This window comes from Rhizobium sp. BR 250, assembly GCF_047445855.1.
GTDB classification, from domain to species: domain Bacteria; phylum Pseudomonadota; class Alphaproteobacteria; order Rhizobiales; family Rhizobiaceae; genus Agrobacterium; species Agrobacterium tumefaciens_I.
Genome location: NZ_JARWKW010000017.1, coordinates 1 through 56,346, shown reverse-complemented (window position 1 = coordinate 56,346; position 56,346 = coordinate 1). Strand labels below are relative to the sequence as shown.

Annotated in this window: 56 protein-coding genes and 1 pseudogene (1 of these 57 only partly in view); 23 read left to right on the top strand and 34 right to left on the bottom strand. The window is 60.0% G+C overall.

All coding sequences use genetic code 11. From position 1 onward, the window contains the following. Together QD336_RS22410 and QD336_RS22405 are read right to left on the bottom strand one after the other, a co-directional pair. A protein-coding gene (locus QD336_RS22410) for an NnrU family protein (RefSeq protein WP_499172222.1) crosses the window boundary here: on the bottom strand, positions 1-426 show its 5' portion. Its footprint begins 252 nt before the window's first position; 426 of the gene's 678 nt are visible here — the first part of the coding sequence; its start codon is at positions 424-426; the stop codon falls past the left edge of the window. 12 nt (positions 427-438) lie between these two features. After that, positions 439-594 (bottom strand): hypothetical protein, encoded by a 156-nt coding sequence (locus QD336_RS22405; protein WP_003520964.1) that lies wholly within the window; start codon positions 592-594, stop codon positions 439-441. A 137-nt stretch (positions 595-731) separates the two neighbouring features. Here QD336_RS22405 and QD336_RS22400 point away from each other — a divergent pair, with 137 nt between their 5' ends. The 8 genes from QD336_RS22400 to QD336_RS22365 all read left to right on the top strand — a co-directional run bounded on the left by QD336_RS22400 (position 732) and on the right by QD336_RS22365 (position 7,472). Continuing rightward, on the top strand, positions 732-1,265 hold the full coding sequence (locus QD336_RS22400) for a cytochrome c oxidase subunit 3 family protein (RefSeq protein WP_269345239.1): 534 nt from the start codon (positions 732-734) through the stop codon (positions 1,263-1,265). Positions 1,266-1,270: 5 nt separating this feature from the next. Then, on the top strand, positions 1,271-1,561 hold the full coding sequence (locus QD336_RS22395) for a hypothetical protein (RefSeq protein ID WP_162936922.1): 291 nt from the start codon (positions 1,271-1,273) through the stop codon (positions 1,559-1,561). 178 nt (positions 1,562-1,739) lie between these two features. After that, positions 1,740-2,192 (top strand): c-type cytochrome, encoded by a 453-nt coding sequence (locus QD336_RS22390; RefSeq protein WP_037093028.1) that lies wholly within the window; start codon positions 1,740-1,742, stop codon positions 2,190-2,192. A 24-nt stretch (positions 2,193-2,216) separates the two neighbouring features. Continuing rightward, positions 2,217-3,563, top strand: coding sequence for a nitric-oxide reductase large subunit (locus tag QD336_RS22385; RefSeq protein WP_137411895.1), 1,347 nt, complete (start codon positions 2,217-2,219; stop codon positions 3,561-3,563). Positions 3,564-3,627: 64 nt separating this feature from the next. Continuing rightward, the gene (locus QD336_RS22380; RefSeq protein WP_269345233.1) at positions 3,628-4,440 is read left to right on the top strand and encodes a CbbQ/NirQ/NorQ/GpvN family protein; all 813 of its coding nucleotides are present in this window, start codon (positions 3,628-3,630) and stop codon (positions 4,438-4,440) included. Between the two features lie 70 nt (positions 4,441-4,510). Then, on the top strand, positions 4,511-6,409 hold the full coding sequence (locus QD336_RS22375; protein ID WP_269345232.1) for a nitric oxide reductase activation protein NorD: 1,899 nt from the start codon (positions 4,511-4,513) through the stop codon (positions 6,407-6,409). Positions 6,410-6,555: 146 nt separating this feature from the next. Further along, on the top strand, positions 6,556-6,861 hold the full coding sequence (locus tag QD336_RS22370) for a DUF2249 domain-containing protein (RefSeq protein WP_035257647.1): 306 nt from the start codon (positions 6,556-6,558) through the stop codon (positions 6,859-6,861). Between the two features lie 77 nt (positions 6,862-6,938). Further along, positions 6,939-7,472, top strand: coding sequence for a DUF2249 domain-containing protein (locus QD336_RS22365; RefSeq protein ID WP_269345228.1), 534 nt, complete (start codon positions 6,939-6,941; stop codon positions 7,470-7,472). 82 nt (positions 7,473-7,554) lie between these two features. On the opposite strand, the gene QD336_RS22360 is transcribed toward QD336_RS22365, so the two are convergent. After that, on the bottom strand, positions 7,555-8,787 hold the full coding sequence (locus tag QD336_RS22360; protein WP_269345226.1) for an NnrS family protein: 1,233 nt from the start codon (positions 8,785-8,787) through the stop codon (positions 7,555-7,557). 236 nt (positions 8,788-9,023) lie between these two features. Between QD336_RS22360 and nirK the strand changes: the two genes are divergently transcribed. The 3 genes from nirK to QD336_RS22345 all read left to right on the top strand — a co-directional run bounded on the left by nirK (position 9,024) and on the right by QD336_RS22345 (position 12,045). Continuing rightward, entirely contained in the window at positions 9,024-10,166 is a 1,143-nt protein-coding gene (gene nirK, locus QD336_RS22355) for a copper-containing nitrite reductase (protein ID WP_499172219.1), read from the top strand. A 110-nt stretch (positions 10,167-10,276) separates the two neighbouring features. Continuing rightward, the gene (locus QD336_RS22350) at positions 10,277-11,194 is read left to right on the top strand and encodes an SUMF1/EgtB/PvdO family nonheme iron enzyme (RefSeq protein ID WP_499172218.1); all 918 of its coding nucleotides are present in this window, start codon (positions 10,277-10,279) and stop codon (positions 11,192-11,194) included. A gap of 149 nt (positions 11,195-11,343) precedes the next feature. Next, positions 11,344-12,045: a Crp/Fnr family transcriptional regulator gene (locus QD336_RS22345; protein ID WP_269345221.1), complete on the top strand. Its 702-nt coding sequence runs from the start codon at positions 11,344-11,346 to the stop codon at positions 12,043-12,045. A gap of 72 nt (positions 12,046-12,117) precedes the next feature. On the opposite strand, the gene QD336_RS22340 is transcribed toward QD336_RS22345, so the two are convergent. The 11 genes from QD336_RS22340 to QD336_RS22290 all read right to left on the bottom strand — a co-directional run bounded on the left by QD336_RS22340 (position 12,118) and on the right by QD336_RS22290 (position 23,779). Beyond that, entirely contained in the window at positions 12,118-12,513 is a 396-nt protein-coding gene (locus tag QD336_RS22340) for a c-type cytochrome (protein WP_269345218.1), read from the bottom strand. 69 nt (positions 12,514-12,582) lie between these two features. Further along, a complete protein-coding gene (locus QD336_RS22335; protein WP_269345217.1) occupies positions 12,583-13,143 on the bottom strand; it encodes a gluconate 2-dehydrogenase subunit 3 family protein in 561 nt (186 codons plus the stop codon). Next, positions 13,143-14,828: a GMC oxidoreductase gene (locus tag QD336_RS22330; RefSeq protein WP_269345216.1), complete on the bottom strand. Its 1,686-nt coding sequence runs from the start codon at positions 14,826-14,828 to the stop codon at positions 13,143-13,145. Before QD336_RS22330 ends, QD336_RS22335 begins: the two co-directional genes overlap by 1 nt. Positions 14,829-14,975: 147 nt before the next feature. Further along, positions 14,976-15,830 carry a sugar phosphate isomerase/epimerase family protein gene (locus QD336_RS22325; RefSeq protein ID WP_269345214.1) on the bottom strand — a complete coding sequence of 285 codons (855 nt, stop codon included), beginning with the start codon at positions 15,828-15,830 and terminating at the stop codon, positions 14,976-14,978. A gap of 128 nt (positions 15,831-15,958) precedes the next feature. Continuing rightward, positions 15,959-17,128, bottom strand: coding sequence for a Gfo/Idh/MocA family protein (locus tag QD336_RS22320; RefSeq protein WP_269345212.1), 1,170 nt, complete (start codon positions 17,126-17,128; stop codon positions 15,959-15,961). Between the two features lie 11 nt (positions 17,129-17,139). Further along, positions 17,140-18,189 carry a sugar phosphate isomerase/epimerase family protein gene (locus QD336_RS22315; protein WP_269345209.1) on the bottom strand — a complete coding sequence of 350 codons (1,050 nt, stop codon included), beginning with the start codon at positions 18,187-18,189 and terminating at the stop codon, positions 17,140-17,142. A 33-nt stretch (positions 18,190-18,222) separates the two neighbouring features. Beyond that, a complete protein-coding gene (locus QD336_RS22310) occupies positions 18,223-19,245 on the bottom strand; it encodes a LacI family DNA-binding transcriptional regulator (protein ID WP_269345208.1) in 1,023 nt (340 codons plus the stop codon). Positions 19,246-19,248: 3 nt separating this feature from the next. After that, the gene (locus QD336_RS22305) at positions 19,249-20,217 is read right to left on the bottom strand and encodes an ABC transporter permease (protein WP_020010296.1); all 969 of its coding nucleotides are present in this window, start codon (positions 20,215-20,217) and stop codon (positions 19,249-19,251) included. 1 nt (position 20,218) lies between these two features. Then, positions 20,219-21,163, bottom strand: coding sequence for an ABC transporter permease (locus QD336_RS22300; protein ID WP_269345207.1), 945 nt, complete (start codon positions 21,161-21,163; stop codon positions 20,219-20,221). Continuing rightward, positions 21,160-22,653 (bottom strand): sugar ABC transporter ATP-binding protein, encoded by a 1,494-nt coding sequence (locus QD336_RS22295; RefSeq protein WP_269345205.1) that lies wholly within the window; start codon positions 22,651-22,653, stop codon positions 21,160-21,162. Before QD336_RS22295 ends, QD336_RS22300 begins: the two co-directional genes overlap by 4 nt. Positions 22,654-22,756: 103 nt before the next feature. Continuing rightward, complete coding sequence (locus QD336_RS22290) at positions 22,757-23,779, bottom strand: substrate-binding domain-containing protein (protein ID WP_269345203.1); 1,023 nt, start codon at positions 23,777-23,779, stop codon at positions 22,757-22,759. Between the two features lie 308 nt (positions 23,780-24,087). On the opposite strand from QD336_RS22290, the gene QD336_RS22285 reads away from it, so the two are divergent. After that, positions 24,088-24,483 (top strand): (R)-mandelonitrile lyase, encoded by a 396-nt coding sequence (locus QD336_RS22285; RefSeq protein WP_269345202.1) that lies wholly within the window; start codon positions 24,088-24,090, stop codon positions 24,481-24,483. A gap of 84 nt (positions 24,484-24,567) precedes the next feature. On the opposite strand, the gene QD336_RS22280 is transcribed toward QD336_RS22285, so the two are convergent. After that, the gene (locus tag QD336_RS22280) at positions 24,568-25,467 is read right to left on the bottom strand and encodes a LysR family transcriptional regulator (RefSeq protein ID WP_269345201.1); all 900 of its coding nucleotides are present in this window, start codon (positions 25,465-25,467) and stop codon (positions 24,568-24,570) included. A 136-nt stretch (positions 25,468-25,603) separates the two neighbouring features. On the opposite strand from QD336_RS22280, the gene QD336_RS22275 reads away from it, so the two are divergent. Further along, positions 25,604-26,377 (top strand): SDR family oxidoreductase, encoded by a 774-nt coding sequence (locus QD336_RS22275; protein WP_269345199.1) that lies wholly within the window; start codon positions 25,604-25,606, stop codon positions 26,375-26,377. 169 nt (positions 26,378-26,546) lie between these two features. Continuing rightward, positions 26,547-27,425 carry a hypothetical protein gene (locus QD336_RS22270; RefSeq protein ID WP_269345198.1) on the top strand — a complete coding sequence of 293 codons (879 nt, stop codon included), beginning with the start codon at positions 26,547-26,549 and terminating at the stop codon, positions 27,423-27,425. 66 nt (positions 27,426-27,491) lie between these two features. Here QD336_RS22270 and QD336_RS22265 read toward each other — a convergent pair whose 3' ends face one another. Continuing rightward, positions 27,492-28,526, bottom strand: coding sequence for a LacI family DNA-binding transcriptional regulator (locus QD336_RS22265; RefSeq protein ID WP_499172217.1), 1,035 nt, complete (start codon positions 28,524-28,526; stop codon positions 27,492-27,494). Positions 28,527-28,665: 139 nt separating this feature from the next. Between QD336_RS22265 and QD336_RS22260 the strand changes: the two genes are divergently transcribed. The 7 genes from QD336_RS22260 to QD336_RS22230 all read left to right on the top strand — a co-directional run bounded on the left by QD336_RS22260 (position 28,666) and on the right by QD336_RS22230 (position 35,111). Then, the gene (locus QD336_RS22260; RefSeq protein WP_269345196.1) at positions 28,666-29,700 is read left to right on the top strand and encodes a Gfo/Idh/MocA family protein; all 1,035 of its coding nucleotides are present in this window, start codon (positions 28,666-28,668) and stop codon (positions 29,698-29,700) included. 12 nt (positions 29,701-29,712) lie between these two features. Next, the gene (locus QD336_RS22255) at positions 29,713-30,615 is read left to right on the top strand and encodes a sugar phosphate isomerase/epimerase family protein (protein ID WP_269345195.1); all 903 of its coding nucleotides are present in this window, start codon (positions 29,713-29,715) and stop codon (positions 30,613-30,615) included. 62 nt (positions 30,616-30,677) lie between these two features. Continuing rightward, complete coding sequence (locus tag QD336_RS22250; RefSeq protein ID WP_269345194.1) at positions 30,678-31,910, top strand: ABC transporter substrate-binding protein; 1,233 nt, start codon at positions 30,678-30,680, stop codon at positions 31,908-31,910. 116 nt (positions 31,911-32,026) lie between these two features. Further along, entirely contained in the window at positions 32,027-32,929 is a 903-nt protein-coding gene (locus QD336_RS22245; RefSeq protein WP_269345192.1) for a carbohydrate ABC transporter permease, read from the top strand. Next, positions 32,926-33,753, top strand: a complete 828-nt coding sequence (locus QD336_RS22240) for a carbohydrate ABC transporter permease (RefSeq protein WP_269345190.1) — start codon at positions 32,926-32,928, stop codon at positions 33,751-33,753. The genes QD336_RS22245 and QD336_RS22240 overlap by 4 nt, the downstream gene beginning before the upstream one ends. Further along, on the top strand, positions 33,750-34,835 hold the full coding sequence (locus tag QD336_RS22235; RefSeq protein WP_269345188.1) for an ABC transporter ATP-binding protein: 1,086 nt from the start codon (positions 33,750-33,752) through the stop codon (positions 34,833-34,835). The genes QD336_RS22240 and QD336_RS22235 overlap by 4 nt, the downstream gene beginning before the upstream one ends. 60 nt (positions 34,836-34,895) lie before the next feature. Continuing rightward, positions 34,896-35,111 carry a hypothetical protein gene (locus QD336_RS22230; RefSeq protein WP_269345186.1) on the top strand — a complete coding sequence of 72 codons (216 nt, stop codon included), beginning with the start codon at positions 34,896-34,898 and terminating at the stop codon, positions 35,109-35,111. A gap of 19 nt (positions 35,112-35,130) precedes the next feature. Here the strand turns inward: QD336_RS22230 and QD336_RS22225 are convergent, their stop codons facing one another. The 7 genes from QD336_RS22225 to QD336_RS22195 all read right to left on the bottom strand — a co-directional run bounded on the left by QD336_RS22225 (position 35,131) and on the right by QD336_RS22195 (position 43,263). After that, positions 35,131-35,757 (bottom strand): dual specificity protein phosphatase family protein, encoded by a 627-nt coding sequence (locus QD336_RS22225; RefSeq protein ID WP_499172216.1) that lies wholly within the window; start codon positions 35,755-35,757, stop codon positions 35,131-35,133. A 48-nt stretch (positions 35,758-35,805) separates the two neighbouring features. Beyond that, the gene (locus tag QD336_RS22220) at positions 35,806-36,723 is read right to left on the bottom strand and encodes an inositol monophosphatase family protein (protein ID WP_269345182.1); all 918 of its coding nucleotides are present in this window, start codon (positions 36,721-36,723) and stop codon (positions 35,806-35,808) included. A gap of 61 nt (positions 36,724-36,784) precedes the next feature. Further along, positions 36,785-37,873, bottom strand: coding sequence for an ABC transporter substrate-binding protein (locus QD336_RS22215; protein ID WP_269345180.1), 1,089 nt, complete (start codon positions 37,871-37,873; stop codon positions 36,785-36,787). Between the two features lie 82 nt (positions 37,874-37,955). Further along, a complete protein-coding gene (locus tag QD336_RS22210; RefSeq protein WP_269345179.1) occupies positions 37,956-39,104 on the bottom strand; it encodes an ABC transporter substrate-binding protein in 1,149 nt (382 codons plus the stop codon). Positions 39,105-39,118: 14 nt separating this feature from the next. Beyond that, complete coding sequence (locus QD336_RS22205) at positions 39,119-40,243, bottom strand: ABC transporter substrate-binding protein (RefSeq protein ID WP_269345178.1); 1,125 nt, start codon at positions 40,241-40,243, stop codon at positions 39,119-39,121. 33 nt (positions 40,244-40,276) lie between these two features. After that, positions 40,277-41,410 (bottom strand): ABC transporter ATP-binding protein, encoded by a 1,134-nt coding sequence (locus tag QD336_RS22200; RefSeq protein WP_499172215.1) that lies wholly within the window; start codon positions 41,408-41,410, stop codon positions 40,277-40,279. Continuing rightward, positions 41,410-43,263: an ABC transporter permease gene (locus tag QD336_RS22195; protein ID WP_269345176.1), complete on the bottom strand. Its 1,854-nt coding sequence runs from the start codon at positions 43,261-43,263 to the stop codon at positions 41,410-41,412. The genes QD336_RS22200 and QD336_RS22195 overlap by 1 nt, the downstream gene beginning before the upstream one ends. Positions 43,264-43,776: 513 nt before the next feature. Between QD336_RS22195 and QD336_RS22190 the strand changes: the two genes are divergently transcribed. Next, positions 43,777-44,763, top strand: a complete 987-nt coding sequence (locus tag QD336_RS22190) for a LacI family DNA-binding transcriptional regulator (RefSeq protein WP_269345173.1) — start codon at positions 43,777-43,779, stop codon at positions 44,761-44,763. Between the two features lie 48 nt (positions 44,764-44,811). Here the strand turns inward: QD336_RS22190 and QD336_RS22185 are convergent, their stop codons facing one another. The 4 genes from QD336_RS22185 to QD336_RS22170 form a co-directional block, all read right to left on the bottom strand. Continuing rightward, positions 44,812-46,455 (bottom strand): Na/Pi cotransporter family protein, encoded by a 1,644-nt coding sequence (locus tag QD336_RS22185; protein WP_269345171.1) that lies wholly within the window; start codon positions 46,453-46,455, stop codon positions 44,812-44,814. 82 nt (positions 46,456-46,537) lie between these two features. Continuing rightward, on the bottom strand, positions 46,538-48,223 hold the full coding sequence (locus tag QD336_RS22180) for a metallophosphoesterase family protein (protein ID WP_269345168.1): 1,686 nt from the start codon (positions 48,221-48,223) through the stop codon (positions 46,538-46,540). Then, positions 48,217-48,825, bottom strand: a complete 609-nt coding sequence (locus QD336_RS22175; protein ID WP_003522018.1) for a dual specificity protein phosphatase family protein — start codon at positions 48,823-48,825, stop codon at positions 48,217-48,219. The genes QD336_RS22180 and QD336_RS22175 overlap by 7 nt, the downstream gene beginning before the upstream one ends. Positions 48,826-48,885: 60 nt before the next feature. Continuing rightward, a complete protein-coding gene (locus QD336_RS22170; RefSeq protein WP_269345166.1) occupies positions 48,886-49,725 on the bottom strand; it encodes an inositol monophosphatase family protein in 840 nt (279 codons plus the stop codon). Between the two features lie 341 nt (positions 49,726-50,066). Here QD336_RS22170 and QD336_RS22165 point away from each other — a divergent pair, with 341 nt between their 5' ends. After that, positions 50,067-52,040, top strand: a complete 1,974-nt coding sequence (locus QD336_RS22165; RefSeq protein WP_269345164.1) for a putative bifunctional diguanylate cyclase/phosphodiesterase — start codon at positions 50,067-50,069, stop codon at positions 52,038-52,040. Between the two features lie 48 nt (positions 52,041-52,088). Here the strand turns inward: QD336_RS22165 and QD336_RS22160 are convergent, their stop codons facing one another. The 7 genes and pseudogenes from QD336_RS22160 to QD336_RS22130 all read right to left on the bottom strand — a co-directional run. After that, entirely contained in the window at positions 52,089-52,391 is a 303-nt protein-coding gene (locus QD336_RS22160; protein WP_080853669.1) for a PAAR domain-containing protein, read from the bottom strand. A 22-nt stretch (positions 52,392-52,413) separates the two neighbouring features. Beyond that, positions 52,414-53,202, bottom strand: coding sequence for a cell division cycle protein 123 family protein (locus QD336_RS22155; RefSeq protein ID WP_269345161.1), 789 nt, complete (start codon positions 53,200-53,202; stop codon positions 52,414-52,416). A gap of 12 nt (positions 53,203-53,214) precedes the next feature. Beyond that, positions 53,215-53,733 carry an SMI1/KNR4 family protein gene (locus tag QD336_RS22150; RefSeq protein ID WP_269345159.1) on the bottom strand — a complete coding sequence of 173 codons (519 nt, stop codon included), beginning with the start codon at positions 53,731-53,733 and terminating at the stop codon, positions 53,215-53,217. Positions 53,734-53,748: 15 nt separating this feature from the next. Then, a complete protein-coding gene (locus tag QD336_RS22145) occupies positions 53,749-54,678 on the bottom strand; it encodes an HNH endonuclease (RefSeq protein WP_142781239.1) in 930 nt (309 codons plus the stop codon). Continuing rightward, positions 54,675-55,154: a hypothetical protein gene (locus tag QD336_RS22140; RefSeq protein WP_269345155.1), complete on the bottom strand. Its 480-nt coding sequence runs from the start codon at positions 55,152-55,154 to the stop codon at positions 54,675-54,677. Before QD336_RS22140 ends, QD336_RS22145 begins: the two co-directional genes overlap by 4 nt. Further along, a complete protein-coding gene (locus QD336_RS22135) occupies positions 55,151-55,747 on the bottom strand; it encodes a DUF4123 domain-containing protein (protein ID WP_499172213.1) in 597 nt (198 codons plus the stop codon). Before QD336_RS22135 ends, QD336_RS22140 begins: the two co-directional genes overlap by 4 nt. A gap of 8 nt (positions 55,748-55,755) precedes the next feature. After that, positions 55,756-56,346 (bottom strand): annotated as a pseudogene (locus QD336_RS22130) (type VI secretion system tip protein VgrG); the annotation flags it as partial.

The following is a 56,346-nucleotide window of genomic DNA, read 5'->3' as shown; positions in this document are numbered from 1 at the left end:
ACCGCCGAACAGGATGACGGAGCGCAGGTCACCATTCGGCACGACATGGCCGAGCGACCAGAACAGGAAACCGACAAGCACGGGATGGCGCGTTATGCGCACGATCGCCCCGGGCTTCTGCCCCTGCCGTACGGAAATGGAGAGCGGATTGACACTGAGAAGGCCGGCCAGCACGAAAAACAGGCCAATCGGCGCTGCCAGAAAGGTGACATGCGCCTGCCAGGGCGCGACATCCCAGAGCGGTATGTAATCGACCGACAGCGCGGCGTAAAACACCCAGCCCAGCGTCAGAAGCGAGACGACGGAATAAGCCCCGAAATAAGCGGGCCTGCCGATGGCCGCAATCAGCCGGCCGCGCACGGCAGGCACGGCAGGAATGGAGTGCAGCGCCACAAAAAGCGAAAGAGCGGCGACAAGTTCAAGCATGCGACTGCCTTTTCACTGGTTCAGGAACAGCACCGAAGCAATGGCCACGGAGGCAAGCACGGCGGAAACCGCGCCCATGCGCTGTAACACTCCCATACGGTACAACAGCACCGCAAAGCCAATGATAATAGGGGTTGCGACAATCAGCCCGACCTGCGCGTCGTTCATGGGATGCTCCATTTTCCAGAGTTGCGCTTTGTCATGACAATAGGGCTTTGCGCGCTCCCTTCTTTGACCGACCGCAAAGAAGCGCAGTTTGAGGACGCCTAAGCGTGGCTTGCTGTTTTACAATTACGGGCGAGGCCATGGCGATAAATACGGAAGAGGAAAGCGGAAACCTGCTTTTGTGGATTCTGGTCTGGAGCGAGCTTGCCGCTTTCGGCGCGCTGACCGGCGCCTTCATCATCGCCTTCGCGCTCAATCCGGATGCATTCGCCGCCGCGCGCCAGCACCTGCAGCCGCAGCTTGCCGGTCTCAACACACTGATTTTGCTGGCGAGCGGCTGGCAAGCGGCCGTCGCGGCGAGCCGCCACACGAAGCTGCCGGGCAAAAGGCGGGCGCTTGTCCTTGCCGGCCTGCTGGGTTTCGCTTTCGTCGGAGTGAAGCTCCATGAATATTCCACCGAAATCGCCTTCGCGTCCGACCCCGCCTATGGCGCTTTCTTCGAGCTCTATTTCCTGCTCACCGGCTTCCACCTGCTGCATGTCGTCTTCGTGGCCGTGCTGCTGTTTCTCGTCGCAGTCTTCCCGAAAAACGAGAACGTCACGCTGGTGACGACGCTGTGGCATGTCATCGATCTGGTCTGGATCGTCATTTTTCCCATCGTCTATCTGGTTTGACAATCATGATCCACCGCACCTCCCGCCAGCTCGCAAGAAGTTTCGCAGTGCTCGCCATTCTCGTTCTCGCCGGTACGGCCGTCGTCACCTCGTGGAAGGCAGCGCTTCTGCCGCCGGTTGCCGTCGCGTGCCTGATGCTGCTTTTCGCGCTCATGAAATCCAGACGCGTCATCGACGATTTTCTGGGTTTTGGCGAAGAGCGAGGCCTGCTGCGCACGGCACTTCTGGCATGGCCCGCAATCTTTGCCGCCGCAGCCCTTTTGCGAGCGTTCCTGCAGGGCATTTTGTCGCTCTGAAAAGGCGGACCGCATCACCTCTCCACTTGTTTGCCAAATGGCAAAGAACGCCGGCGGCCAGCGGCTAGAAAGGCTTCAGACCCCACCGCATTCCGCCAGCCTGCTGGCAAATCCCGGCAAGAGGGTTCAATCAAGCCAGTCCGCATAAGCGGTCTTCCGGATGGAAAGGACCATTGGCATGGCAGAACGCCTGACCAAAACAGGAGCGCGAAACGTCTTTTATGGCGGCTCCATCTTCTTCTTTGCCATATTCGTCGGGCTGACCGCCCATAGCCATTATTACATGCGCACCACCTCGACGGATGAAAGCACGCTGACCGAAAGCGTCGCGCGCGGCAAACATGTGTGGGAGAAAAATTCCTGCATCAACTGTCACACCCTGCTCGGCGAAGGCGCCTATTTCGCGCCCGAACTCGGCAATGTCTGGAAGCGCTATGGCGGCGTGGAAGACAAGGATGCGGCGCGCGATTCCATCAAGGCGTGGATGGCCGCCCAGCCCACCGGCATCGAAGGCCGACGCCAGATGCCGCAGTTCAATCTCACCGAACAGGAACTCGATGATCTCGTCGACTTCCTCGAATGGACGAGCCGGATCAAGACGCAGAACTGGCCGCCGAACGATGCGGGTTGAGGTTGACGGCAAGGAGATGACGAGATGAAATACCAGACGCAAAAAGTCGCCATGCTGTATTTTTACGGCGCAATCGGGCTGTTCGTGGCGCAGATCCTGTTCGGCGTCGTCGCCGCCACGATCTACGTGCTGCCCAACACGCTTTCCGAGCTTCTGCCCTTCAACATCGTGCGCATGATCCACACCAATGCGCTGGTCGTGTGGCTGCTGATGGGCTTCATGGGCTCGACCTTCTATCTTCTGCCGGAAGAGACGGAAACGGAGCTTTACAGCCCCAAACTCGCCATCGCGCAGTTCTGGATCTTCCTGGTGGCAGCCGCCGTTGCCGTGGTCGGATATATGTTCCGCATCCACGAGGGCCGCGAATTCCTCGAACAGCCCTTCGCCATCAAGGTCGGCATCGTCCTTGTGGTGCTGATGTTCCTGTTCAACATCACCATGACGGCGCTCAAGGGCCGCAAGACCACGGTCATCAACATCCTGCTCTTCGGTCTCTGGGGTCTGGCGATCTTCTTCCTCTTCGCCTTCTACAACCCCATGAATCTGGCGCTCGACAAGATGTACTGGTGGTACGTCATCCATCTGTGGGTGGAAGGCGTGTGGGAACTGATCATGGCGTCGATCCTCGCCTTCCTGATGATCAAGCTCAACGGCATCGACCGCGAAGTGGTGGAAAAATGGCTCTATGTCATCGTTGGCCTTGCGCTCTTCTCGGGCATTCTCGGCACCGGGCACCACTATTACTGGATCGGCGCACCGGGTTACTGGCAGTGGATCGGCTCGCTGTTCTCGACGCTGGAAGTGGCTCCCTTCTTCACCATGGTCATCTTCACCTTCGTCATGACCTGGAAGGCTGGCCGTAAGCATGAGAACCGCGCGGCCCTCCTCTGGTCGATCGGCTGCTCGGTCATGGCCTTTTTCGGCGCCGGCGTCTGGGGTTTCCTGCACACGCTGTCTTCGGTGAACTATTACAGCCACGGCACGCAGCTCACCGCCGCCCACGGGCACCTCGCCTTCTTCGGCGCCTATGTGATGCTGAACCTTGCGATGATGGCCTATGCCATACCGGAAATGAAGAAACGCGCGCCCTACAATCAGTGGCTTTCGATGACGAGCTTCTGGGTCATGTGCACGGCCATGTCGGTGATGACCTTCGCGCTGACCTTTGCCGGCGTGGTGCAGATCCAGCTCCAGCGGGTCATGGGCGAGAGCTTCATGGATGTGCAGGACCAGCTGGCGATCTTCTACTGGATCCGCCTTGGTTCCGGTTTCGCAGTTCTCATTTCGGCAATCATGTTCATCTGGGCAGTCCTGGTGCCGGGCAAGCAGAAACAGGGTGACGTCGCCCGCCTCGTGCAGCCCGCCGAATGAGAAACGGACCGGCTCTCCTTTTCCCCCGGAGAGCCGGTCCTTACCACCAACCATGGAGATGACCATGAATACGATTTTCCGTCCCGCGCCGCAGCCTTTGCCGGAGGCACCGTTCTACACCCCGCTCGGCAACGAATGCGTGCTGTTCGAAAGCGCCTGGGTGCGGCAATTGCCGCTTCTGCTGAAAGGCCCGACCGGTTGCGGCAAGACCCGTTTCGTCAGCCATATGGCCGCGAAACTCGGCCTGCCGCTTTCCACCGTTTCATGCCACGACGATCTTGCCGCTGCCGACCTGACCGGCCGTTACCTGCTGAAAGGCGGCGAAACGGTATGGATGGACGGCCCGCTGACACGATCGGTACGCCAGGGCGGCATATGTTACCTCGACGAGATCGTTGAGGCGCGCAAGGATGTGGCCGTCGTGCTGCATCCGCTCACCGACGACCGCCGCATCCTGCCTCTGGAACGCACCGGCGAAGTGCTGGAAGCACCCTCGGGCTTCATGCTCGTGGTGTCCTATAATCCCGGATACCAGAACCTCCTGAAAAGCCTGAAACCCAGCACCCGACAGCGTTTCGTCGCCATCGAATTCGACTTCCTGCCCAAGGAGCAGGAAATCGCCGTCGTTTCGCATGAAAGCGGGCTGGATGCGCGCGATGTCGAGCCGCTGGTCGATCTTGCCCACCGGCTGCGCGGCCTGAAAGGCCACGATCTGGAAGAAGGCGTCTCCACCCGCCTGCTGGTTTATTGCGCCAGCCTCATCGATACCGGCCTTCCCGCCCGCCAGGCCGTGCGCGCGACCATGATCGAACCGCTGACCGACGAGCCTGATGTGAAGGCCGCGCTGCATGAAGTAGCGGATGCGATCATCCGATAGGCGCTTTGATATCCACACCGGGTTGCGCGGTTGCCCCGCGCATTCCGGTCCGATGCCATGAGGATAAACCATGCTGGACTTTCTGGAACTGGAGGAAACCGTCGGCCGCGCCTGGCACAGGCTGATCGGCGAAACCGGCACATGGCTGCGCTTCCCGGATCATGCCGTGAAGCTGGAGGATATGCAGGCCGTACTGGCCATATGTTTCCGCGGTTTTGGCGGTGAACATGCGGTGCAGATCGCTCCGGCCCGCGCCCGCACCTCCAGCCACCGGCTGAGGCTGCGCCAGCGCATGGGTCTTGGCGAAGAGAAGCTTGCCCAGCCCGGACGTGATCATGCCACGCTGATGCTGCCGCCGGTGCTCGATCTGTTTCCCGACCGGCGTCTCAATCGCGATCTTTATCTCTGGCTCGCCGCCGCCATGGCGATGATGCCGCTTGAACCAGTCATGGCCGCCGACCCGCTTCGCAACGATCTTGCCCGGCTCGACCGCGCCGCAGAACTGGCAGAAACCGTAACCCGTGCTTTTCCCGGCATGAAGACCCGTTATCGCCGGCTGTGCGCCGCCATGCTCGCGGTGCGGCAGACGCGGCCTTTGCCGCAGGCGGAACAGCGGGTGGAACAACGGGTGTTATTCATGTTGGCCGCGGCGGCAGGGATAGAGGGCTATGCACCGCCTGCGAGCCCTCCGGAAAAAGCGCCGCCACGCTACCTGCCGATGCTGCCTGTTCCACTCTGGCCGGACACATTGCTGCGGGAGACATCCGATGCCCGGCAGGGCGAGGACCAGCCGGCAGCGGCGGCCGCGCCACAGGGCGCGGAAGCGGCCCGCCATATCGCCGTGCGCGAAAAGACCGAGAACCGCCAGACCGAACGCAGCCCCTTCATCCTCAACCGTTTCGAAAAAATCCTCGCCATGGCCGAGATGGTCAATGTCGACCGGCCGGGTGACGACAGCGACGATGCCGATGGCAGCGCGGCGGACGAGCTTGACGATATGACGCTGGGTGAAAGAAAGGGACGGCCTTCCGCCCGCTTCCGCTTCGATCTCGACCTGCCGCCTGAAGCACTGAACCATACCGCCCTGACGGCGGAACACACCTATCCCGAATGGGATTATCGGAGCGGCACCTATCTCGCCGATCATTGCCGGGTCATCGCCGGTCCGGCGAAAGACGCCGAGACGGCACCGGAACCCGACCCGGACACCAAGAGCCTCATCCGCCGGGTCAGGCGGCAATTCGAGGTGCTGCGGCCGCGTCACGAGATGCTGCGCGCCCAGCTTGACGGCAACGATCTCGATCTTGACGCCGTGGTTCGCGCCAGAAGCGATATCGCTGCCGGAGGACAGGGCAGCGACCGCATTCATATGGCAAGCCGCCCGCAGGCGCACGATCTCGCCGTGACTATTCTTGTCGACGTATCACTATCGACCGATGCCTGGTTCGACAATCGCCGGGTGCTCGACGTGGAGAAGGAAGCCCTGCTGGTGCTGGCCCACGGGCTTTCCGCCTGCGGTGACAGTCACTCCATCCTGACCTTCACCTCCCGCCGCCGTTCCTGGGTGCGGGTGGAAACGGTGAAGGATTTCGATGAACCGATGGGCCACACTATCGAGCGGCGCATCGCGGCGCTGAAGCCCGGCTTCTACACCCGCATCGGCCCCGCCATCCGCCACGCCAGTGCCAAGCTGCGTGAAAGGCCGGAGCGCCGAAAGCTGCTGTTGCTGCTGACGGATGGCAAGCCGAACGATGTCGACCACTATGAAGGCCGCTTCGCCATCGAGGACAGCCGCCGCGCGGTCTCCGAGGCGCGACGCTCGGGCGTCAGCGTCTTTGGGGTAACGGTCGACAGCAAGGCGCAATCCTATATTCCGGCCATGTTCGGCCAGAACGGTTATGCCATCGTCAGCAGGATCGCCAAGCTGCCATCGGCGCTGCCGGCAATCTATCGTAGCCTTGCCGGCTGAAGCACGTCGCGCGAGCGGACCTGACGAATCTCAGGTTTGTTTGCGCGGCGACAATGTCTCCCGACCGCCCGGCGGATAGGTTTTTCCAGTCCGCCGGCCGGCCGCACCGCCGGACATCATTCCATCTGCGGCCGTGGAGCCAGCCTATGTCCGAAGCCCAGACCGCAACCAATATAGATGTGCGCATCATCCCGCATCGCGAACGCCATCCGCGCATTTTCGGTGCGCTTGGTGCGTTGACCGAGGGTCAATCGCTGCAGATCACCAGCGATCACGATCCCCGCCCCCTGCTCTACCAGCTGGCCACCAATTTCCCAGGCCAGTTCGGCTGGGAATATCTCGAACAGGGCCCGGAAGTCTGGCGTCTCGATATCGGCCGGCTGGAAGAACAGGCCGAAGGTTCCGAGGACGACATGTCCGGCTGCGAATGCTGCTGCGGTTCCGAACATTGACCCCTGCCCTGCGGCATGGTGAAAAGACCTCTGGCGGACGGCCCTTGCCGCCGCCAGCCGACAGATGAGGTGATGTAATGACGGAAATGATCAGGGAACTCGATGTGCGGCCGCTTTTGCTGAGCGGCGGCGAGCCCTTTCCGGCCATTATGGAAGCCGTGGCCGGGCTCGCCCCCGGTGAGGCGCTGCGATTATACGCCACCTTCCGGCCCGTTCCGCTGTTCAAGGTGATGGCCGAGCGCGGTTTCGACCATCAGGTGAGGGAAATCGGCGGCGGCGACTGGGAAGTGCTGTTCACCCCGCAACCCAGTGAAACCGAGCAGATTTCCGTGTCACCGGCGCTTGCGGGCAATGCCGAGGAACCGCAGATATGGCCGGACCCGGTCATCTATCTCGATCTCAGCGATGAGACGGCCGAAGGCCAGGCGAGCCGCACGCTGGCCGCACTCGACCGTCTTCCGCCGGGCGCCGTGATCTTCGTGCTGATGCCACAGGAGCCGACCTTTCTTTACCCGGAACTTCTGGCCCGGGGCCATCAATGGGCCGGCAATTTCGACGAGGCGCGCACCGCGTTCCGCATCTTCATCCGCGCCGGTGCCGGCGCGCATTAAGCCATAAATCAAATTCCCCGAAACCGAACCGCCCCGGAAGTTGCCTCCGGGGCGTTTCGTTTTTGGCAGTATCGCAAGCAATCTAGGCTTTCAGCGGTTTGCGCTCGCGCATCAGGATCGGCCCATATTCAACGCAGAAGAGGCCGAAACCCACGATCCAGAAGAGCGCCGAGCAGGCATAAAGATGCATCATCGCACCGGGGAAGAACTCGGCTGCCGGTCTCAGCAGCGCGCAGGCGATCAGCGCCACATAAGCGACAATGGTAACCCTGCTGGCCGCGAGCTTGCGTCCGGTATGGCCAAGGCTCGCTCTCGTCATGACAGCAAGCATCATGCAGCCGATAACGCCGACGGTGAAGACATGCAGGACGGAACGTGTATCCATGACGTCAAGAGCCGCCAGCGCTATGGTGATGAAACCGACGGGAATAAAGGCATAGGCCACATGCAGCACCACCAGCACCTGCTCCGGCCATGTCGTCCAGCCGCGCCAGCGGATCAGACGCACGGCGTGCATGAACGCGGCCAGAAGCGCCGTTGGCACCGCCACGATGCTCTCGGGTTCTATCGTCCAGACGGCCAGCGCCGCGATGCCGGTGAGGATGGCGGCAGTATCGAAGCCGTTATAGGGCACGGGGAAATCCGTGCGGCCGAAACGGTTCAGCCAGTTGCGGGTAAAGCTCGGCACGATGCGGCCGCCGACGATGATGACAAGCACGGTATAGGCCGAGACCGCAAGGCGGGTCGCGATCTGGCTATGATCGCCGCCAATCGCCGCAACGTGGAATATGATGTTGGCAACGGAAAGCGCCAGCAGCCCGCCCAGCACCTTCAGGTCCTTCCATTTGCGCCCGGCAATGACCTCGCGCGCGCAGATCGCCAGAAGTGCCGGCAGGAAAAGCCCGTCCACGGCTGCGGCGGTGACCACGCCTACCTGATCCGGCACAAGCAGGAAAAGCCGGCCAGCGCACCAGAGCGCAAACAGCCAGACCAGCGGTTTGCCCGACACCGGCAGCCGCCCCGTCCAGTTCGGCACGGCCGTCAGGAGAAAGCCGGCCAGCACCGCCGAGGCGAAACCGAACAACATCTCATGGGCATGCCAGTTCGGCGCGCCATAGTCCCCGCCAAGGTCGACAAAGCCGGAAAGGGCTGCGATCCACAACACCATCGCCACGATGGCCCAGAGGGCACCGCCGAGGAAAAACGGCCGGAAGCCGTAAGAAAAGATAACCGGGCCGGTGCGCGCCAGCCCTCTTGGAATGCCGCCCTTTGGCCGGCTGCGCCCTTGGGTGAGAACGGTTTCGCTGCCACTCATTATAATGCTCCTGGTTTGGTCTTGACATATGTCTAGGCCCAAGCCCGTCCGGCTTCTTTGCGAACAGGCAAAGAGGAGGTGCGACGCTTCCACATCAGCCTTCAGCCGCCTGCCAAAATGTCGCAGGGTGCCGAAAGCGAAGTTTGCTCCATCTCAAATTGTATTTCCGCCCCTCCGCTACAAATGCTGTGACAGAGCGAAACATGCTCTGCCCCAAGAGGGATAGGAGAAGAATGATGACGGAAACCTTCCACATCACACGGCGTAATATTCTCGCAGGCGCAGCATTTGCAGGGGCTATAGCTCCCGTCATCATGCCATCGGCAGCGAGCGCGGCAGAGGAAAAGAAGGCCGCAGCCAAGCCATTGACGAGCGCTGAGATTGCGGCGCTTCCTCGCGTAAAAGTTGATCTCGTTAAACCGCCCTTCGTGCATGCCCACACGCAGAAAGCCGAAGGCGGACCGAAGATCGTCGAGTTCACGCTCACGATCAAAGAACAGAAGATGATCCTCGACGACAAGGGCACCGAGGTCCACGCGATGACCTTCAACGGCTCGGTTCCCGGCCCCTTGATGGTGGTGCACCAGGACGACTATGTCGAACTGACCCTCATCAACCCCGATACCAATGAGCTGCAGCACAATATCGATTTCCACTCGGCCACCGGCGCGCTCGGCGGCGGCGGGCTCACCATCGTCAACCCCGGGGAAAAGGCGATCCTGCGCTTCAAGGCCACCAAGGCCGGCGTCTTCGTCTATCACTGCGCACCTCCCGGCATGGTGCCGTGGCACGTCACCTCGGGCATGAATGGCGCGATCATGGTACTGCCGCGTGAGGGCCTGACGGACGGCCACGGCAAGGAGCTTGTTTATGACAAGGTCTATTATGTCGGCGAGCAGGACTTCTACATCCCGCGTGACGAGAACGGCAACTTCAAGAAATATGAAAGCGCCGGCGACGCCATGGCCGACACGCTGGAGGTGATGCGCAAGCTGACGCCGAGCCACATCGTCTTCAACGGCGCAGTCGGTGCCCTGACCGGGGAACATGCCCTTCAGGCCGCCGTTGGTGAGAAGGTACTGATCGTCCATTCGCAGGCAAACCGTGATACCCGTCCGCACCTCATCGGCGGCCATGGCGATTATGTCTGGGCAACGGGCAAGTTCCGCAACCCGCCGGATCTCGACCAGGAAACCTGGTTCATTCCCGGCGGCACGGCGGGCGCGGCCTTCTACACCTTCGAGCAGCCCGGCATCTATGCCTATGTCAACCACAACCTCATTGAGGCCTTCGAGCTGGGTGCAGCCGCCCACTTCAAGGTGACCGGTGAGTGGAACAACAGCCTGATGCAGGCAGTGCTCGCCCCCTCGAGCATCTGACGCAAACCGGAGCGCGCCGCCGCCAGCGGCTCGGCGCGCTCCCCCTTCCGCTCTCTGCGGCCTGAAGGCAGGCCCGAACTTTGGCGTCTCCACGACGCAGGCAGGTTCCCATGGGCATTCCCGGCAACAGCCACTTCCCAAATGCCGTCTCGCTTCTTTTGCCGCTCTCGATTGCAACGCTGCTGGCAACGGCCATCGGTTTCCAGTCCGGGATCATCCGCAGCGGCGTTGATGACCGCGCGGCCATGATGGCTCCGCAGGTCGTTACAGTGCCCGCAGGACATTTCACCTATCGGGCGGAGGGCGAATATTTCCGCAATGGTTATGCCGTCGATGGCCCGATGGTCGACGTGACGATGCGGCAAAATCTGACGATCATGAAATATCAGGTATCGAGCGCGGATTATGCGCGCTGCGTGGCGGAAGGTGGCTGTCAGCAGCCGGAACCCGGCTTTGCCGCCCCCGTCGGTGGCGAGATACCGGCAACCGGCATCAGCCAGGATGACGCCCGCGCCTATGCAAAGTGGCTGAGCGAGCGGACCGGCGCTGTCTGGCGCCTGCCGAGTGACGCAGAACTCGCTTTCGCTGCCGGATCGCTTTTCCCGGACGAGACGCTTGGCGTGCCCGCAGACAGTGAAAACCCGGCTTTGCGCTGGCTCGCGGATTACGAGCGGCAGACCAGCCGCAAGGCGGCGGGTAATCCCGTTCCGCAATCCTATGGCAGCTTCGGCGAAAACGAATATGGCCTTGCCGATTTCGGCGGCAATATCTGGGAATGGACCTCGAGCTGCAGCCACCGTGTGACGCTCGGCAAGGATGGCGACGTGGTCGACACCGCCGCCGCCTGCGGCATTCCCGTCGCTTCGGGAAAACACCGGGCGGCGATGAGCGCTTTCGTCAAAAACCCGAAAAGCGGCGGCTGCGCCGTCGGCGTGCCGCCGGATAATCTCGGCTTCAGGCTCGTGAAGGATACGCGGTGGTATGCGCCGCTTGTCGAAAAGCTCCGCGCCAGCACTTTATTTTCTTGATAATTGTCAATTAAAACAATCGGTTGATTCATATCATTTGATCTTCTTCAGCCGGTGATAGTGCTGTATTGTGAAGATACAGAAAAGGCCGACACCCGGTTGCCCATTGCGGGAACCGAGGCGGCGGCCAATCACCGGAGAGGGTGCAAGTGAAGATTGACCGAAGCGTCATCCGGTCGCTGGCCTTGTTTGCCAAGATGGCCGACGATGAGCTGGACGGACTGCTGACCCACGCCACATCCCGGCTGGTGCCGCCGGGCGAAGCCATTTTCGAGCAGGGCCAGTCAGCCACGCATTTTTTCCTGCTCATTCACGGCCGCCTGAAGGTGACGCAGGTGACCCATGACGGCCAGCAGATCATCGTGCGTGTGGTGCATCCCGGCGATCTCTTCGGTTTCGCCAGGGCGCTGCAAAGGTCGGATTATCCCGGCACCGCCACGACGGCGGCCGAAAGCGTTATCCTGTCCTGGCAGACGGACCTCTGGCCGCAATTCGTCGAGCAGAACCCGCATCTTGCCGTCTCGGCCATGCAGACGATCGGCCAGCGTCTAGAGGAAGCCCATACCCGCATCCGCGAGATGTCGACGCAGGAAGTGGAGCGCCGGGTAGCGCACGCCGTGCTGCGCCTTTCGCAGCAGGCGGGCCGCAAGGAGCTGGACGGTATCCGTATCGACTTCCCGATCTCGCGTCAGGATATAGCCGAAATGACCGGAACGACGCTGCACACCGTTTCCCGCATCCTTTCCAGCTGGGAGAGCAAGGGGCTGGTGCAGGGCGGGCGGCAGAAACTTCTGGTCTGCAATCTACCGGGCCTAGCCCAGCTGGCGGAAGGCGAAACCAGCCAAGTGTAGGGTGTAGACGCCTGCCTTCACATGCTTGGCCTTCGCCAAGGACCGCACCTCGACCGGGCAGCTCCGCCGCTCTCATTCAGCCGGCTTGGAAGCCGCGCTTTCGATATAGGCGATCAGATTGTCCAGATCTTCCGGCTTGCTGATGCCGGCCAGCGCCATCTTATTGCCGGGTATTTTCTTTTTTGGCGCGCTCAGGAAATCCCGCAATTCTTCCGGCGTCCAGACGAGCCCGTCCTCGCCCGCTTTTTTCATCGCAGCCGAATAAGTATAGTCAGGCACACCGCCTGCTGCACGGCCGATGATGCCGTTAAGTTGCGGGCCGACCCTGTTTTTCGCGCCCTCGCCGATGGCGTGACAGGCGGAACAGCGCTTGAAGACCGCCTCCCCCTTGGCGACATCGCCCTCCGAAAAAGCGGGAACGGTGCTTGCGGTCAGCATTGCCGCCGCGATGATGAGTGTCTTGCGCATCATGTCATCCTTGTCTTGCCGCATGAATACAGCCCGCCCGCAAATGCGGACGGGCCGGTGGTTCTCGGTTCAGGTCGTGCCCCAGGCGGGCGTACCCTTCTTGTAGGGAACGCGGTCTTCGAAACCACCGGGAATCTCGTCGTAGACGAGGACTTCCGTGCCTCCGATCCTCGAGGAGAAGAAGCCGAGCAATGTCAGCTGCTTGACCAGCGTGAAGGCATGCGGCTTTGCCGGTGTCTGCTCCACCCTGGCCTGCTTGTCCAACGCGGAAAGCAGTGCCTGCCGCTGCTCTGCCGTCAGATCCAGAAAACCCTTTTTATGGTCGGCCTGGCTGCGCTTCTCTATTTCAGGGATTGCCGAAAGGAAAAGCGTCCGCTGCTCGTCGGTGTAGCAATCGGCGGCATAGACGGCCATGAATGCACCCACTTCAGCATCCTTCGCACCCGGCGTGGAGGTGCGCGGAATAATGGTCTCCGCCACCTCGTCCAGAAAGCGGATTTCCTCCGAGCTGAACACATGGCCGCCGCCGGCTGGTTTTGCGGCGTTTTCCGCAGCCGTGAGGACATCCGCGCCAATCAGGGGAATGCCCGTGGCAATGGCTATCAGTTTCAAGAGTTCGCGTCTGTTCATCACAGGTTCCCCTTCTTGCGTTCGGAAACGGCAAAGTCGGCCGCACGCGCCGTCAGCGCCATGTAGGTCAAGGACGGGTTAACGCAGGAGGCCGAGGTCATGCAGGCGCCGTCAGTGACAAAGACGTTGGGTGCATCCCAGACCTGGTTGTTGCCGTTGAGGACGGAGGTTTTCGGGTCGCGTCCCATGCGGGCCGTTCCCATTTCATGGATGCCCATGCCGGGGGCGTAACTGCCCCGAGAGGGCTTGACGTTCTTGATGCCGACCGCCTCGAACATCTCGACGGCGTCATTGACCATGTCTTCGCGCATGTCGAGTTCGTTCTGCTTCATCTCGACATTCATGGAGAGGACGGGAAGGCCCCATTTGTCTTTCTTCTCATGATCCAGCTTCACGCGGTTGTCGTGATAGGGCAGCATTTCCCCGAAGGCTGTCATGCCGATGGTCCAGCCGCCCGGCTCGGTCAGCGCCTCCTTGTAGTCTGCGCCGATATTGAGTTCGGCAATCTCCCGCTCCCAGCGCGAACGGCTGGCGGAGCCCTGATACCCGAAACCGCGCAGATATTTGCGCTTGTCGTCGCCGGTATTGCGGAAACGCGGAATGTAGAAGCCCGCCGGGCGGCGGCCCTTGAAATAGAAGTCCTCGAAACCTTCCACCTGGCCGGTGGCGCCCATGCGGAAATGGTGGTCCATCACGTTATGGCCGAGCTCGCCGGAGCTGCTACCGAGCCCGCCTTCCCAGACATCGGTGGCCGAATTCATCAGCACCCAGGTCGAGTTCAGCGTCGAGGCGTTCAGGAAGATGATGTCTGCGGTATATTCATAGGTCAGGTTGGTTTCGGCATCGATGATCTCGACACCCCGCGCCTTCTTCTTGTCCTTGTCGTAGAGGACTTCCTTGACGATGGAGAAAGGCCGCAAAGTGAGATTGCCGGTGGCGACCGCCGCAGGCAGGGTCGAGGCCTGCGTGCTGAAATAACCGCCGAAGGGACAGCCCAGCCGACACTTGTTGCGGAACTGACAGCGGGTGCGCTCCTGATCGGGAAGCTCCTGGGTAATGTTGGCGCAGCGCGAATTGATGAGGTGGCGCGTGCCCTTGAAGGCTTTTTTCAGCCGGTTTGCCACATCCTGTTCGACGAAGTTAAGCGGAATGGGCGGCAGGAACTCACCATCGGGGAGAATATCCAGCCCCTCGCGGCTGCCGGAAATGCCGGCAAAACGTTCGACATAGTCGTACCAGGGGGAGACGTCCTCATAGCGGATCGGCCAGTCGACGGCGATGCCGTCTTTTGCATTGGCCTCGAAATCGGTCTGTGACCAGCGATAGGTCTGGCGTCCCCAGAGCAGCGAGCGGCCGCCGACATGATAACCGCGGAACCAGTCGAAGCGCTTTTCCTCGACATAGGGCGTTTCCTGCTCGTCGGCCCACATGCCGAGCGTTGCCTCTTCCAGCAGGTAATCGCGGCTGAGGACGGGATATTTCGCCTTCATTTCCTGCGTGGCGCGGTTGCGATGGGGATAATCCCAGGCTTCCTTGTCGGCATTCTGATAGTCGGTGACGTGCTCGATATTGCGGCCGCGCTCCAGCATCAGGACCTTCAGGCCCTTTTGCGTGAGTTCCTTTGCGGCCCAGCCGCCGCTGATGCCCGAGCCGACAACAATCGCATCATAGTGATTGTCTGCCATGATAACTCCTCCGATGTGACGTGGAAAAACGACGAGACGAAACGCTTCCCGTCGCAAGGCGGCGGAAACTGGATATGCGTCTGTCGAACCTCATGCGCCCCGGCGAAACCGGCCGCCGGGGAGCGGTTCTGGTTTTACTGGCAGTGTTTACTGAATGGTCGGAAGGCGTTCGTTCAGGAACGCATTGCCCTTGGTCAGCACCGCTTCGGCATCGAGCGGAAGATCGTGCTCAAGGATGAACCATTTTGCGCCGGCCTGCTTGGCTGCGGGCAGGATCGTCTTCCAGTCGAGCGTGCCGGTGCCGAGTGTGGCAAAACCGCGCTCGTTTTCTGCCGTGCCGGCAGGTGCATTGTCCTTGGCGTGGATGGCAAAAACCTTACCCTTCAAGGTGCCGAGGAATTCGGCCGGATCATTGCCGCTGCGCGCCACCCAGGCAACATCGACTTCGGCCTGCAGTTTCGAGCCGGCGGCATCGAGGAGCAGTTCAAGCGCCGTCTTGCCGTCGAACTTGACCATTTCAAAGTCGTGATTGTGGTAAGCCATGGAGAGGCCTGCCGCAGACAACTTGTCCGCATAGCCGCCGAGCTCCTTGCCGAAGGCGGTCCAGCCTGCGGCATCCTTCGGGCGGTCTTCCGGCTTCAGGAACGGCACGGTCACGACCGGATTGCCGACGGCCTTCTGCTCGGTGATGACCTCATCGAGGTTACCGCGCAGCTTGTCGATCGGCACATGCGAGGAAATGACCTGGATCTTGTGCTTCTTGAGCAGCGTGTTCAGCTCGTCCGCGCTGACCTTCTGCATATCCACCGTTTCCACGGCCGAAACGCCGGCACGGTTGAGGATGGCAAGCTGCTCCTCCAGCGTTCCGGAATTGCGCAGCGTGAACATCTGCGCGGCGATCGGCAGCGTCTTGCTGTCATCGGCAAGAACCGGATTTGCTATACCGGCTGCCAGTCCAACGGCAAATGCCATCTTCACGAATTTTGACTTCAACGTTTTCAAACGCGTAACTCCCTTTCCGTTTGATCAATGTGACGACGCGTCTACCCCTGAATTCCCCGGTCTCTGAACCGGGTCATGCCGGACACAACCTCCAATGCCCTGCGCCGTCCGTCCCGAGATGCGGCGACCTACAGGTCGATCCCCACCCAGGACGAGGTTCTGCTGGACCTGACGGCCGCGTCGATGAATGCGAGACCCGCAAGACCATCCTCAATGCCGGGGTAAATCACCTCCCCGGCAGCTGTTTTTCCCTCCCTCTTTGCGATGATTGCATCTGCGGCTTCGCGGTAGATCGTCGCAAAACCCTCGAGATATCCTTCCGGGTGCCCGGGCGGCACACGGCTGACACGGTTTGCAGCGGCACCCGCGCCTGCACCATTGCGGGTGATAAGCCGCTTCGGCTCGCCATAGGGCGTGAACCACAATTCGTCCGGCACACGGTGGTGCCACTCAAGCCCGCCCTTGTCGCCATAGACCCGGAGCGACAGCGCGTTTTCATTGCCGACCGCGATCTGGCTTGCCCACAGCATGCCCTTGGCGCCGCTTCCGTAACGCAAAAGAATATTGGCACTGTCATCCAGCTGCCGGCCCGGCACGAAGGAGGTCAGATCCGCATAAAGGCTCGTCGGAATTTCACCCGTGACGAAGGCAGCGGCGTTGAAGGCATGGGTGCCGATATCGCCGATGGCTCCGCCCGCACCGGAGCGGCTGGGGTCGGTGCGCCATTCCGCGCCCTTCGCGCCGGTCTTTTCGACGGCTTCGGTCAGCCAGTCCTGCGCATATTCTGCCTGCACATGGCGCAGCTTGCCGATGTCACCATTGGCGACCATCTCGCGCATCTGCCGCAGCATGGGGTAACCGGTGTAATTATGGGTCAGCACGAACAGGCTGTCGGATGCCCTGACGATCGCCGCCAGTTCCTTTGCCTCCTCCAGCGTCGCGGTCACCGGCTTGTCGCAGATGACGTGGATGCCGGCGTCGAGAAACGCCTTGGACGGGGCAAAATGCAGGTGATTGGGGGTGACGATGGCGACAGCCTCGATACCGTCTTCCCGGCCCGCCTCTGCCGCCGCCATCTCCTCAAACGAGGCATAGGAACGGTCCGCTGCGATGCCGAGCAGGGTTGCCGATGCGGCTGCACGGGCCGGATCGGAGGAAAGTGCGCCGGCCACCAGTTCGTAACGGTCATCCAGCCGGGCCGCGATGCGGTGCACCCCACCTATAAAGGCGCCCTGACCACCGCCGACCATGCCGAGACGGATGCGGCGGCTATCGAATTTTGCTGTTTGGGAGGACATGGGGTTTCCTTTCAAAGGCCGAGAAGGCGGCGATTGGCGGCATCATCGATGCCGCTTTTGGCGAAATCATCGAAAGCCCGCTCGGTCACGCGGATGATGTGGTTTTCAATGAAGCCCGCGCCCTCACGCGCGCCGTCTTCCGGGTGTTTCAGCGCGCATTCCCACTCCAGCACCGCCCAGCCATCGAAGTCATATTGGGTGAGCTTGGAAAACACCGCGCCGAAATCGACATGCCCGTCGCCCAGCGAACGGAAACGGCCCGGCCGGTCGACCCAACTCTGATACCCCCCATAAACGCCGGAACGGCCGGTCGGATTGAACTCGGCATCCTTGACGTGAAAGGCGCGGATGCGTTCGTGGTAAATGTCGATGAAGCCGAGATAATCCATCGCCTGCAGCACGAAATGCGAGGGATCGTAGAGGAGGTTGGCACGCGCATGATTGCCGGTGGCGCCTAGAAAACGCTCGAAGGTGACGCCGTCATGCAGGTCCTCGCCCGGATGCAGCTCATAGCAGAGATCGACACCATTTTCCTCGAAGGCATCGAGAATGGGTGTCCAGCGCTTGCCGAGCTCGGCAAAGGCCATTTCGACGAGACCTGCCGGACGCTGCGGCCACGGATAAACGAACGGCCAGGCAAGCGCACCGGAGAAAGTCGCATGGCTCTTGAGGCCAAGATGCTGCGAGGCTTTCGCCGCGCACTTCAGCTGCTTGACCGCCCATTCCTGCCGCGCCTGCGGTTTGCCACGCAGTTCTGCCGGCGCGAAACCGTCGAACATTTCGTCGTAGACGGGATGAACGGCAACGAGCTGGCCCTGAATATGGGTCGAAAGCTCGGTGATCTCGACACCAATCTCGGCGAGACGGCCCTTGATATCGTCGCAATAGGCCTTGGAGGCGGCAGCCTTTTCCAGATCGAAGAGTTTGGGATCGGTCGGCACCTGAATGCCCTTGTAACCGAGCGAAGCCGCCCATTGGCCGAGATTATCGAGCGTGTCGAAAGGGGCCTCATCTCCGGCAAATTGCGCGAGGAAAATCGCCGGGCCTTTGATCGTCTTCATGTCCTTACACTCCTTGCATTCACAGTCTGGCCGCTACCGATGCGGCGGGCGGCAGGGCGCGACCGAGCCGCGCACCACGAGTTCCGTATCCAGCACGATGGTTTCGGCCGTGCGTTTGCCATTCAGCCGGTCCACCATCAGCGCCATGGCCCTGCGGCCCATTTCCTGCCGGGGCTGGCGCACCGTCGTCAGCGGCGGTTCGAAGGCATTGGCGAAGATGATGTCGTCGAAACCGATGACCGAGACATCGGCCGGAACCGAAAGCCCCCGCGCGCGCAGCTCGCTGATCGCACCAATCGCCATCTGGTCGCTCGATGCGAAGATCGCGGTGAAAGCGATGCCACCTTCGAGAAGGCCCGTAATCGCCTGGCGGCCAGCCTCGATGCTGTAATCGCCCGTCACAACCAGCTCATCGGCATAAGCGATGCCGGCCTCGGCAAGCGCATCGCGGTAACCGTCGAAACGCTCCTGCGCCAGACTTTCGGGAAAGGGACCAGCGAGATGCACGATTTTCTTATGCCCCGCCTCAATGAGGTGGCGCACAGCATTTTGGGATGCGGCACGGTTATCGACCTTGACCGTTGGCAGCGCGATCCCGGCGATGATCTCCGACGCAATGACGATCGGCGGCAACGCATCGCCCTGCTCGAGAAGCTCAGACGGGAACTGGCCGGTCATCAGTATCAGGCCGTCGGCATGTTTCTGCCGCACCATATCGATATGGGTCGCCACGCGGTGTTCATCGTTGCGGGCGTCGCCCATCAGCACCTTGAAGCCCGCTTCGCCGGCAGCCTCCTCAACACCCTTGTAGATTTCGAGATAAAACGGGTTGCCGATATCGCGAACGAGAAGGATGACGGTGTTGTTGGATTGACGCCGGAAGCTCGCGGCCTGCGCATTGGGAACGAAGTTCGCCTGCCGCACGGCATCGAAAACCTTCTTTCGGGTTTCCGGGCGAACCTTGTCGGGTTGTTGCAGCGCCCGCGAAACGGTCGCGATGGAAACGCCCGCGAGAGCTGCAACTTCTCTGATATTCGAACCTTGGTCTTTGCTCATCTGTCACACACGCAACTGCTTTTGGCGGCCATAAAGCAGCATCAGCGCTAGCAACGTGACACCAAATATGATCTGCCGTGCCCATACATCGAGGTTGAGCGTTATCAGTACGCTTTGCAGAATGGTGAGCGCAACTGCCCCGGCCATGGTTCCGACATATCCGCCCGCACCGCCGGCAAGCGAGGTGCCGCCGATGACGACCGCAATGATCGACGGAAGCACATATTGGTCGCCGACGGAGATGAAGGAAGTGCCGGTGTAACCGATGACGCAGACCCCGGTCAGCCCGGCGAACAGGCCGGAGAGACCATAAAGCAGTGTACGGATCAAAGAGACCGGCAAACCGGTGAGCGTTGCCGCCCGCTCGTTCGAGCCGATGGCATAGATGGCGAAACCGAAGGCCGTGCGGCGCAGCACGAAGAGCATGATCGCGGCGATGCCCAGCCAGACAAAGAGTACACCGGGAATGCCGAAGATGAGCGGACGGTTGATGAAGCCTGCCAGCAGTGGCGCCGCCGCGCCGGAGGGAACGCCCTGCGAATAGACCACCAGCCCGCCCTGAATGACCGCCGTCATGCCAAGTGTCATGACCAGCGGCGGAATGCGCACGAAGGTAATGCCAAGGCCGTTGATGAGGCCGATCAGGAAGGGAATGCCGCCCGCAACCAGAATGGCAAGCGGAATGCCGGCATTCTGGCCGTTCATCATATTGCCGGCAAGGACCGCACCGAGCGAGATCATCGCGCCGACGGAAAGATCGATGCCTTCTCGTCCGCCGAGGATGACGAGGTTCTGGCCCGCCGCGACGATGCCGAGAATGGCGGCAATCGTCAGCAGCCGCACGATCTGCGATCCCTGAGCGAAGCCGGGGGACAATAATTCGCCGACCAGCAGCAGGAAGGCGGATGCGCCAATGGCAATGGTGAGCGGATCGGTGAGAAGGGTTTTGAGTTGCAAGCCAGGATTGGTCATATCAGCGCCTCGTCACCAGAACACCGCCGGCCAGCGCCGTCAGCACGATCAAACCCTGCACCAGCGTCTGGTACTCGAAGGGCAGCCCCGCAAAGAAAATCACATTGCCGATCATGCCGAGCACCAGCGCGCCGGCGATCGACCCGGTCGAACTGCCGAAGCCGCCGGAAAGTGCCGTGCCGCCCAGAACAACGGCCGAGATGGAAGACAGCGCCAGACTTGCACCGAGCAGAGGATCGCCCGATGCCGTTTCGCCAGTGAGGCAGAGCGCCGCCAGCGCCGAGAACAGGCCCGAGATCATATATGCGCCGATGCGGATGCCGGAGAGGCGCAGGCCCGTCTGGAAGGCGCCGGTGCGATTGCCACCCACCGCAAGCAGATGCGTGTGGAAAGGAATGCGCGACACGATCAGCGTGAAAGCGATGCCCGCCAGCAATACCCAGAGCACGAAGGGCAAGCCGATGAAGCTGCCGGAATAGGTCTGCCAATAGGCTTCCGGCACCGGCAGGCCCGCCTGCGGCAAGACCCAGATTGCCAGACCGGCGAAGATGATGCCCGTCGCGAAGGTGGTGACGATGGGCTGGAAGCGCAGGCCGGAAATGAAGAGGCCATTGACCAGTCCACACAGCAGCCCGACAGCCGCACCCGCCGCCATGCCGGCGAAGACAGCACCGGTCGTGCCGCCGAGTGCTGCGATGACGCTGACGGTGACGACATTGGCGAGCGCCACGATGCTGCCGACCGACAGATCGATATCTCCCGCCAGAATGACATAGGTCTGGCCGATGGCGACCAGGATCAGCGGCAGAAATGTCGTCAGGTTCGATTGCAGCACGGAGGGCTGAACGAAAGATGGCTGCAGAAACGTGTTCACGGCAACGAGAACGGCCAGAACGACGAGGGTGATGATCCAGGGTTGCCTGCGCAGAACGCCTTGGGAATTCATGCGGCGTCTCCATAGGCGGCGCGGGTCATGTTGACGGATGTCATGTCGGCTCCGGTCAGTTCCGCAGAGATGCGTCCGCCGTTGAAGACGAGAATGCGGTCGGCATATTCGAGGATTTCCGCATCTTCCGAGGAATAAAGAAGAATGGTCGCACCGGCATCGGCCTGCTGCCGCATCAGCGCGAAGAGATCGGCCTTGGCGCCGAGATCGATACCTTTGGTCGGATCATCGAGCAAAAGCAGTTTCGGTGCCGTGGCGAGCCAGCGGGAAATGAAGATCTTCTGCTGGTTGCCGCCCGAAAGCGTGCCGATGGCCATGTCCATGCCGGCAAATTTCGTCTTCATGTCATCCGCGACCTTCTGCACCCGCGGCTTCAGCGTTGCAGGACGGACCAGCCGCATCTTCTCGCGCACCATCAGTGCGGCGACGAGATTTTCGAAGATCGACCGCCCCTGAAGGGAGGCATCGCGACCGCGATCACCCGAGACATAGGCAAAACCGTTATGAACCGCCTGCGAAGGCTTGCCGATGGCGATTTCACGACCCTCGAACCGGATTTTCCCCGCAGCAAAGGGACTGGCGCCGAAGAGGCCCTTCAAAAGCGCCGATTGTCCCTGCCCCTGCAGGCCTGCCAGACCGACGATTTCGCCCGGATAGGCTTCCAGAGAGACACCGCGCACGCCTTCGCCCGCAACATCCGTTACCTTGAGGCTGGGGACCGCGGCGGCGCGCCCCTGCTGGCGGGCGGGTGCTGCGCGAACATCACCGACCATATCGTGCACGACGGCTTCGCGGGTGGTGGCTGCGGTGTCGAGTTCGGAAATCGTCGCGCCGTTGCGCATCACGGTGATGCGGTCGCAGACAGCAAAGACCTCATCGAGACGATGAGAAATCATGATGGTGGAGACACCGTCGGCCTTCTTGGCCCGGAGTATTTCGAAAAAGCGCTGGGACTGGCGGCCATCGAGCGCCGCCGTCGCCTCGTCCATGATCATCAGGCTGGCATTCTGGGCAAACACCTTCAGGATTTCGACGAGCTGGCGCTGATCGGGCGGCAGATTGCCGACGATCGCATCCGGCTCCAGCCCCTCGCCGGCCACACCATCAAACAGCGCAATCAGCCTGGCCGCTTCGGCCTTCAGCACCTTGCCGTCAACAAAGATGCCGCGTTTCGGCTCGCGGCCGAGAAAGATATTATCGGCAACGGAAAGCTGCGGAATGAGGCTGAGTTCCTGATAAAACAGGGCGATGCCGGCATTTTCGGCGTCGCGTGGGCTTTTGAAGCGCACGTCTTCGCCATTGAACCGAATGGTGCCGCTGGTCGGCGCCACCGCGCCCGCAACGATCTTGCAGAGCGTGCTCTTGCCGCAGCCATTGGCGCCCAGCAGCGCGTGAATTTCGCCGCGACCAACGGTCAGCCGGCCAGCGGAAAGCGCACGCACGGCGCCAAAATTCTTCGTTATGCCGGCCGCTTCCAAAGCGTTCGCCATCGCATGTCCCCGAATAATGCTTGTTACAGGCGGACGGCCAAGGCCCGGTCCGCACTCGAAATTCCGGTTCGGGCCGGCTCTTACCGCCGGCCCGGGACGGGTCTTACTTGAAGAACTCGCCAGCCTGCTCCGGCGTCACAGTCGCCGTGACGGACCAGTAACCGGGCTTGCCATCGGCGGCCTTGATATTGTCGGCAAGGTTGTCATTGCTGACGAAGGGGATCGGAATATAGATGGCGTTACCATAGGTGCCGCCAAAGACGCCGTCCTTGAATTCCTTGCCCTGCAGCTTCAAGACAGCAACATTAAGCGCGCTGGCCATGACGCCGGGAGGATTGACCGAAGCGCCGGAATTGAACTTTTCCTTTTCCCAGCGGGTCATGAAGTCCTTGCGGATTTCACCGGTTGCAGCAATGTCCTTGGTCTTGCCGGCGGCCTCGATGGCGCGCCATGCACCATCAGCCATGCCGTCCTGAACCCAGACGCCGCTGATATCGGGATAGGTGGCAAGCAGGTTCTGCATGGCCTGCTGGCCCTGCGCCTGATCCCAGCTCGCATTGGCTTCGTTCAGCACCTTGATATCGGGATATTTCTTGAACACTTCGCGGTAACCGGCGACGCGGGCTTCATTTGCCGGGTTGCCGGCGATGCCGTTGATGGCGACGACGCTTCCCTTGCCCTTCAGCGCATCCGCAAGCCATTGGGCGGACTGGGCCGCCCATGCCTTCTGGTCGATGCCGACATAGATCGCATCCTTCGAGGACACTTCCGCATCCGTGGCAATGACGAGGATGTTGCGTGCCTTGGCCTGGGCGAAGATCGGATCGAAAGCGGTCGGGCTGCCGGGATTGATGAGGATCGCATCAACACCCTGGTTCATGAAATTGCGGATATGACCGATCTGCCCCTGCACATCGACATTACCACTCTGAACGACGACTTCGACCTTGACGCCCTTTTCGCCCCACGCCTTCGCGGCAGCCTGGGCTTCTTCGATCATCTGCGTACGCCATTCGCTACCAACGAACGAATTGGAAAGACCGATCTTGAAGCTCTGCTCCTGCGCAAGCGCCGACGTGCCCGCCGCCAGCACCATCGCCGCGGCAGCCATCAAATGTCTAAACATGAAATTTGCTCCTCCAAGCACGGTTCCTAACCATGAAACCGTTTACATTGGCAAATGTAACCGGTTTCATATTTGAGTCAATCCCGAGAATGATTTTTATCGGGAGGCGTGCGAGGGGAATGGAAGGCCGGCCGGCAGCGGTGGAAAATGCCAATAAAAGAGCAAGATAAGCCCTTCGAAAAAGAGCGCTGCGCCGGGTTTCGAAGCACGCCGGAGCTTGCCGCTCGATCAGCTTTTCACGCTCCCCTGTGGACAAGAGGCGAATTCCCGCATCAAATCGCCACACGATACCAGTCAGGAGAATGACCATGGAAATATTGCGCGCAGGAACACGGGCATCAACAAAGGGCCCCGAAGCCTGGTTCACCGGAACGGTCCGCATCGACCCGCTCTTCAACCCCTTCGATGCCGAACGGGTACAGGGCGCCCAGGTCACCTTCGAACCCGGTGCCCGCACCGCCTGGCACACCCATCCCCTCGGCCAGACCCTGATCGTGGTGTCCGGCCTTGGCCGCGCACAGCGCGAAGGTGGGCCGGTGGAGGAGATTCGCCCCGGCGATATCATCTGGTTCGCACCGGGTGAAAGGCACTGGCACGGCGCCGCACCCAATATCGCCATGACCCATATTGCGCTTCAGGAGGTCAAGGACGGCAAGGTGGTGGACTGGATGGAACAGGTGACGGATGCCCAATATGGCGGTTGACGGGGCAGCGGGCGAATGGCCGCAGCGACCCGACAGCGGCATCGCGTCGAACCATCCTCAGCCGATTAACTGCGGCCACCGCCTTTACAGAAGCTGCCTCCGCAGCAAGGCCTCCAGCCATTCCGCAAAGACCTGCAATCGCCGCGACAGATGCTGGCGATGGGAATAAAGCAAGGTCATCGGCATAGGCTCGGCCCGATGGTTCGGCATGACTTCAACAAGTTCGCCGCTCTCCAGATGCGGCCTGACATCGTAAGCCGGTATCTGGATCAAGCCGAGGCCGGCGAGACAGCAGGCGATATAGGCCTCGGCATTGTTGACGGTGACACGGCCACGCATGGAAACCGAATGCAGCGTCTCGCCTTCGATCCATTCCCAGTTTTCCACGCGCCCGCTGGAGGGTGATGCGTAATTGATGGCCCAGTGGCGGGGCAGATCCTGCGGAGCCCCCGGAGTGCCGTGACGCTCCAGATAGGCAGGGCTTGCGACATTGATGAGCGGCAGCTTGCCGATAGGCCGCGCAATCAGGCCGGAATCGCTGAGTGACCCGACCCGCAGCACACAATCGATATTGTCCTCCACCAGATCGACGGCACGATCCGTGACGCCAAGGCTTATGTCGATCTGCGGATAAAGATCGAGAAATTCCGCCAAGGCGGGTGCAATGACCAGCCGGCCGATCCGGCCCGGCACATCGATCCGCAGCCGGCCGGAAGGCTGCGCCGCCGTCTGCCGGAACAGGTTTTCCGCATCTTCGACATCGGCGATCAGCCGCTGGCAGCGTTCGTAAAAGGCCGAACCATCTTCGGTCGGCGAGACCTTGCGGGTGGTGCGGTTGAGCAGCCGCGCACCAACGCGTCCTTCCAGCTCCAGCACGGCCGCCGAAACCGAAGAACGTGGAATGCCGAGCGTATCGGCAGCGCGTGTGAAACTCGCACAGTCGACGACACGGGTGAAGATGCGGAACAGGTCGATGCGGTCCAATGGAAAACCTTTATTGTGCGGATTTCCTGACAGGTCATGTCAGAATGATCACCTTTATCGCGTAATCCTAGACGATATCCTGTCGCCATGAAAGCGGCCGCAAACGTGGCCGGACCCAGGCACAGGAGGCCGATCCATGACCGATCATTCCATCAAGGGCAAAACAGTCATCATCGCCGGCGGCGCGAAAAATCTCGGTGGGTTGATCGCCCGCGATTTCGCCGCCCAGGGCGCGAGCGCAATCGCCATCCACTATAACAGCGCCGCCGCCAAGGCCGATGCGGACGCGACCGTTGCGGCCGTGAAGGCGGCTGGCGCCGAGGCAGTCGCTCTCCAGGCCAATCTCACCACGGCAGGCGCCGCCGAAAAACTGTTCAGCGATGCCGTCGCCGCCATCGGCCGCCCGGATATCGCTATCAACACGGTCGGCAAGGTGCTGAAAAAACCGATCCTCGAGACATCGGAAGCCGAATATGACGAAATGACCGCCGTCAATTCCAAGTCGGCCTTCTTTTTCCTCCAGCAAGCCGGTCGCCACGTTAATGACAATGGCAGGATCTGCACCCTCGTCACCTCGCTACTGGGCGCCTTCACGCCGTTTTACGCGAGTTATGCCGGCACCAAGGCGCCGGTGGAGCACTTCACCCGCGCTGCCGCTAAGGAATTCGGCGAACGCGGCATCTCGGTGACGGCGATCGGTCCCGGCCCGATGGACACGCCGTTTTTCTACGGTCAGGAAACACCGGACGCACAGGCCTATCACAAGAGCGCCGCCGCCCTTTCCGGCTTCTCGAAGACCGGCCTCACCGATATCGAGGACATCGTTCCCTATATCCGCTTTCTCGTCTCGGACGGCTGGTGGATGACCGGACAGACCATTCTGGTCAATGGCGGTTACACCACCAAATAATCCCCCTGCGATCCGCATTCATGGTGTGGTGGCGAAACGCGCAGGCGTTTTTGCCACCACACGTCTTTCGATGGCCGCGAGGTTAAAAAAAGACGCAGGCAATATGGCCTGAATGAAGATGCCGATATAAAACGCTCCGATCCGTTGGTGGAGTTATTGGGGGCAGAGGATGAATTCAGGGCGTCGCGGCGTTCTCGCTTTTTTGGGCGGTCTCGTTCTGGGGACGCCGTCCCTCGGCAGGGCGGCGAACAAACCATCGGCCTTTGCCGTGTCCCGTTCGGAATACGAACCCCGGCACATTCTGTGTTTCCTCGGAACGGAGAACGGCCTTGCGACGCTCCAGCTGGGCGCGCGTGCCGCCATCGACGCATTTGCCGCCGATTTCAGTATCGATGAGGATTATTCGCAGGATGAGCCGGACGACCGGATGGAACGGTCCTTCGCCGTCTGCTGGGATCGTGTCGATCCGGAGACCTATCAGAAGACCGATGACGAGGCCGTCGCGGGGCATGGCTCGGTTCTTTATGTGCTCGGCCCGTCAATGGCCGCGGAAAATGCGGTCGTGACATCCGCGAAAGCCCTGCAGTTCGCACAGCATATGTTTGGCCACGGCGCCATTGCGGTAAAGGGCGAAAGCGCCGGTGTCGCGCATGGAGCGCGGCGCTGGAAGGAATTGTTCGAGCAATCGCGCCGTGAAGCCGCATCCGATGATCCGCTGGCGCTCGCGAGGACCTGCCGCCTCGCCTTCGCACGCCGCCCCATCGGCGGCGATGCCGATGGCATGGCGAGCGTCGGGTTCCATCTGGTCGGGCTGCCCGACGTGCGGGTGAATTTCATCCGCAAAGACGACAAACTGCCCTCAACCAATGCCGAGCAGTTGAAGATCGCCGCCCTGATGGACAACATTGCCGATCAGATGGCCCGCGACGGCGTGGAAAAGACGGTGAAGGCGCGTCATGCAGCCCTGTCCGATGACACGCGGTATGAGGAGGACAGCTACAAATTCAACCCGTTCGGCGTCGTGAGCATTGAGGATTACAAACTCTGACGCACACAAGGGCCAGCCTGTCCCCGTGATCCCGGCCTTCGAATTCGGCGCTCCCGCGCGCCTCGCCTATGGCGCGGGTGCAGGGTCGCTCTCCCCCGCCACAAGCAGCATCGGCCAGATGCAATGGCGGGCCCGCTCGGGGTAGAAGGGCGCATAGGCCGGCATGGTCGACAAGAGCGTCTGGGCCACCGTCACGCCGAGATCATGCAGGGACATGCGGAAACTGGTCAGCCGCGGCTCCAGAAACTGGCCGCGCGGACCGTCGCGGAAGCCGATGACGGCGAGATCCCGCCCCGGTTTCAGCCCCACTTCCGCAAGACGGCGATAAAGACCGACCGCCATCAGCTCGTAGATCAGCACGATCGCCGTTGGCCGAGGGCGCATCTGCAGCCATTCGCTGGCGGCGTGATAACCGCCCTGCTCGCTCGATTTCGCGCGGATGACCAGGGAAGAATCGTAAGCGATGCCATTGTCTTCCAGCGCACGCCTGTACCCCTCCAGAAAAACGTAACCGAGATTGATATCGCTGTCGGGCACCGCCACCGCAATCGAACGATGTCCGGCAGCAACAAGGCGATCGACGGCGTTTTTCGCCACACCCTCGAAATCGAGGTCGATCCAGGCGTGATTATCGCTGGAGGCGGTGCGTCCAAGCGACACGAAAGGCAGACGGGTCTGCTTCAGGAAATCCACGCGCTTGTCGGTCCGCCGGGTGGCGGAAATGATCATCGCATCCACCATGCGCCGCGCCACCATGCGCTTCAGATATTCATCCGGGTCCTCTTCCCCCGGGCATGGCAGAACGATGAGATCGAGATTATGTCCGGAAAACACGCTTTGCAGGCCGTCCGTCACCCCTAGGAAGAAGTTGTCGGAGTTTTCAACGGTCTGCGCGTCGCTGCCGGTCATCAGGCCGATGACATTGGTGGTTCCCTGTCTGAGGCTGCGCCCGGACTGGTTAGCCACATAACCGAGCTTTTCCGCCGCTTCGAGAACACGTCGCCGCGTCTCTTCGTTCACATCGGGCTTGCCGTTCAGGGCACGGGAAACGGTGCCTATCGATATCTCCAGATAGTCGGCAAGCTGACGGATTCCTTTCATGCATTCCCCTCCCAGGCCTGACGCGCAATCAACGCGTCCCTTAACGGTCTTGACATATCTAACATCATTGGCATAGTCTCGTAAACGTTTACGACGCTCTGCGCAAAGAGGAGTTTGCGAAAGAGCCCGGGGAGATGAGATGACATTTAATGCCGTTTTATGCGGGTGCGGAGCCATGGCCAAAGGCTGGTTGCGCGCCATTCAATCCACGCCGGAGATTTCCGGCGCGATCAGGATCGCCGGTCTGGTGGATCTGAACGAGAACACGGCCCGTGCGCTTGCCGAAGAATTCGCCCTCACCGACGCGGTCATCGGCACCGATCTTCGCGCGGTTCTTGCCGAAACGAAAGCCGACATCCTTTTTGACATCGTCATCCCGCAGGCGCGCTTCGCCGTGGTTGAAGCCGGTCTCGATGCCGGGTGCCATGTCCTCAGCGAAAAGCCGCTTGCCGCCTCGATGGAGGAAGCCGCCACGCTGGTGGAACTGGCGAAAAAAGCCGGCAAAATTCATGCCGTCGTGCAAAACCGGCGGTTTATTGCCGGTATCCGGCGGCTGCGCCGCGCGCTGGAAGACGGCGTCATCGGTGATCTGACGGCCATCCATTGCGATTTCTTCCTCGGCCCGCATTTCGGCGGCTTCCGTGAGGAGATGAAGAACGTCCTGCTTCTCGACATGGCGATCCACACCTTCGATGCAGCCCGTTTCGTCGCCAATGAAAAGCCCCTCTCCGTCTTTTGCGTGGAGAAGAACCCGGCCGGTTCCTGGTATGCCCATGGGGCGAGCGCCAACGCCATTTTCGAGTTCTCGAATGATGTCGTCTTCACCTATCGCGGTTCATGGTGCGCCGAAGGCGAGCGGACCAGCTGGGAAGCGCGCTGGCGGCTTATCGGCTCGAAGGGAATGATCCTCTGGGACGGTGAAGACAATTTCTCCGCCTCCGTGGCCGGCGATGACCAGGGACTTCTGCGTGGATTCAAGGCCGTAAACGTTTCCGATGCCGTTTCCGAGAAGGATACGCGAGGCCATGCCAGCGTCATTCTCTCCTTCCTCGAATCCATCCGCACCGGTGAGATGCCGGAGACGGCCTCCTTCGACAACATCAACAGCCTTGCCATGGTGATCGGCGCGATTGAAAGCGCCCGCCTCGGCCAGCGTGTTTCAATTGCAGCATAAGGACTGAAAGACGTGAGCAATCCGGCAACATCCATCCGCATCGGCACCATGGTCAGCGCCACCAAAGGCCAGGCGGCCGAACGCATCGGGCAGATCGCCGATCTCGGCTTCGAAAGCTTCGAGCCGTTCTTCTGGCAGACAACCAACGGTCAGGACCTGGCCGATCTGGGCAAGCGCTGCCTTGACGCGATCGGCGACCGCGACATCACCATCAGCACGCTCGGCATGTTCGGCAATCCGCTTGAGGAAACCGACATCGACCTTGAGACATTGCAGGGCTGGAAAGACTGCATCGACAACGCCCATCATTTCGGCGCCACCTGCGTTGCCGGGTTCACCGGCCGGCTGCGCGGTAAACCGCTGCCGGAAAGCCTGCCCAGATACAAGGAAATCTGGAGCGAGCTTGCCAAACGCGCCGCCGACAAGGGCGTGAAGATCGCCTTTGAAAACTGCGCCATGGACGGCAACTGGCAGACCGGCGACTGGAACATCGCGCATAATCCCGACGCCTGGGAACTGATGTTCAACGAAACGCCGGATGAGCATATCGGCATTGAATGGGAACCCTGCCACCAGATGGTCTATCTCATCGACCCGCTGCCGCAGATCCGCAAATGGGCGGACAAGATTTTCCATGTGCACGGCAAGGACGCGACCATTCGCTGGGACGTCATTCGCGAGCACGGCATTTTCGGCAAGGAGAAATTCGTCTTCATGCGCACGCCGGGCTTCGGCGACAGCAACTGGACGGACATTATTTCCGAACTGCGCCTCGCCGGCTGGTCCGGCTCGATCGATATCGAAGGCTGGCATGACCCCGTCTACCGCGATGCGCTGGAAATGACGGGCCAGGTGCATGGCCTGAACTATCTGAAAAAATGCCGCGGCGGCGATTTCGTCGTCGACCCGACATAAGGGAAGCCTTTCGGGAGAAGGTTTCCAGATATTGCAGCGACGATAACCAAGAGGAGGAGATTATGGGTATCGCGAAATGCATGATGGCCGGTGCGCTTGTTCTGGCAAGCGTATCCGCCGGTGCGATAACGGCGCATGCGGAAGACGTGACATTGACACTGTGGTCGCTGGACAGGGATATCCAGCCCGCGCCGAACCTCATAAAAGAGTTCAACAAGCTCAATAACGGCATCAAGATCGAATACCGGCAATTGCAGTTCGACGATGTGGTGAGCGAATCCATGCGCGCCTATTCGACCGGCAAAGCGCCCGACATCATCGCCATCGACAACCCCAACCATGCCATGTTCGCCGCACGCGGCGCCTTTCTCGACGTGACCGACATGATCGCCAAGTCGGACATCATCAAGACGGTGAACTATTTTCCGGGTCCGCTGAAATCGGTGATGTGGGGCGGCAAATATTTCGGCGTGCCGAAGGCGACGAATACGATCGCGCTCTATTACAACAAGGACCTGTTCAAGGCCGCCGGGCTCGATCCGGCAAAACCGCCGCAGACCTGGGACGAGCTGGTGGGGGCAGCCCGCAAGCTGACCAATCCTTCAAAGAACATTTATGGTATCAGCTTCAGCGCCAAGGCGAATGAGGAAGGCACCTTCCAGTTCCTGCCCTGGGCGCAGATGGCCGGTGCGACCTACAAGAACATCAATACCGAAGGTGCCGTGAAGGCGCTCGAGACCTGGAAGCTGCTGCTGGATGAAAAACTCGCTTCACCGGATACGCTGACGCGCAGCCAGTGGGATTCCACCGCCACCTTCAACGCCGGCAATGCCGCCATGGTGATTTCCGGCCCGTGGGAAATCGACCGCATGCTGAAGGATGCGAAATTTGACTGGGGCGTGGCCCTGCTGCCGGTTCCGGCACCGGATGCGCCGCGATCTTCGGCCATGGGCGACTATAACTGGGCGATCTTCTCCAAGACCAAACATCCGGAAGAAGCCTTCAAGGCGATCGAGTTCTTCGTCTCGCAGGACAAGGACATGTTCAAGAACTTCGGCCAATTGCCGGCGCGTTCCGATATTCCGGTTCCGCCCACCGGCAATGCGCTGAAGGACGAAGCGCTCAAGACCTTCGTCGAGCAGCTGAAATATGCGCAGCCGCGCGGTCCCTCGCCGGAATGGCCGAAGATTTCCAAGGCCATTCAGGACGCCATACAGGGCGCCCTGTCAGGTCAGATGACGCCGAAGGCGGCACTTGATCAGGCAGCTGAAAAGATAAAGCTGGTCGACGGCTGATCCATATGGGCGGGCGGCCGGGTTCATCCGGCCCCCCATCCACGGGGTTCCTCCCGGTGGGGCTGCCTGCTGCGACATGCAGCGGCGGCCCCGATCGGAGCTTGTGAGGATGTTTCATGAAAAGACTGTTTTCCAGCGTCAGCGACGGTCGCGGTTTCGACATCGTCCTGGTCGCCTTGCCTTTGGGCTTCCTGTTCGTCATGGCGGGATTGCCGCTTATCTACAACATCGTCATGAGTTTTCAGGAAGTCGACATGTTCAGTCTGGGCACCTTCGTGCGCCCGTTCGTCGGTTTCCGCAATTATGTCGATCTGTTCCGGCAGCCTGAAACCCTGCCGATCCTGATGAACACCGTCACTTTCGTCGTCGCCTCCATTGCCGGGCAGTTCGCCATCGGCTTCGGTCTGGCGCTGTTCTTCTGGGTGAATTTTCCGGGCGCCACCTGGCTGCGCGGCCTGTTCCTCGTTTCCTGGGTCATGCCCGGCCTCGTCGTCGGCGCCATCTGGAACTGGATTCTCTCGGGCGATTTCGGCGTCCTGAATTTCTTCCTGCGGGAAAGCGGCCTGATATCGGGCAATATCTTCTGGCGTTCGGATGCGAATTTTTCGCTCTGGGCCGTCGTCATCGCCAATATCTGGCTCGGCACCTCCTTCAACATGATCCTGCTTTCGGTAGGCCTCGCCTCCATTCCCGGCGATCTCTACGAGGCGGCGGAACTGGATGGCGCCAGCGCCTGGCAGCGTTTCTACACCATCACCCTGCCGATGATGCGCTCCACCATCGGCGCGATCGTCTCGCTCGGCCTGATCTTCACGCTGCAGCAATTCGACCTTTTCGCCGCCATTACCGATGGCGGGCCGAACAACAGCTCCAACGTGGCACAATATTGGGCCTGGGACCTTTCCTTCCGACAATATGATTTCGGCAAGGGCGCGACGATTTCCGTCATCATGATCGTTTTCGTCATGCTGGCTTCCGTCGTTTATGTGCGCTCGACACGGCATGAGGTGCGCGGATGAGCATCACCAACCGCAACCGCCTGATGCTGGCCATCGCCATCATTCTCGCGATCATCTATCTCTTTCCGCTTTACTGGATGTATCTGACCTCGCTCAAAAGCGGCTCGGAAATGTTCGCCAATCCGCCCGCCTTCTGGCCCAGCGACCCGCAGTGGCAGACCTATGCCTATGTCTGGGAAAGCCGCAACATGGGGCGTTACCTGTGGAACTCGGTGCTGATCGCCTCCAGCGCGGTACTCTTGATCACCATTCTCGGCGTCGGCTGTGCCTATGTCCTGGCCCGGTATCGAAACGTCTGGGTGGATATCGGCCTGTTCCTGATCCTCATGTTGCAGGTCCTGCCGGCATCGTTGATGATCACGCCGATCTTCGTCGGCTTCTCGCAATTCGGGCTTCTGGATTATCCGCGTCTGTCGGTCATCCTCGCCATTGCGGCCAAAAGCATGCCCTTCTTTGTTGTGCTGGTGCGGGCCACCTTCATGGCCGTGCCGCAGGAACTGGAAGAGGCGGCGCTGGTGGACGGCAATTCGCGGGTGGGTGCTTTCTTCCACATCGTATTGCCGCTTGCCAGAAACGGCATTCTCGTCAGCGCCATCCTCATCTTCATGCAGGCCTTCGGTGAGTTCGTTTATTCGAAATCGATGATCCAGGCGGCGGAACTGCAGCCCGCCAGCGTCGGCCTCAATTCCTTCATGGGCCCCAATACCAGCGAATGGAACAACATCATGGCCTACGCGACCATGTATGTGACGCCCATTCTCGCCCTCTTCATTCTCTTGCAGCGCCGCATCGTTTCCGGCCTGACATCAGGAGCGCTCAAATGACCCTTCAGATCGAACTTTCCGGCGTCAATAAATATTACGGCGCCTTCCATGCTCTGAAAAATATCAACCTTTCCATCAAGAAGGGCACCTTCGTCGCACTTGTCGGCCCCTCCGGCTGCGGCAAGTCCACCCTTTTGCGTTCGCTCGCCGGGCTGGAGAGCATATCGGCCGGCGACATGCGCATTGCCGGCACGCTCATGAACGGTGTGCCGCCGCGTAAACGCGACGTGGCCATGGTGTTCCAGTCCTATGCGCTCTACCCGCACATGACAGTGGAAGAGAACCTCACCTATTCGTTGCGCATGCGCGGCGTCGCCAAGGCGGAAGCCCGCAAGGCGGCGGAAGAGGTTGCCGCCACGACCGGACTTTCCAAGCTGATGAAACGTTATCCGCGCGAACTCTCCGGCGGCCAGCGCCAGCGTGTGGCCATGAGCCGGGCGATCATCCGCAATCCCCAGGCTTTCCTGTTCGATGAACCGCTTTCCAACCTCGATGCCGCACTGCGCGTCCATATGCGCAAGGAAATCCGCGCGCTGCATGATCGCCTGCATGCCACTTCGGTCTATGTCACCCATGACCAGATCGAAGCGATGACCATGGCCGATCATGTCGTCGTCATGCGCGATGGCGTCATCGAACAGCAGGGAACGCCGCTGGAACTCTACGACCGCCCGGTCAATCGTTTCGTTGCAGGTTTCATCGGCTCGCCGGCCATGAATTTCATTCCGGCGACCGTCAGCCCGGATGGCGCATCCCTTCAGCTCGTGTTCGGCGAAGGCGAGCCGCAGCAATCGATCGGGAATCCGGGCTCCCTGCCGCCCGGCAAAAATGTGATCGTCGGCATCAGGCCGGAACATATCCGGCCGGCCGCAGCAGCCGGAGCGGCATTGACGCTGCCGGTTTCCGCGGTGGAGACGACCGGCTCGGTCACTTTCCTCACCACGGGAACCTCCACCGAACTGGTCATCGCGGTGCAGGGACGCAGCGCAGTCAAGGCCGGTGAAACGATCGGCCTCGACATCGACCCTTCCAATATGCATTTGTTCGATGCGGAAACAGGCGTCGGCCTCCTGACCCGCTGAGCGGCGGTTTTGCCGGCTGTTTCCTCCGCCGGCAAACACGAAGCGTGGAGTCGAATGACCATGAACGGGGAAACAGTATTCCTTATCGGTGCGGCCATCCTCGCCGGTCTTGTCATCATCCAGCTCAAGGATGTCCACATCGCCATCGGGGAACGCGCCATGGGAGGCTATGACGGTTCTAGCAACCCGGAAGCGGCCTCCCGCGCCGAGCGGGAGGCAAAAGAGGCCGCCGCGCGTGCCGAGGCCGCGGCAAGCGCGCTGGAACCGCAAAACTGACCAGACAGTCTTCCGCCTTTCAATGCGCGGCGTCGATCATGGCAATCCAGCCGGCGGCCCGGCGGGCAGCATCCGCAAGCACGGGTTTCGGCGCCTTGTACCATTCGTTCTCCGGCAATTCGCGTTTCAGGCGAACGAAGCCGATGGCGTCATCCAGCGTCGGAAACTCCGTTGGCAACGTGAGATGCAGGAGAAGCGCAACGACGGCGACGGAACGCGAACGTCCGCCCCGGCAATTGATGAGCACGTTGCCACGCTCCCGCCGGGGATAGGAGGGCTTGTCGGGCAATATCTGCTCCAGCGCCGCTCGCAGGATATAATGGGCCGCAACCATCTGGGTATCGGGATTTCCGCTCCCGTCGATCAGGCCGATCTTGTAGTAGCGGATTTCGCCCGGCCCATAGACGCTGCCTTCGTGGTCGGAAACGACCTGTGACTGCTCCACGAAATTGAAATCCAGATTGACGGCACAATTGACGACGGTGGTAATGCCGTTCTGGCGTAGAAGATTGAGGTCGCTCGCCCCCTCCTTACCGGAAATGAAGAGATCGACACCGTAAAGCGGATGCTGCTCATAGATGCGGCTGAGCTTCGGCAGCTCGCCTGTTTCCTGCTCTCGGAATGGGGTCGGTTGCGATTGCGGCATGTCATGTCTCCATCGGCGTCTATACGGCCGCCGTCATCTATTGCGTCTTCAGGCCTTCGCGGCGGCCGACTGGTTCAGTTTCATCGCCGCATTGGCTATGCGGCTTTCGGATATGGATCGCGCCACCCGCTGCAATGTCGGATAGCTGGCCCCCTCACCCATGGCGATATAGCCCGGGCAAAGGAAATCGGCGGAACCTTCCGCCACCTTTCCGAGGGGCAGCGGCTCATAGGTTCCGCCGGCGTTTTTGAGAATGAGAATGGCGGCGGCCACATCCCACGCATTGACGCCGAAACCGGCGGCCGCATCCGTCCAGCCGGCCGCAACATGGGCAATGCTGAGCGCAGCGCTGCCGGGCCGGCGCAATGTCGAAAAGGTCTCGGCAAGAGTGCCGAAATTGGCGAGCGCCGCTTCCCGCCCATCCAGCCGGAAATCGCGCGAGACGGGATAGCCTGTGATGAGCGTCGCACGAGTCTCATCTGCAACGCTGCGGGAATGCAGCCTTTCGCCATCAAGATAGGAGGTTTTGAGATCGGCGGAAAACATCTGGTCCGCCACGGGATCGTAAACCACGCCGGCGACGGCTTCTCCGCCTATGACGGCAGCGATGGACACGCACCAGAAAGCAAGGCCGCGGGCGAAATTTGCCGTGCCGTCGATGGGGTCGACATACCATTGCACCTCACCGCTACCGATCTGGCCGCCCTCCTCGCCCATGATCGCCGAATTGGGCTCCCGTTCGAGAATGACGGCGCGGATGGCAGCCTCGGCGCGCTTGTCATGGATGGTCACGATATCGTGGAGATCGACCTTGTAATCCACCGCCATATCCGACCGAAACGCCGCCAGCAACGGATCGCGCACGGCACGCGCCGCCGTTTCCGCGATCTTCATCAACCGCACAGAGCGGGAAAACGCATCCTCGTCTCCAGGTTTCCGTTCGCTCAATGAAGTCTGCATCGGCATGTCCAGTCCGTTCGTTCGCAAAAAGGAGGAGGCGGCGCGGCAAGGACCGCGCCAACCGGGGTTATTTCGTATAGTTGACGCGCCAGAAATCCTGCCATTCCTCGCGGCGGTCGAAATCATCGAGACCGGTGGCGGAATCGTAGCCCATCAGCCGGTCGGCGACCTTCATCAGCCCCGAAGGCTCGTCATTTGGTATCTTGATGTCGGTATTGGTCGGCAGCTTGCCGTCCTTCATCTGCGGGGCGATGCCCTCTTCCGTCAGGACGTAGTGGATAAAGAGCATGGCCGTGTTCGGGCTTCTGGTCTTGGAGGCCATCAGGCCGAGCTTGATATAGGTCCAGCCAACCCAGGGATCGAGATCGGTGCAGAGGCCGAGCTTGTAGCCCTTGTCGGCATTGTCGCGAAATTTGGCCGAACTCAGCAGGCCGAAGAAGGGCTGCTTCTGACCCGGCGCGCCCACCGCCTCCGCCACCGGATCGTCGCCATCGGTGGCGAGCGGACCATTCGCGGCCAGCGCCTTGATCCAGGCGGCTGCCGCACCCTTTTCCTCCATCTGCTTGCCGGAATGAGCCTTGTAAGCTGCCGCCACCTTTTCATTGCCGTGGGCTTCAAGCTGGTTGAACCAGTCCGTATAGGTGCTCTTGCTGAGCGGATCGACCATGGCGACCTTGCCTTTCCATTTCGGCTCGGTCAGTTCCCAGATATTCGTCACCGGGCATTTGTCATAGGCTTCGGTATTATAGGCCCAGACATTGGCATTGGTGGAAATGGCCAGCGGGTTTTGAAACTGCGCCGGGATTTTAGAGGTCATGTCGCCCGGCAGATAATTCTCGACGAAACCTGCCGGCAGAAGCTGGGCAAGCGCCGATGGCGCATCGGTGATCAGCACTACATCGCCCTGCACATTGTTCGACTGGCTTTCGCGGATAATCATCTCCAGCTGGCTATTGGCGGAAACCTTCACTCCCGTCGCCTTCAGCCCGTATTTGGCGCTGAATTTATCGGCCATCTCAACGATCTTGCCAGTGCTGTCATAGATGTTGATCGGCTTCTCCTGCTTCGCAGCCGCAAGAACAGCATCGAGATCGAAAGTCTCTTCAGCCGCGGCGATCAGTGCGGAAACGCCCATAATCGCTGCAGCTGCGGCCATGGCCAAGGCGGTCCTCAAATTCGTTCTTCGCATCGTTTCCCCTCCCAAGGAAAAGACAGGCGGGCTCGCACCCGCCTTGCGTTTATTTTTTGTAGTTCACACGCCAGAAATCCTGCCAGCCTTCGCGCTTGTCGAGGTCGTCGGCCGCCGTTGCGGCGTCGAAAGCCATCAACTCATCGAGATGATTGGCGACCTTCGAGGGCTCATCCGCCGGCAGGGCTATTTTCATATTGCCGGAGAGTTTGCCGTCAGCGGTCTGCGGCGCGATGCCTTCTTCCGTCATCAGGTAATGCAGGAAAAGCTTCGCCGCATTCGGGCTTTTCGTTTGCCCGGCAATCAGCCCGAAACCGGGATAGAGAAAACCGGAAAAGGGCTTTACGCCGCTGCAAAGACCGAGCTTCAGCCCCTTGGCCTCGTTGTCACGATACTTCGCTACCGAAGTGATGACGAAGAAGGGATCGGCCTGCCCAGGCGCACCGGCCGCATCCGCCACCGAACTCGAATCCGTCAGCAGCGGTGCATTTTCGGCAAAGGCTTTCACCCAGGCCGCCGTTGCGCTTTTTTCGCCCGTCTCCAGCTTCTTGCCGTAAAGGTCCTCATAGGCCCTGGCGACATCGGCATCGTGATGGGTTTCGATCTGGTTGAACCAGTCGGCATAAAGCGGCTTGTCGAAGAGATCGAGCATGGCGAGCTTGCCCTTCCACTTCGGCTCCGTCATCTGCCAGATGTTGGTGACCGGGCATGTGTCGTATTTCTCGGTATTGTAGGTCCAGACATGCGGGTCCGAGACGACCACGAGCGGATCGCGCAGCTTTTGCGGAATATCGCCTTCGAGATCCGGCGGCGTCCAACTGGTGGCGATGCCTTCCGGCAAAAGCTCGCCCATGGCAGAGGCGACATCGGTTGCCACGCTCACATCGCCGACGACATTGCCCGCCCGATGTTCGCGGATCATCAACTCGACCTGCGTTGCCTCGTTCACCTTCTTGCCGCTCGCCTGCACGCCGTATTTGGCGGTGAAGGCCTGTGCCGTATCGACGATCTTGCCGGTCACCGCATAAACCGTGATCGGCTTTTCCTTCTTCGCGGCGTCGATCAGCGCATCGAGATTGAAGGCATCCTGCGCATGGGCGGCCCCGCTGAGCGCCAGCGAAAAGCCGAGGCAAAGTGCGGAGGCGGTCCTCCGCCGCCTGCGCTCATTGCCATTCTTGTTCTGAGTAGTGATCGTCACCAGATGGTCCCCCGTTATTTTTTGTAGTTCACACGCCAGAAGTCCTGCCAGGTTTCACGCGCGTCCCAGTCGTCAAGGCTGGTCGCCATGCTGTAGGGCAGAATGTCATCGAGAACGGCGCCGATACCCGACGGCTCATCCGCAGGCAGGCTCACCTCTTTGTTGGTCGACATCTTGCCGTCGATCGCCTGCGGTGCGATGCCTTCAGCAGTCATGATGTAGTGAATGAAGAGCTTCGCCGCGTTCGGGCTGTTCGTGCCCTTGGTGATCAGCCCGACACCCGGATAGAGCCAGCCGACCCAGGGTTTCAGCTCCTTGCAGAGGCCGAGTTTCATGCCCTTCTCGGCATTGTCGCGGAACTTCGCCGAGCTGATGAGGCCCATGAAGGGCTCCTTCTGGCCGGGAGCGCCAACGGCTTCGGCGGCGGCCGCATCGGCGTCGGTCAGCAGCGGAGCGTTGGCGGCGAGCGCCTTCACCCAGGCCGCAGTCGCGCTCTTTTCCCCGGTTTCGAGGTCCTTGCCGTAAAGCGCCTTATACGCCGCCTTCACCTCGCCGTCGCCGTGGCTGGCCATCTGGTTGAACCAGTCGACATAGGAAGCCTTGCCCAGCGGATCCTGCATCGCGACCTTGCCCTTCCACTTCGGATCGGTCAGTTCCCAGATATTGGAAACGGGGCATTTGTCGAAAAGCTCGCTGTTATAGGCCCAGACATTGGCACTGGTGACGACGGTAAGCGGGTCCTGATATTCCGGGGGAATATTGCCGGCCTTATCCGGCGGCAGCCAGCTTTCGACGAAACCGAGCGGAATAAGCTGCGCCATCGCCGCAGGCGCATCGCTGATGATCGAGACATCGCCCTGAATATTGTTGGCGCGCGCCTCGCGGATGATCATTTCCAGCTGGGCCGAGACCTTCACCTTCGCGCCCTCTGCGCCGACACCATATTTTGTCGCGAAGTTCTTCGCCATTTCGACGATCTTGCCCGTGCTGTCATAGACGGTGATCGGCTTTTCCTTTTTCGCCGCCTCGATCAGGGCATTGAGGTCGAAAGGTTCTCCCGCCTTCGCCGCGCCGCCAAGCGTTGCGGCGATCGCCGTTGCGCACAACAGCCGACTCAGGCTCGTCATTGTCCGCTTCATACTGCTTCTCCTTCAGCCGTCTCGGCGGCGTTTTCAGTTGTAGGTGCTGTTGCGCAGAACGGCGTCCGCCTCGGTGATCCGCTGCCCCATCACGTCAAAGGCGTGCAGGGCCTCGGGCGGCACGTGGAAGAACACGCGGTCGCCGCTGTCGATACGCGGCAGGGAATGGGTGGTCAGGAACAGCGTATGGTTCTCGCTTCTGAGTTCGAGAATCCAGCTGCCGCCGGTCGGCAGCACGCCGGTCACCGTCATCTCGCCGGAGAAGCTGCCCTGCGGCACATCCTCGGGCTTCATCGCATAACCCATCGTCTCCGGCCGCATGCCGATAGAGGCAATGCCGCGTAGTTGCGGATAACGCGTTGCGAAATAGGATTCCGCGCTATCGGCTATATCCGACACACCGGGCTGGCCGAAGGTCAGGATGTTGATCGGCGGGCTTCCTACAAATTCGGCGACGAAACGATTGGCCGGACGGTCATAGATATCGTTCGGCGTGCCCATCTGCTGTAGTGTGCCCTCGTTCATGACGGCGATGGTGGTGGCAAGCGTCATGGCTTCCCACTGGTCATGTGTCACGAAGACGATGGTGGTCTTGAACTCCTTGTGCAGCCGCTTCAGCTCGGCGCGCATTTCCAGCCGCAGCCGGGCATCCAGATTGGAGAGCGGCTCATCGAGAAGCAGAACGCCCGGATTGACCGCAAGCATGCGGGCGAGCGCCACGCGCTGCTGCTGTCCGCCGGAAAGCTGCGACGGATAGCGGTCGCGATATTTGGCGATATCGAGCGCCTGCATGACGCGCTCCACCCGTGCTTCGCGCTCCGCTTTCGGCAGCTTGCGCAGGCGCAGACCGAAATCCGTGTTGCGCTCGATGGTCAGATGCGGCCACAGAGCGTAGCTCTGGAAGACCAGGCCCATTTCACGCTTTTCCGGCGGCACGAAGATGCCTTCGGTAACGGAATCGATCACCCGGTCGCCGACGCGAATTTCCCCGCCGGAGAGGTTTTCAAGGCCGGCGATCATCCGCAGCGTCGTGGTCTTGCCGCAGCCGGAAGGGCCGAGCAGACACATGAACTCGCCGTCGCGAATTTCGAGATCGAGATCGGAAACCGCATTTGCGGAGTTCACGCCATAGTTTTTCTGCGCACCGCGCAGGTTGATGGTAGGCATCAGCTTCCAAGTCCTTCTGCAAGATTTGTGCGGGTCAGCTTCTGGGCCAACAGCGTGCCGAAATAAGCGATGGCGGCGATGATCAGCACCACGGCGTTGGCGGCCTGCGTGTAGTGATAGTCGACCAGCCGCAGCGAATAGGTGGTCAGAACATCCGTGCTCGGCACGGCCAGGATCACGAAGAGGCTTAAGCCCTTGATGCCCGAAATGAAGGGCAGGAGAACCCCGGTCACCAGCGATCCCTTCTGGATCGGGATGACGATGGAGATCATGCGGCGGAACCAGCCCGCGCCGGCGATCTGGGCCGCCTCTTCCGGATCCTTTCCAAGCTGCGTCATTGCTGAAATGCCGGCGCGCGAGGCATAGGGCATCTGGTCGGCAATCAACGCGAGGATGAGGATCGTCACCGTGCCATAAAGCGCCGGCATCGGCCCGCGCGGAACGGCAAAGAGCGACAGATAGGCGGCGGCAAAAGCGATGCCGGGCACGAGATAAGGCAGGAACGTCACCTGTCTCAGATAGACCGACAGGGCCCGCGCCGGCGTGCGGATGACGACATAACCGACAAGCAGGCCGAGAATACCCGATGTGAGCGAGGCAAGACCGACGATCATCATCGTGTTTTTCGCGGCTGCCCACAGATCGGGGCTCAGGAGCACGCCGGTCTGCAAAGCCACGGTGTTGAGATTGCTGCCGATCCAGTAATCGAGGGTGAAGTTGTCGAACGTGAAGCGGGCTGGCATTTTCATGACGGTCGAAAGCGCCAGGGTCAGAAGCGGCAGGCCGACACTGAGGATGAAGATGGCGGCCGCAAAGCCGGTTGCCGGAAGCCGCATCTTGCCGAGACGGCTCTGCCGGTTCATCGAACCCTTCGAACCGATGGTCACGAAACGGCGGGCTTCGCGAACGAGGCGGGCGTCGATCATGAGCGTGATGATGCCGATGAGCATGATCGAGGCCGCAACGACGCCAGCAACGCCGGTCTGGCGCGAAGCAATGCTGCGGAACAGCGAGGTGGACAGGACCTCGAACTTCACGGGCAGCCCGAGAACATAGGGCACGCCGAACTCGCCGAGGCACTTCGCGAAGATCAGCACCATGGAAGAAAGCAGCGCCGGGCGCATCAGCGGCAGGATGACCTGCAACGCCACCTGATAACGATGGGCGCCGAGAATGCGGGCGGAATCTTCAAGCTGCGAGTCGAAGCGGCGAAGCGCCGAGCCGAACAGCAGGATGACGAAAGGCGTGTAGTGCAGGGCAAGGATAATGGTGATCGGGAAACGCCCATAAGCCACCCAATCCGGCGGAGTGAGGCCTATCGCCTCGAACCAGCCGGGCTGACCACCAACAGTGCGGTTTTTAAACAGCGTCGTCCAGGCAAGCGCAAAGGTCCATGCCGGCAGCATATAGGGCACGATCAAGGCGGTGGCGAACCAGCGACGGCCGAACATGTCCGTCCGGCTGATAAGCCAGGCGAGCACGGTGCCGATGACGAGCGAAAGCGCAATCGCCCCGAATGCCACGGTCAGCGTATTGAAGAGCGGACGCCAGAAAATATCCGATGCGACAGGCGAAAAAAACGCCCTGTCGAGATAATAAAGCGTGAGATCGCCGACATCCTTGCCGAGACGCCGTTCGTGCCCGAACTGGACGCGGACGGCGTCGAGGATGATCGAAATGATCGGAACGACGATCAGATAGGTGAAAAGCAGCGCTGTCAGGACGCCGATCAGCGTCGTCGGTTCCCTGAGCGCGACCTTGAGACGATACCGCCAGGCCTGCCATGCCGAAGGCGCGGTCGCCGGGGGACTTCCCAGCGCCTTCGCCTTCGTCGATTCGCTTAAAAGAGCCATTATCTCTCCCCATATGGCCACGCAATTGCCACCACACGCCGGCAAGCACCCGCCTTCGCGTGACCCGCAGAACAGGCGGCACGTGCGTTGACCTTCAGCAATGCGTCAATGCTTCACAAGCGGGCGTCCAGCCCACAAATAACGATGATCCAGCTCCTCCCTAAAACATCGCCGGCAAGGCCGATGTAGAATAAAAATTCCATATCTTCCTTGACCTTGGAATGCATGATCCGTGTTAAAAGGCATTTTGTCAATGAAAAAATGCACACGTGATCACTAACTTATTTATTTGTTTTAAAACTATTTTTTGTCACAAAACTGTAATTTTTGAACAAGCTTGCGTGGGAAATGTTTTTCCCCTGCATGGCGACAATAGAACGGATGAGACATTTTCCTGGAATGCAGGCGGCCTTTTCTCAGCGTTGCCAAGCGCGGGTGAAAAATTTCAATTGGAATAGCCGACATCATATGGCCTGTGATATCAGGCATAGGATTTCGCAACGGGGGAGTTGAATGGCGAGAGGGTTCGTGACGGCCGAAGAAGTGGCGAAAAAGGCCGGGGTTTCGCGCTCCGCCGTCTCGCGCACCTTCACACCCGGCGGCAGCGTATCGAAGGCCGTCCGGCGCAAGGTACTGAAAGCCGCGCAGGAACTCGGCTACCGCGTCAACCGGCTGGCGCAGGGCCTCAACAATGACCGCTCCAATCTCATCGGGGTCGTCGGCGCCAACCTCAGCTCTCCCTTCATTTCAAAGCAGCTCGATCTCCTCAGCATCGGCCTTCTGCGTCGTGGCCTGCAATGCCTGCTGCTGAATGCGGCGGATGCCCGCAAGGACATTGCGCCGCTGATCGAGCTTCTCTTCGAATTCCGTGCGCAGGCCATCGTCGTTCTCTCCGGCGAACCGCCGGCCTCGATCGTCGATGAATGCATCGCCAATGGCGTGCGCCTCATTCTCATCAATCAGCGTCTTGATCGCACCGATACGAACATGGTGCTGAGCGACGATTCCCGCGGCGCCGATCTTGCCGCCATGCGGCTTGTGGAAGCGAAATGCAAAAAGGTCGCGGTCATTTCCAGCGGCAGCCAGACGCCGGCGCAGTTGCGCCGCGCCGCCGCCTTTACCCAGCGCATGACCATCGAAGGCATCGAGGTCGTTCCATGGTCCGGCGGGCCGACGAGCTATGACAGCGGTTATCAGGCCGGCCGCGAGTTGCTCGCCGACAAGACGATAGACGGCGCTTTCTGCGTGACCGATCTACTGGCGCTCGGTTTCATGGACGCCGCTCGGCTGGAAATGGGCCGCCGGGTGCCGGAAGACATCTCGATTGTCGGCTTCGACGATATTCCGCAGGCGGGCTGGAAAAGCTACCAGCTGACCACCGTTGCCCAATCCTTCGACGCATTGACCGAGAAGGTTTTAACCGCGCTCGATAGCGATGAGCCGGAAACCCGGCTTCAGGTCGTACCCGTTTCCATGGTCGAGCGTATCACCGCGCGCTAGAGCAAATGCATTCCGGGCATAAGCCGTCATGCGGCTTTACCATATCCCCTAACTGACCTGCTTGATGCGGCTTTCGATAAGAAGGCCGCTTTCATCGAGGATCGGATGGGCGACGGCGGCAATATGGGCGTTGATGCGTTTCAGATCGCGCAACATGTCGAGGTGCACCGAGCTGGTTTGAATGCTTTCAGCCCGCCCGTCGCGCAGGCGTTGGAGATGGCGCTCCGACGACTGCTTTTCGAGGCGCCGCACATCTTCCTTCACCTCCACCAGCCGGCGTGCAAGCGCGGCATTGCGGGTTGTAAAGACGGATTGCGCCATGCGGATATTGTCGAGAGTGACGGTAAAAAGACGCTCAAGCTCGCTCTTGCCATCATCGGAAAACCGCAGTCCGAGATCGATCTTCTTGGCGATTTCCGGGCGGATGCCTTTCTCGATGATATCGCCGATATGTTCGAGATTGATGGCATATTCGACGATATCCATCGCACGCCTCTGGTATTTCCCGCTCAAGCCGTCCTGCCCCACCTTCGAGACATAGACCTTAATGTCGTGCTGTATCCGGTCGACCCGGCCTTCCAGCGCGCTGATATCATTGAGTTTTGCAACGTCGCTGTCACGCATGGCTTCGCCCGCCTGCCGCAGCATGCGCTCGATCAGATCGCCGACCAGAAGAACCTCGCGGCTCGCGCCGGCAAGGGCGGCAACCGGCTGATCGAGATCGTGGCTGTCGAGATAGCTCCGATGGCTTTCGCTTTTCTCTTTTTCCGGAAACAGCGCCGTCGTTACCCGCAGCAACAGCGGCGAGAGCGGCCAGGCGATGGCGGCGACGGCTAGGTTGAAGAAAAGATGCGCATCGACCGCAAGATTGGCGTGCGAGAAAGGCGACATCTCCAGCAGCGCAGCGCCATATCCGGCAAGAGGCAGCGCCGCGAGACAGCCGATTGCCCTGACGATGAGGTTACCGACGGCCACCCGGCGCGCTGCAACCGGTGCTTTCAGCGTCGCCAGCACCGGCGGCACCGCGCCGCCGAGATTGGCGCCGAGCGCCAGAACGATCACGAGGCTCGTTTCAACCCCGCCGCTTGCGGCAAGCGACAGGATGAGAACGACAATCGCCAGACTGGAGGAGGCGAGCGCGGCCAATACGGCGGAGAAGATCAGCGCCACCGGCCAGGCATTGCCGAGCATGCCGATGAAGAGACCGAGCGCCGGCGATTGCCTTATGGGATCTGTCGCAGCCGAAAGAAGATGCAGCGAAAGCAGCATCAGGCCGACACCGGCGAGCGCCGCACCGGCCCCCTGCCGTTGCACCGATTTTCCGCGTGACAGGACAACACCGGCAAGGATGAGCATCGGCGACAGCCAGCCAAGCCCAAGCGCCACAATCCAGGCGGTCATCGCCGTGCCGACATTGGCCCCGAGCAGCACGATCTGCGCCATGGCCGGCGCGATGAGGTCCTTTTCGACGAAAGAGGCGACCATCAACGCCGTGGCGGTCGAACTCTGCAGGGCGATTGTCGCCACGAGGCCGGCGATGAAAGAACGAAATCCACCCCGCGTGCCGGCCGCAAGGCCAATGCGAAGCCGGGCGCCGAAGGCGCGCGACATTCCGTCCTTGATTTGTCCAAGGCCGAAAAGCAGCAGCGCCACTGCGCCGAACAGATTGATGCTGACCACGACAGATTCCATCGGATCACCCCGCTTGTTATCCTCGCCGCCGGTCTGGGTTCAGCCCCACCATGGCGGCCGCGCTTGTTGCAAACACCTCAGATCAAACCGCAACCCGTTCACGCTGCGGTACAAGCCTAAGCTCCAGATCGCCGGGGCTGCCTTCGGCACGCTCGAGAAACAGGCCGAGGGCTCCGAAGAAGATTTCGAGAAAGCTTTCGACCGAACCATCGTGATGATCCGGCCCGTGACCGAAGCGCTCCGCCAGCGTTCGATAAAGGGAAAGCCGTTGCGGCGCGATGTGCGGCAGCGCCAGACCTGCGCCCTGGCGCAGGCAATACCAGTCGGCGATCAGCTCGAACATCGGCAGGTCCAAGGACAGGACAGCAGCATCAGACGAAGATTGGCCTTCCCCTCCAAGCAGGCCGAGAACCTCCCGAACGCTTTTGTCGGCGATTGCCGTGACGACCTCGGCCGGCCATTCCTTGGGGAAATAACGGTGCCTGATCAGCGCCCGCTTGTGGCCCAGCAGAAATTCACCGTAATTGCCGGCGGCAAAAGCCCGGTCGTTCGCCTCGCCCGTCAGTGCGGTTTCCTGTGCATAACCATCGCAAATGCGGCCATTGACCGGCAGAGCGGCCATCTCCACCGTCTCGACAAGGATTTCCTGCCGCGACGGGTGGACGATCTTGAAGGCGGGCGGAAAGGCGACGAGCGACGGCACGGCGATATTGGTGAGCGAATTTTCGCCCTCCCCGCGCCGGGTCACACCTTCCACGTGCAGGTGCCCGCTGAAATGGACGGCAAGCCCGGCCTTTAACAGCGCATCCTCCACCGCCTTGCGCGGCGTGCGGCGCACGACATTGGTTTCACCGAACAGGGCGCCTTCCGCACCGCTTGCGCCATCGAAAGGATCGAGCGCCGGATAGTGGGAAAAGCCGAGCAATGTCTTGCCGTGCAGCTCCGCCCTGCGGCGTACATCAGCGATCCAGTCGATGAGGAAGGGCTTGCAGCGCAAAAGCGCATTCCAGCCACCGGAGGTGCTGTCGATAAAAGCCGCCTCCTCGCCCGCTTCGAACTCACCATCGAGCGGCTCGAAAATATTGGCGTCGATCATCAGTAGCCACAGGCCCGGCTCCGGTTCGACCAGATAGGAGGCATCCATCAGGCGGTAGACATTGCGCCCATCGGGTGAGCGCACCGCGTACAGCCGGTCCTCCGGCGCATCGGAAACACCGAAAGGGGTTTCCCAATGCAGATAATCCGGCTGGCGGAAATAGCCGAAAGCCGCCATCGGGCCAAGGCCCGCAGGATAACCTTCGCAATACATCCCGTCGCTCACGACGACGCGCTCACCGGCCCGCCGCGCATCGCTTGAAACGGAAAGGCATTTGCCGTTTTCCGTCAGGAACTCCTTGGTGTGGTGCCGGCCGCACGGGCCGAAAATATCGTGGTTCCCGGGCAATGCGTAGAAGGCCGTACCGTGGGCGTCGCCGTGGCGTTGCAGGATGCCCTTCAGCGTTTCGGTCGTCACCCGTTGGCCATCATCGGTATAGTCGCCAAGCAGCACCACATGGCGAATGCCGCGCTGCCGCACCTCCTCCAGTGCCGCATGCAATGCATCGGCGCTTTCGTTGAAAACCCGGGTGGATTCACGCGTATCCGACCAGCTGCGCATGGTGATGCGCTGACCGTCGATTTCGATGCCGGGAAATCCGAAATCGGCTGCCGTGTCATGGAAATGCGCGTCGGCGATGACGGCAACGGAGGGAAGCGTGCGTGTCAGCATGGTTGAGCGGTCTTTCTGCCCTCGACCATGTCGATCCAGTCGGAAGCACGGCGGGCGGCGGCGTAAAGCATCGGTTTCGGCGTCTCGAACCATTCGTCAGGCCGCAATTCCCGCTTCGTGCGGATCACGGCCAGCGCATCGTCGAGGGTCGGATAGAGATCCGGCTGCTGCTTGTGCAGGAAAAGCGCCACCAGTGAGACGGAACGGCTGCGGCCGCTGCGACAATTGACGAGCACATTGCCGCCATCTGCAAAGGGATAGGTTTCCCGCTTCGGCATGGTCTGGCGAAGCGCGCCGTCGAGAATGTAATAGGCGCCCAGCATCATGGTGTCGGGGCTGCCCTCGCCATCGATAAGACCGAGCTTGTAATAACGGATATCGCCATAACCCACGGCGCGCCTGTCGCCCTCTTCCGCCACCGCCTGCACGAGATTGATATCCAGATTGACGGCGCAATTGACGACGGTGGTGATGCCATGCCGGCGAAGGAGCCCGAGATCGCTCGCACCATCGCTGCCGCCAATGTAAAGCGCGGCATTGTGCGGGCCGAGCCCTTCCGCAATCAGGCTGATTGCAGGCCGGGCATAAACGGGTCCATCCATTTCATTCCTCCACATGCATGAAGCACGAGGCCCCCTCTGCAAAAGGGCCTCCGCCATAAATCACGCCGATACCGCCCGCGGACGATCCGACAGCTGCCGCGCGGCGAGCGCTATATTCGATGCCTGACTGACGCCTTTGGCAACACCGGCGGCTGCGGCCAGCACCGGCCCGCCCTCCCGAAGACTGCCGATCTCCAGAAAAGGGCACACATCGCCGCCAGCTTCGCTGACGAGTAGCAGCCCCGCAAGACAATCCCATGAATTCATGTGCAATTCGAGATAGCCATCGGAACGGCCGTCAGCCACATAGGCAAGCGCCAGCGCGCCGGAGCCGGCGCGGCGGACATTGGCGCCCATATCGAGCAGGTTCCTGACGACATCGAGATAGGTCGCATTCGCGATACGGGTGGACCACCCCATCTCGATCGAAGCTGCATCGAATCGCTCCGTTTCCGCAGTCCGGATCGGCTGACCGTTGCGTGTCGCTCCCTCGCCGCGACGGGCGAAATAAAGCTCGCCAAGGGCGGGACTATAGATCGCCCCGATTTCGGTCTGGCCGTTTTCAACATAGGCGATGGAGATGCAGAAATGCGGAATGCCACGGGCAAAATTGGCGGTGCCGTCGATGGGATCCACGACCCAGACGCGCTCACCGATCTCACCGCCGCCCTCTTCCCCGAAAAAACTGTCTTCCGGGAAAGCGGCCATGATCGCACCGCGAATATGCGCTTCGGAGGCGGCATCCGTCACCGTCAGAAAGTCCTGCGGCCCCTTCATCGAAAAGCTGCGCGTCGCGTCACCCTGAAAACCTTTCAGCACCAACTCCCCGGCGGAAAGAATAACGCTGCGGCACAATTCGGCACGCGCCGCCAATGTATCGGGATAGTGGATCGAATCCATGCGCAAGAACCATTTCTCAAAGTTTGAACACGCGCTCATATTGCACGCGTGTTCAAATTTTTCAAGGGGCGTTGAAAGGGAGCTAATGAACATTGGAAGCGGGCGGGCCGATCATGCCAATTCGATGGATGCGCCGCAACACGTGGCATGAAGCAAAGGGTTGCTTCACCGCTAACAATATCCCCGCAGGAAACATTTAATATCGAAAACATTGGAATGTTGCGAAGCGAAGCGCCTGCATCTTGCGGTTGATGCAGTTGTCTGTCGGTTAACCCTGTGTATTTCCAATGATGTAACGGGAATTATGTTACAAATGCTGCTCTGTATTTGAAGAGCCATGAATGAAAATACTGACCGCCACACAAAAACTGCAGGACTTCATGTCCGTCCGGTCCGACAATCCTGATCTGCTGAAAGCACAGTACCGCGCTTTCACCCGACAGATGCCGATGATGTATTTCATCCTGCTTTCAAGCACATGGGCGCTTGCAATGACGCATATGCGATTGGCGCCGCTTTGGCTCACCGTTGGAGTTCCCGCCCTCTTCACACTCGGCTGCACGCTCAGGGTCGCCTTCTGGTGGAGGACGCGCGGCATGGATCCCGAACCGCGGGTGGCGCATTCAGCCCTTCGGCGCACGAATCGCCTCGCTGCCGGCATCGCCATGGCATTCACGCTCTGGTCTTTCCTGCTGGTGCCCTATGGGAATGCCTATACGCAATCCCACGTCGCTTTCTATATGGCGATTACCGTCATTTCCTGCATTTTCTGTCTGATGTATGTGCGCTCAGCCGCCTTCATGGTGACGCTTATTGTCAATGGCGCCTTCATCGCCTTCTTTCTGGCCTCGCGGCAACCGACCTTTGTTGCCATCGCCATCAACGTTTTGCTGGTCTGCACCGGCATGATGTCCATTCTGCTGACCAACTACCGCAATTTCGAGCGCATGGTCATTTCACAACAGCGCACGGAAGCGCTCAGCAACGAAAACCTGCTGCTTGCCAATATCGACAGCCTGACGGAACTGCCCAACCGCCGCGCCTTTTTCGCCCATCTTGAGGCCGAACTCGAAAAAGCCAGGGCCAACGGAACCCGGCTGGCGCTGGGTGTCATCGATCTGGACGGGTTCAAGCCCGTTAACGATCTTTACGGACACTCCGTGGGAGATAGGCTGCTTGTCAATGTCAGCAAACGCCTCACCGCCAATCTGAAAGCCAGCAGGGCCTTTCGGCTGGGCGGTGACGAATTCGCCATCGTCGCCCCGATCATACCAGATGACGCACAACTCGTCGCCAATGCCAATGCGATCTCCGAGCAATTGAGGGCGCCTTACCATATGCCGGAAGGCACCGTGCATGTTTCCGCTTCCATGGGAATTGCCGTGTTTCCGAACCTCGCCTCCACGCTTGAACAGCTTTTCGACAGGGCGGATTATGCCCTCTATCACGCCAAGAAAACCCGGCGTGGCGATGCCGTTCTGTTCGATGCGGAGCACGAAAAGCAGATCAATATCGAAGCCCGCGTCGAGCACCTGCTCAAACAGCGGGATATGGAAAACGAGCTTTCGGTCGTGTTCCAGCCGATTGTCGATATACGCGACGGAAGGACGGCAGGTTTTGAAGCGCTGGCGCGCTGGCACAGCCCGGTTCTCGGGCATGTGCCGCCTTGCCAGTTCTTCCCCATCGCGGAACGGGCCGGCATCGTCGGTTCGCTGACGCGGCCGCTTCTCAAGATGGCGCTCGCCTCCGCCGCCAAGTGGGAACCCTCCCTGCGCCTGTCGTTCAACCTTTCCGCCCAGGACCTCAATTCCCATGAGGGCGTGCTGTCCCTGCTCGGCATCATCGAAAACAGCGGTTTCGATGCACGACGGCTGGACCTTGAAATTACCGAGACGGCTTTTGCCCATGATTTCGAACAGGTCAGGCAATCGGTCGAAATGCTGCGGCGTCTCGGCTGCGGCATTTCGCTGGACGATTTCGGCACCGGGTACTCCAGCCTGACGCGACTGCACGCATTGCCGCTGACCAAGATCAAGATCGACCGCAGCTTCGTCACGGACCTACACGAAAAACCGGCCAGCTACAAAATCGTGAAATCCCTTCTCACCCTCAGCCGCGACATGGAACTGGAATGCGTGGTGGAAGGGGTGGAAACACCAGCCGAGCTCACCGCACTCGAAGGCCTCGGCGCCACGCTGGTGCAGGGCTATATCTATGCGCCGCCGCTTCGGGAAGAGGATGCCGGTGCGTTTCTTTCGGAGCAGGCGACTAGAGGCAGAATTTCCGCTGGCAAACGCAGAAACAGGCTCCGCTAGTCAAACAATTGCATGAGGCAGATTGTCGTCACGGCACCGTATTTCAGATTACTCGAAAGTAATCCAGGAGGTTCCCTGCACCAATCTTCCACCATGCGCGCATGCATCCCCCTGCCGCACTATCTTCTTTCCATCAATAACGGCAAAGGACGAGCCGGCAGTAATTGTATCGGTCGTCGGAACTCCCGTGCACAAACAGGTATCACCGACAGTTGCGACCGGCGTTCCTTCAACCGTAACAAAACTCTGTTGGGTGGAGATGACGGGACCACCAACATGCGGTCTTGGGCCGGGATCGACCTTGGGGCAGACATGCATGTGGCCTTTAAGGGAGACTGGGCTGGCGGTCATTGGCTCCTCCTTCTCAACTAAATCAAGCCGCACGTGCAAAAGGCAACGGTGCTATGGCGAGCACTCGATTATACCCGCCCCGGAAGCGTAGCCCCCTGTCAAAATCCCCCCCGTTCCTCCATTGAAACAGGCACGGGTCGGACCGCACGATGAGCGGGTTAATATCCAGAAGCACAGCTTCAAATCCGGCGACATCACCAGGCTTCAGGTAAATATCGACGATAGCATCATCAATATGAGCGACCTCCCTGAAACGGTCCGCAAAATCCACCAGAGCTGCCGCGATGGATTTGGCATTTGCCTCTATCTCAGGAAAAAAAGCCGTATGAAAATACTGGGAAGCGCCGAGGAATTCCCGGTTTTTCATGAAGAGCCTGAACTCAGACCATTTCGGAATGTCTTTCCAAGGCCGTATGAACATGCAAACGTCAAATTTATCTTGAAGTGAACTGGCAAGAAGTCCCGCCACACGGGGGTTATCCCGCAATATATGAGACATGAGTTGGGCGCTGTTGAAGATCGGCCCCTTTTGGTATTGTCCGGGCTGTTTGAAACTGCATCCACCGAAGCGAAAATGGGCGCCCTCTTTGAAAACCGCGGTTTTTGCGTCAATGGCTACGCGGAATTCATCTGACAGTTGAGGGAGTTCATCTACACTGAACAGGTCCCGGAAAGCCGCGGTCCTGCTCCCTATGGCGACACGATCCTGCTCCGAAATAAGCAACTGCTCAAAGGGTAACCCTAGCTCGCACACTTCGTCCGGCCAGGATTCAATAAAGGTTGCTCGCCATTTTTTGTGTAGACCAAGCATATTCGTTACACATCAAAGGTTTTCTGGTGCGGAGAGATTGATCAGGAATTCCGGCAGACTGTCCGCCAGCTTGACGATCCCTTTTGCGTTGTTTCCTGTACCAAATGGGTCTGTCGCCCTTTCCCAGAAGTAAACGGCCCCATTTTCAGGATTTTTGCCATCCATCAACAAATAGGCATGTCCCGAATCCGCCGATCCAAAGAATATCATTGGGAGCGTGAACTGTTTTTCCCAACTGGAATTCGCAATAAAGGTGTCATGCCACGAAACGATGGTATCGAAATTCGAAACAAGCACCTGTACATCATGTACCGACCGACTGCCGTCATCGTATTCGACCAGAAATGAATCGTTGTATTCGGTTCCACAGTGACCGTATTGCCTCAGAACCTCTTCCAGCTGTTTCGGAACGATCAGCCCGGTAAGTTCCGTAAAGCGACTGAAATCGCGGTCAGTCCACGTCGTATCCGGAACGCGTTGAAAATCGTTGTTCTCCTCCAGGAATTGAACCGCATCTTTTAAGAGAACCATTGGAACAACTCCGTTCTAATAGGAAGGATCGTTGACTGCAGAAGCGCCGCCGCTGTGGGCACCGCCGCCCTGGCCGGTATTATGTATCCGCGAGTCGACCAGCTGCATCGTTGATGTGTCTTCATTGTGATGCCACGTAAAGCCATTTTCATCGGCAGCCTTGCTCCAGCTGCCATACCTTTCTTTGAGCGGACCAACGGCTTGACCCACGTCGCCATCCGGCCCTCTAGCCAAGTCACCCTTCATATCAGATATGCGGGTCTGAATCGGCTGCCCATCCGGGCCTTTTTTCACGAATGGTGAAAAATCGGGTTTCCCGTTTTTGTAAGAAATCCCATCCTGACCGTATTCTTTCAGGGCTTTATCGGCATTCGATCCCGGTTCAGGAGACCACTTGCTGTTTCCCGGTTCTCCGGCCCACGTCCCCTTCTCCCGGGGAATGTTCTTGTATTTGCCACCATCCTTATACTCGTCGATCTTTTTCTGGCGGCATGCCTTCGTATTGCATTTCCTCAGATCTTCCTGAAGCTTCCGGTAGGCTTCGCCACGCTTGGAAGCCCAATATTTCGATGCCGCCGCCGACTTTCGTACATGGTCTTCGAGCGCTTTGACCTTGCGCTGAGCGGCGGCAACCTGGCTCATCAGTTTTTCGGCATACCGCGCGATCTTGGTACCTTTGGCAGCGGCCTTGGCCCCGTCACCCCAGACAGGAATAAGACCGACCAGATCAAGCCCGGCATCTGCCCAGTTGCCGGTCCAGGCGTTTCCAATAGCGCTTGCAACATCCACGACACCTCCCACGACGGGAACGGACGAAGCAGCCAGCCAACCCGCTTCTTTCGCGATTTCGGTGTAGCGCTGGTTCAGCATGTCCAGATCACGACGGGCCAGTTCAAGCTCGCGTGTATCCGGGACATTGACGAGATCATCAAGATGCTGGCTCATTGAACGTCTCTCGCCCTGGCAGCACGCTCACGCTCGAACTCCTCCTCGATGTCGTCATAAGGGACGCCGAGAATGTTGTTCTTCATATATTGCGGGAACCAGAAGGCATTGTCGCTCCGCGCAATCGCATTTCCCTCCTGGCTCATGGTCGGCTCGAGGTTACAGCGCTCGATACGTTGTTCCTCGGTTTGGCTTCGGTCTCCCAGGATGGATTTATACGGTCCGAAGAGAAAGAAATCCGGGCCGATCCGCCACATCAAAACGACAAAGTGAATTTGATAAACTGGATCGGAAAAGCCGAAATGCTCCGCATAGCGCCTGCCCCACCGTGTCATTTCGGCAGCCTGGGGCGACCCCGCCATATCGGCGAAACTGGGTAGATGCTTTGGCATCACCTCTCTGGTGAAATAATTCGTAAAATCGTCGTCATCGTGCAGCATCGCATTCATCTGACGCGGATCGAATTCAATGATCATGATAATGTCCTCTCAACTGCCTTTGCCTGGCCCGTGTCTTCAGAAGGCAAAACGATCTCACGATGTACAGTGCCATTTCCAAAGCGGAACTTGAGGAATTCTCCCGTCTTCAGGTCGTTTTCACAATAAAAACACTCAATTCCGTTGAAGAAAACGGCGGCCTGCTCTGATGTCAGGACTGGCAGATATTGGCGCAGCGTTCGTGGGTCGTAATAACGAAAGAAGTGAATAGTCCCCTCACTATCTTTGACCATCGTAAATTTCCTCAAATGCCGGACAACATCTTCCAATGAATGCGACGTTCGCAGAAAAATTGACCAGCGTTTGCCAAAGCCCTTATCGATAAGCCATTGCAATACGCTTTCGTCAGAAGTCATCTCTGCGACCCAGGCCGTATCGTCTCCAAACTCTTCAAGCGCATTGCCTCTGTAAAGACATGCTACCTTGTCCGTCATGGCTTGAAGCGCTGGTGGAATAATCATCGGCGCCCGGGACGCATCGACCACGGCATAAAGACGCGCGGCTCCGCCAGCCCCCTGCTCCTCACGCAGTTTGGAAAGAACTTCCTGCCTCTTCTCGCTATTGAGTTCCACGCCAACCCCTACTTCTTCGAGCAGTCTTCAGCAAAAGGCTTGTTCGTGCTTTTGCCGGCACTGCCACGCTTGAAGTTCACAGCGTTTGCTTTAACCTCGAACTTGGTTGCCTTGATAAACACCCCATTTTTGTTGATCTCGATAACGCCGCCCGGTGCCGCAAGCACTATCTTGTCGCTGACGATCACCGTGTGATTTTCAGTTTGCGTGAAAATGGCTTTGCCAACGTTTATTTCGTAACGCTCTCCAACGGTTGTCTTCTTTGTCTTTCCGACGCTTTCCAGCGACGTCTGGCCGACATTCGTAACCTTGCTCACCCCGATCTGTTCTGCCCGCGCCACCCCGACGCTGTCGGATTTGAACGTGCTGACGATCGTGTTCATGATGCCCGGCAGCGGAAACAATCCCGAAGCATCGGAACCGACGCCCGAGCCGGAGCCGGCAAGCGCCGTACCCGCATCTGCACGCGGGCTCGGGCCGGAAACGACGCCCTCACGCGAGGAAATACCGCCTGCGCCGAGGAAGCCGAGGGCGGATGAGGCGAGCGTGGTGGCGAAGGCCGCAACGCCCGGGCCACCGCCGCCGGCGATCTGGGCGGC

Bases quoted from the DNA above. Each gene is read 5' to 3' on its own strand.
- QD336_RS22405 (WP_003520964.1), bottom strand. From the start codon at position 594: ATGAACGACGCGCAGGTCGGGCTGATTGTCGCAACCCCTATTATCATT.
- QD336_RS22400 (WP_269345239.1), top strand. From the start codon at position 732: ATGGCGATAAATACGGAAGAGGAAAGCGGAAACCTGCTTTTGTGGATT.
- QD336_RS22395 (WP_162936922.1), top strand. From the start codon at position 1,271: ATGATCCACCGCACCTCCCGCCAGCTCGCAAGAAGTTTCGCAGTGCTC.
- QD336_RS22390 (WP_037093028.1), top strand. From the start codon at position 1,740: ATGGCAGAACGCCTGACCAAAACAGGAGCGCGAAACGTCTTTTATGGC.
- QD336_RS22385 (WP_137411895.1), top strand. From the start codon at position 2,217: ATGAAATACCAGACGCAAAAAGTCGCCATGCTGTATTTTTACGGCGCA.
- QD336_RS22380 (WP_269345233.1), top strand. From the start codon at position 3,628: ATGAATACGATTTTCCGTCCCGCGCCGCAGCCTTTGCCGGAGGCACCG.
- QD336_RS22375 (WP_269345232.1), top strand. From the start codon at position 4,511: ATGCTGGACTTTCTGGAACTGGAGGAAACCGTCGGCCGCGCCTGGCAC.
- QD336_RS22370 (WP_035257647.1), top strand. From the start codon at position 6,556: ATGTCCGAAGCCCAGACCGCAACCAATATAGATGTGCGCATCATCCCG.
- QD336_RS22365 (WP_269345228.1), top strand. From the start codon at position 6,939: ATGACGGAAATGATCAGGGAACTCGATGTGCGGCCGCTTTTGCTGAGC.
- QD336_RS22360 (WP_269345226.1), bottom strand. From the start codon at position 8,787: ATGAGTGGCAGCGAAACCGTTCTCACCCAAGGGCGCAGCCGGCCAAAG.
- nirK (WP_499172219.1), top strand. From the start codon at position 9,024: ATGACGGAAACCTTCCACATCACACGGCGTAATATTCTCGCAGGCGCA.
- QD336_RS22350 (WP_499172218.1), top strand. From the start codon at position 10,277: ATGGGCATTCCCGGCAACAGCCACTTCCCAAATGCCGTCTCGCTTCTT.
- QD336_RS22340 (WP_269345218.1), bottom strand. From the start codon at position 12,513: ATGCGCAAGACACTCATCATCGCGGCGGCAATGCTGACCGCAAGCACC.
- QD336_RS22335 (WP_269345217.1), bottom strand. From the start codon at position 13,143: ATGAACAGACGCGAACTCTTGAAACTGATAGCCATTGCCACGGGCATT.
- QD336_RS22330 (WP_269345216.1), bottom strand. From the start codon at position 14,828: ATGGCAGACAATCACTATGATGCGATTGTTGTCGGCTCGGGCATCAGC.
- QD336_RS22320 (WP_269345212.1), bottom strand. From the start codon at position 17,128: ATGTCCTCCCAAACAGCAAAATTCGATAGCCGCCGCATCCGTCTCGGC.
- QD336_RS22315 (WP_269345209.1), bottom strand. From the start codon at position 18,189: ATGAAGACGATCAAAGGCCCGGCGATTTTCCTCGCGCAATTTGCCGGA.
- QD336_RS22310 (WP_269345208.1), bottom strand. From the start codon at position 19,245: ATGAGCAAAGACCAAGGTTCGAATATCAGAGAAGTTGCAGCTCTCGCG.
- QD336_RS22305 (WP_020010296.1), bottom strand. From the start codon at position 20,217: ATGACCAATCCTGGCTTGCAACTCAAAACCCTTCTCACCGATCCGCTC.
- QD336_RS22300 (WP_269345207.1), bottom strand. From the start codon at position 21,163: ATGAATTCCCAAGGCGTTCTGCGCAGGCAACCCTGGATCATCACCCTC.
- QD336_RS22295 (WP_269345205.1), bottom strand. From the start codon at position 22,653: ATGGCGAACGCTTTGGAAGCGGCCGGCATAACGAAGAATTTTGGCGCC.
- QD336_RS22290 (WP_269345203.1), bottom strand. From the start codon at position 23,779: ATGTTTAGACATTTGATGGCTGCCGCGGCGATGGTGCTGGCGGCGGGC.
- QD336_RS22285 (WP_269345202.1), top strand. From the start codon at position 24,088: ATGGAAATATTGCGCGCAGGAACACGGGCATCAACAAAGGGCCCCGAA.
- QD336_RS22275 (WP_269345199.1), top strand. From the start codon at position 25,604: ATGACCGATCATTCCATCAAGGGCAAAACAGTCATCATCGCCGGCGGC.
- QD336_RS22270 (WP_269345198.1), top strand. From the start codon at position 26,547: ATGAATTCAGGGCGTCGCGGCGTTCTCGCTTTTTTGGGCGGTCTCGTT.
- QD336_RS22265 (WP_499172217.1), bottom strand. From the start codon at position 28,526: ATGAAAGGAATCCGTCAGCTTGCCGACTATCTGGAGATATCGATAGGC.
- QD336_RS22260 (WP_269345196.1), top strand. From the start codon at position 28,666: ATGACATTTAATGCCGTTTTATGCGGGTGCGGAGCCATGGCCAAAGGC.
- QD336_RS22250 (WP_269345194.1), top strand. From the start codon at position 30,678: ATGGGTATCGCGAAATGCATGATGGCCGGTGCGCTTGTTCTGGCAAGC.
- QD336_RS22245 (WP_269345192.1), top strand. From the start codon at position 32,027: ATGAAAAGACTGTTTTCCAGCGTCAGCGACGGTCGCGGTTTCGACATC.
- QD336_RS22240 (WP_269345190.1), top strand. From the start codon at position 32,926: ATGAGCATCACCAACCGCAACCGCCTGATGCTGGCCATCGCCATCATT.
- QD336_RS22235 (WP_269345188.1), top strand. From the start codon at position 33,750: ATGACCCTTCAGATCGAACTTTCCGGCGTCAATAAATATTACGGCGCC.
- QD336_RS22230 (WP_269345186.1), top strand. From the start codon at position 34,896: ATGAACGGGGAAACAGTATTCCTTATCGGTGCGGCCATCCTCGCCGGT.
- QD336_RS22225 (WP_499172216.1), bottom strand. From the start codon at position 35,757: ATGCCGCAATCGCAACCGACCCCATTCCGAGAGCAGGAAACAGGCGAG.
- QD336_RS22220 (WP_269345182.1), bottom strand. From the start codon at position 36,723: ATGCCGATGCAGACTTCATTGAGCGAACGGAAACCTGGAGACGAGGAT.
- QD336_RS22215 (WP_269345180.1), bottom strand. From the start codon at position 37,873: ATGGCCGCAGCTGCAGCGATTATGGGCGTTTCCGCACTGATCGCCGCG.
- QD336_RS22205 (WP_269345178.1), bottom strand. From the start codon at position 40,243: ATGAAGCGGACAATGACGAGCCTGAGTCGGCTGTTGTGCGCAACGGCG.
- QD336_RS22200 (WP_499172215.1), bottom strand. From the start codon at position 41,410: ATGCCTACCATCAACCTGCGCGGTGCGCAGAAAAACTATGGCGTGAAC.
- QD336_RS22195 (WP_269345176.1), bottom strand. From the start codon at position 43,263: ATGGCTCTTTTAAGCGAATCGACGAAGGCGAAGGCGCTGGGAAGTCCC.
- QD336_RS22190 (WP_269345173.1), top strand. From the start codon at position 43,777: ATGGCGAGAGGGTTCGTGACGGCCGAAGAAGTGGCGAAAAAGGCCGGG.
- QD336_RS22185 (WP_269345171.1), bottom strand. From the start codon at position 46,455: ATGGAATCTGTCGTGGTCAGCATCAATCTGTTCGGCGCAGTGGCGCTG.
- QD336_RS22180 (WP_269345168.1), bottom strand. From the start codon at position 48,223: ATGCTGACACGCACGCTTCCCTCCGTTGCCGTCATCGCCGACGCGCAT.
- QD336_RS22175 (WP_003522018.1), bottom strand. From the start codon at position 48,825: ATGGATGGACCCGTTTATGCCCGGCCTGCAATCAGCCTGATTGCGGAA.
- QD336_RS22170 (WP_269345166.1), bottom strand. From the start codon at position 49,725: ATGGATTCGATCCACTATCCCGATACATTGGCGGCGCGTGCCGAATTG.
- QD336_RS22165 (WP_269345164.1), top strand. From the start codon at position 50,067: ATGAAAATACTGACCGCCACACAAAAACTGCAGGACTTCATGTCCGTC.
- QD336_RS22160 (WP_080853669.1), bottom strand. From the start codon at position 52,391: ATGACCGCCAGCCCAGTCTCCCTTAAAGGCCACATGCATGTCTGCCCC.
- QD336_RS22155 (WP_269345161.1), bottom strand. From the start codon at position 53,202: ATGCTTGGTCTACACAAAAAATGGCGAGCAACCTTTATTGAATCCTGG.
- QD336_RS22150 (WP_269345159.1), bottom strand. From the start codon at position 53,733: ATGGTTCTCTTAAAAGATGCGGTTCAATTCCTGGAGGAGAACAACGAT.
- QD336_RS22145 (WP_142781239.1), bottom strand. From the start codon at position 54,678: ATGAGCCAGCATCTTGATGATCTCGTCAATGTCCCGGATACACGCGAG.
- QD336_RS22140 (WP_269345155.1), bottom strand. From the start codon at position 55,154: ATGATCATTGAATTCGATCCGCGTCAGATGAATGCGATGCTGCACGAT.